General features: G+C 63.5%; 53 protein-coding genes (2 of these 53 running past the window's edge). 30 read left to right on the top strand and 23 right to left on the bottom strand.

Features of this window, described 5'->3' with window-relative positions; translation table 11 throughout:
• On the bottom strand, nt 1-1,069 hold the 5' portion of the coding sequence (locus DOM32_RS10425) for a transporter substrate-binding protein (protein WP_110634113.1). Its footprint begins 74 nt before the window's first position; the window shows 1,069 of its 1,143 coding nt (coding positions 1-1,069); the start codon lies at nt 1,067-1,069; its stop codon lies off the left edge, out of view.
• A gap of 436 nt (nt 1,070-1,505) precedes the next feature.
• On the opposite strand from DOM32_RS10425, the gene DOM32_RS10420 reads away from it, so the two are divergent.
• The 4 genes from DOM32_RS10420 (at nt 1,506) to DOM32_RS10405 (ending at nt 5,675) form a co-directional block, all read left to right on the top strand.
• Nucleotides 1,506-2,138 carry an OmpW/AlkL family protein gene (locus DOM32_RS10420; RefSeq protein WP_110634110.1) on the top strand — a complete coding sequence of 211 codons (633 nt, stop codon included), beginning with the start codon at nt 1,506-1,508 and terminating at the stop codon, nt 2,136-2,138.
• Between the two features lie 292 nt (nt 2,139-2,430).
• A complete protein-coding gene (locus tag DOM32_RS10415) occupies nt 2,431-4,512 on the top strand; it encodes an FUSC family protein (protein ID WP_110634107.1) in 2,082 nt (693 codons plus the stop codon).
• Entirely contained in the window at nt 4,502-4,717 is a 216-nt protein-coding gene (locus DOM32_RS10410) for a DUF1656 domain-containing protein (RefSeq protein ID WP_071230866.1), read from the top strand. The genes DOM32_RS10415 and DOM32_RS10410 overlap by 11 nt, the downstream gene beginning before the upstream one ends.
• A gap of 13 nt (nt 4,718-4,730) precedes the next feature.
• Nucleotides 4,731-5,675, top strand: coding sequence for an efflux RND transporter periplasmic adaptor subunit (locus tag DOM32_RS10405; RefSeq protein ID WP_110634104.1), 945 nt, complete (start codon nt 4,731-4,733; stop codon nt 5,673-5,675).
• Nucleotides 5,676-5,794: 119 nt separating this feature from the next.
• On the opposite strand, the gene DOM32_RS10400 is transcribed toward DOM32_RS10405, so the two are convergent.
• Together DOM32_RS10400 and DOM32_RS10395 are read right to left on the bottom strand one after the other, a co-directional pair.
• Complete coding sequence (locus tag DOM32_RS10400) at nt 5,795-6,931, bottom strand: M42 family metallopeptidase (protein ID WP_208625365.1); 1,137 nt, start codon at nt 6,929-6,931, stop codon at nt 5,795-5,797.
• A 177-nt stretch (nt 6,932-7,108) separates the two neighbouring features.
• Nucleotides 7,109-8,467 carry a Na+/H+ antiporter family protein gene (locus DOM32_RS10395; protein WP_110634101.1) on the bottom strand — a complete coding sequence of 453 codons (1,359 nt, stop codon included), beginning with the start codon at nt 8,465-8,467 and terminating at the stop codon, nt 7,109-7,111.
• Nucleotides 8,468-8,819: 352 nt separating this feature from the next.
• Here DOM32_RS10395 and DOM32_RS17920 point away from each other — a divergent pair, with 352 nt between their 5' ends.
• From DOM32_RS17920 to DOM32_RS10380, 3 genes are all read left to right on the top strand, one after another.
• On the top strand, nt 8,820-9,212 hold the full coding sequence (locus DOM32_RS17920) for a hypothetical protein (protein ID WP_208625364.1): 393 nt from the start codon (nt 8,820-8,822) through the stop codon (nt 9,210-9,212).
• A 221-nt stretch (nt 9,213-9,433) separates the two neighbouring features.
• On the top strand, nt 9,434-10,162 hold the full coding sequence (locus tag DOM32_RS10385; protein WP_110634097.1) for a hypothetical protein: 729 nt from the start codon (nt 9,434-9,436) through the stop codon (nt 10,160-10,162).
• A complete protein-coding gene (locus DOM32_RS10380) occupies nt 10,159-11,367 on the top strand; it encodes a sulfotransferase family protein (RefSeq protein WP_208625363.1) in 1,209 nt (402 codons plus the stop codon). The genes DOM32_RS10385 and DOM32_RS10380 overlap by 4 nt, the downstream gene beginning before the upstream one ends.
• A gap of 167 nt (nt 11,368-11,534) precedes the next feature.
• On the opposite strand, the gene DOM32_RS10375 is transcribed toward DOM32_RS10380, so the two are convergent.
• Complete coding sequence (locus tag DOM32_RS10375; RefSeq protein WP_110634094.1) at nt 11,535-13,184, bottom strand: OpgD/OpgG family glucan biosynthesis protein; 1,650 nt, start codon at nt 13,182-13,184, stop codon at nt 11,535-11,537.
• A 306-nt stretch (nt 13,185-13,490) separates the two neighbouring features.
• On the opposite strand from DOM32_RS10375, the gene DOM32_RS10370 reads away from it, so the two are divergent.
• Nucleotides 13,491-14,684 carry an alpha-hydroxy acid oxidase gene (locus DOM32_RS10370; RefSeq protein ID WP_208625362.1) on the top strand — a complete coding sequence of 398 codons (1,194 nt, stop codon included), beginning with the start codon at nt 13,491-13,493 and terminating at the stop codon, nt 14,682-14,684.
• A gap of 15 nt (nt 14,685-14,699) precedes the next feature.
• Here the strand turns inward: DOM32_RS10370 and dld are convergent, their stop codons facing one another.
• The 5 genes from dld to DOM32_RS10345 form a co-directional block, all read right to left on the bottom strand.
• Nucleotides 14,700-16,460, bottom strand: coding sequence for a D-lactate dehydrogenase (gene dld, locus DOM32_RS10365; protein ID WP_087718536.1), 1,761 nt, complete (start codon nt 16,458-16,460; stop codon nt 14,700-14,702).
• Nucleotides 16,461-16,520: 60 nt separating this feature from the next.
• Nucleotides 16,521-17,072 carry a lactoylglutathione lyase gene (gene gloA, locus DOM32_RS10360; RefSeq protein WP_087718537.1) on the bottom strand — a complete coding sequence of 184 codons (552 nt, stop codon included), beginning with the start codon at nt 17,070-17,072 and terminating at the stop codon, nt 16,521-16,523.
• 110 nt (nt 17,073-17,182) lie between these two features.
• Nucleotides 17,183-17,986 (bottom strand): SDR family NAD(P)-dependent oxidoreductase, encoded by an 804-nt coding sequence (locus DOM32_RS10355; RefSeq protein WP_087718538.1) that lies wholly within the window; start codon nt 17,984-17,986, stop codon nt 17,183-17,185.
• Between the two features lie 129 nt (nt 17,987-18,115).
• The gene (locus DOM32_RS10350) at nt 18,116-19,696 is read right to left on the bottom strand and encodes a GMC family oxidoreductase (protein WP_087718539.1); all 1,581 of its coding nucleotides are present in this window, start codon (nt 19,694-19,696) and stop codon (nt 18,116-18,118) included.
• 38 nt (nt 19,697-19,734) lie between these two features.
• Nucleotides 19,735-20,304 carry a tat (twin-arginine translocation) pathway signal sequence gene (locus DOM32_RS10345; RefSeq protein WP_110634091.1) on the bottom strand — a complete coding sequence of 190 codons (570 nt, stop codon included), beginning with the start codon at nt 20,302-20,304 and terminating at the stop codon, nt 19,735-19,737.
• Between the two features lie 261 nt (nt 20,305-20,565).
• Between DOM32_RS10345 and DOM32_RS10340 the strand changes: the two genes are divergently transcribed.
• The 3 genes from DOM32_RS10340 (at nt 20,566) to DOM32_RS10330 (ending at nt 22,376) form a co-directional block, all read left to right on the top strand.
• Nucleotides 20,566-20,874, top strand: a complete 309-nt coding sequence (locus DOM32_RS10340) for a ribbon-helix-helix domain-containing protein (RefSeq protein ID WP_110634088.1) — start codon at nt 20,566-20,568, stop codon at nt 20,872-20,874.
• Between the two features lie 89 nt (nt 20,875-20,963).
• Complete coding sequence (locus tag DOM32_RS10335; protein WP_087718542.1) at nt 20,964-21,533, top strand: C40 family peptidase; 570 nt, start codon at nt 20,964-20,966, stop codon at nt 21,531-21,533.
• A 147-nt stretch (nt 21,534-21,680) separates the two neighbouring features.
• Nucleotides 21,681-22,376: a peroxiredoxin gene (locus DOM32_RS10330; protein ID WP_277354956.1), complete on the top strand. Its 696-nt coding sequence runs from the start codon at nt 21,681-21,683 to the stop codon at nt 22,374-22,376.
• A 140-nt stretch (nt 22,377-22,516) separates the two neighbouring features.
• Here DOM32_RS10330 and DOM32_RS10325 read toward each other — a convergent pair whose 3' ends face one another.
• Together DOM32_RS10325 and DOM32_RS10320 are read right to left on the bottom strand one after the other, a co-directional pair.
• Nucleotides 22,517-23,377, bottom strand: a complete 861-nt coding sequence (locus DOM32_RS10325; RefSeq protein WP_110634085.1) for a glycine betaine ABC transporter substrate-binding protein — start codon at nt 23,375-23,377, stop codon at nt 22,517-22,519.
• Between the two features lie 182 nt (nt 23,378-23,559).
• Nucleotides 23,560-23,769, bottom strand: a complete 210-nt coding sequence (locus DOM32_RS10320) for a hypothetical protein (protein WP_071230877.1) — start codon at nt 23,767-23,769, stop codon at nt 23,560-23,562.
• Between the two features lie 212 nt (nt 23,770-23,981).
• Between DOM32_RS10320 and DOM32_RS10315 the strand changes: the two genes are divergently transcribed.
• On the top strand, nt 23,982-24,536 hold the full coding sequence (locus DOM32_RS10315) for a flavin reductase family protein (protein ID WP_208625361.1): 555 nt from the start codon (nt 23,982-23,984) through the stop codon (nt 24,534-24,536).
• Between the two features lie 25 nt (nt 24,537-24,561).
• On the opposite strand, the gene DOM32_RS10310 is transcribed toward DOM32_RS10315, so the two are convergent.
• On the bottom strand, nt 24,562-25,593 hold the full coding sequence (locus tag DOM32_RS10310) for a histone deacetylase family protein (protein ID WP_110634306.1): 1,032 nt from the start codon (nt 25,591-25,593) through the stop codon (nt 24,562-24,564).
• A gap of 464 nt (nt 25,594-26,057) precedes the next feature.
• Nucleotides 26,058-26,300, bottom strand: a complete 243-nt coding sequence (locus DOM32_RS10300) for a FitA-like ribbon-helix-helix domain-containing protein (RefSeq protein ID WP_110634302.1) — start codon at nt 26,298-26,300, stop codon at nt 26,058-26,060.
• Nucleotides 26,301-26,493: 193 nt separating this feature from the next.
• Between DOM32_RS10300 and DOM32_RS10295 the strand changes: the two genes are divergently transcribed.
• The 5 genes from DOM32_RS10295 to DOM32_RS10275 all read left to right on the top strand — a co-directional run bounded on the left by DOM32_RS10295 (nt 26,494) and on the right by DOM32_RS10275 (nt 31,136).
• Nucleotides 26,494-27,120: an HAD family hydrolase gene (locus tag DOM32_RS10295; protein WP_110634078.1), complete on the top strand. Its 627-nt coding sequence runs from the start codon at nt 26,494-26,496 to the stop codon at nt 27,118-27,120.
• 362 nt (nt 27,121-27,482) lie between these two features.
• Complete coding sequence (locus DOM32_RS10290) at nt 27,483-28,418, top strand: metal ABC transporter substrate-binding protein (protein ID WP_208625360.1); 936 nt, start codon at nt 27,483-27,485, stop codon at nt 28,416-28,418.
• Nucleotides 28,415-29,350 (top strand): manganese/iron ABC transporter ATP-binding protein, encoded by a 936-nt coding sequence (locus DOM32_RS10285; RefSeq protein ID WP_277354955.1) that lies wholly within the window; start codon nt 28,415-28,417, stop codon nt 29,348-29,350. The genes DOM32_RS10290 and DOM32_RS10285 overlap by 4 nt, the downstream gene beginning before the upstream one ends.
• The gene (locus DOM32_RS10280) at nt 29,350-30,294 is read left to right on the top strand and encodes a metal ABC transporter permease (RefSeq protein WP_277354954.1); all 945 of its coding nucleotides are present in this window, start codon (nt 29,350-29,352) and stop codon (nt 30,292-30,294) included. Before DOM32_RS10285 ends, DOM32_RS10280 begins: the two co-directional genes overlap by 1 nt.
• Nucleotides 30,291-31,136 (top strand): metal ABC transporter permease, encoded by an 846-nt coding sequence (locus DOM32_RS10275; RefSeq protein ID WP_110634075.1) that lies wholly within the window; start codon nt 30,291-30,293, stop codon nt 31,134-31,136. The genes DOM32_RS10280 and DOM32_RS10275 overlap by 4 nt, the downstream gene beginning before the upstream one ends.
• 73 nt (nt 31,137-31,209) lie before the next feature.
• On the opposite strand, the gene DOM32_RS10270 is transcribed toward DOM32_RS10275, so the two are convergent.
• The 4 genes from DOM32_RS10270 to DOM32_RS10255 all read right to left on the bottom strand — a co-directional run bounded on the left by DOM32_RS10270 (nt 31,210) and on the right by DOM32_RS10255 (nt 35,975).
• Entirely contained in the window at nt 31,210-32,604 is a 1,395-nt protein-coding gene (locus tag DOM32_RS10270) for a sodium:solute symporter family protein (RefSeq protein ID WP_110634072.1), read from the bottom strand.
• Between the two features lie 77 nt (nt 32,605-32,681).
• Entirely contained in the window at nt 32,682-33,950 is a 1,269-nt protein-coding gene (locus DOM32_RS10265; RefSeq protein WP_110634069.1) for a metal-dependent hydrolase family protein, read from the bottom strand.
• A gap of 133 nt (nt 33,951-34,083) precedes the next feature.
• A complete protein-coding gene (locus DOM32_RS10260) occupies nt 34,084-35,016 on the bottom strand; it encodes a LysR substrate-binding domain-containing protein (RefSeq protein ID WP_110634066.1) in 933 nt (310 codons plus the stop codon).
• Between the two features lie 59 nt (nt 35,017-35,075).
• Nucleotides 35,076-35,975: a LysR family transcriptional regulator gene (locus DOM32_RS10255; protein WP_110634063.1), complete on the bottom strand. Its 900-nt coding sequence runs from the start codon at nt 35,973-35,975 to the stop codon at nt 35,076-35,078.
• Nucleotides 35,976-36,083: 108 nt separating this feature from the next.
• Between DOM32_RS10255 and DOM32_RS10250 the strand changes: the two genes are divergently transcribed.
• The 4 genes from DOM32_RS10250 (at nt 36,084) to DOM32_RS10240 (ending at nt 40,165) form a co-directional block, all read left to right on the top strand.
• Nucleotides 36,084-36,953, top strand: coding sequence for an aldo/keto reductase family oxidoreductase (locus tag DOM32_RS10250; RefSeq protein WP_110634060.1), 870 nt, complete (start codon nt 36,084-36,086; stop codon nt 36,951-36,953).
• Nucleotides 36,954-37,196: 243 nt separating this feature from the next.
• Nucleotides 37,197-37,331 (top strand): hypothetical protein, encoded by a 135-nt coding sequence (locus DOM32_RS18265; RefSeq protein WP_277354953.1) that lies wholly within the window; start codon nt 37,197-37,199, stop codon nt 37,329-37,331.
• A 67-nt stretch (nt 37,332-37,398) separates the two neighbouring features.
• Nucleotides 37,399-38,094: an SDR family NAD(P)-dependent oxidoreductase gene (locus tag DOM32_RS10245; protein WP_110634057.1), complete on the top strand. Its 696-nt coding sequence runs from the start codon at nt 37,399-37,401 to the stop codon at nt 38,092-38,094.
• A gap of 148 nt (nt 38,095-38,242) precedes the next feature.
• The gene (locus tag DOM32_RS10240) at nt 38,243-40,165 is read left to right on the top strand and encodes a propionyl-CoA synthetase (protein WP_110634054.1); all 1,923 of its coding nucleotides are present in this window, start codon (nt 38,243-38,245) and stop codon (nt 40,163-40,165) included.
• A gap of 33 nt (nt 40,166-40,198) precedes the next feature.
• On the opposite strand, the gene DOM32_RS10235 is transcribed toward DOM32_RS10240, so the two are convergent.
• On the bottom strand, nt 40,199-41,302 hold the full coding sequence (locus tag DOM32_RS10235; RefSeq protein ID WP_110634052.1) for an NADH:flavin oxidoreductase/NADH oxidase: 1,104 nt from the start codon (nt 41,300-41,302) through the stop codon (nt 40,199-40,201).
• Between the two features lie 161 nt (nt 41,303-41,463).
• Complete coding sequence (locus DOM32_RS18430; protein WP_110634049.1) at nt 41,464-42,789, bottom strand: methyl-accepting chemotaxis protein; 1,326 nt, start codon at nt 42,787-42,789, stop codon at nt 41,464-41,466.
• Nucleotides 42,790-42,937: 148 nt separating this feature from the next.
• Here DOM32_RS18430 and DOM32_RS18255 point away from each other — a divergent pair, with 148 nt between their 5' ends.
• The 5 genes from DOM32_RS18255 (at nt 42,938) to phnE (DOM32_RS10205) (ending at nt 46,698) form a co-directional block, all read left to right on the top strand.
• Nucleotides 42,938-43,063, top strand: a complete 126-nt coding sequence (locus DOM32_RS18255) for a hypothetical protein (protein WP_277354952.1) — start codon at nt 42,938-42,940, stop codon at nt 43,061-43,063.
• Nucleotides 43,064-43,199: 136 nt separating this feature from the next.
• Complete coding sequence (phnD, locus tag DOM32_RS10220; RefSeq protein ID WP_110634043.1) at nt 43,200-44,210, top strand: phosphate/phosphite/phosphonate ABC transporter substrate-binding protein; 1,011 nt, start codon at nt 43,200-43,202, stop codon at nt 44,208-44,210.
• Between the two features lie 66 nt (nt 44,211-44,276).
• On the top strand, nt 44,277-45,074 hold the full coding sequence (gene phnC, locus DOM32_RS10215) for a phosphonate ABC transporter ATP-binding protein (RefSeq protein ID WP_110634040.1): 798 nt from the start codon (nt 44,277-44,279) through the stop codon (nt 45,072-45,074).
• Entirely contained in the window at nt 45,071-45,889 is an 819-nt protein-coding gene (phnE, locus tag DOM32_RS10210; RefSeq protein WP_110634036.1) for a phosphonate ABC transporter, permease protein PhnE, read from the top strand. The genes phnC and phnE (DOM32_RS10210) overlap by 4 nt, the downstream gene beginning before the upstream one ends.
• Nucleotides 45,890-45,891: 2 nt before the next feature.
• Nucleotides 45,892-46,698, top strand: coding sequence for a phosphonate ABC transporter, permease protein PhnE (gene phnE, locus DOM32_RS10205; protein WP_110634290.1), 807 nt, complete (start codon nt 45,892-45,894; stop codon nt 46,696-46,698).
• 28 nt (nt 46,699-46,726) lie between these two features.
• Here phnE (DOM32_RS10205) and DOM32_RS10200 read toward each other — a convergent pair whose 3' ends face one another.
• Nucleotides 46,727-47,764: a CNNM domain-containing protein gene (locus tag DOM32_RS10200; protein WP_071230890.1), complete on the bottom strand. Its 1,038-nt coding sequence runs from the start codon at nt 47,762-47,764 to the stop codon at nt 46,727-46,729.
• Between the two features lie 113 nt (nt 47,765-47,877).
• Nucleotides 47,878-48,366, bottom strand: a complete 489-nt coding sequence (locus DOM32_RS10195) for a pyridoxamine 5'-phosphate oxidase family protein (protein ID WP_110634033.1) — start codon at nt 48,364-48,366, stop codon at nt 47,878-47,880.
• Nucleotides 48,367-48,616: 250 nt separating this feature from the next.
• Here DOM32_RS10195 and stpA point away from each other — a divergent pair, with 250 nt between their 5' ends.
• The gene (gene stpA / locus DOM32_RS10190; protein ID WP_110634030.1) at nt 48,617-49,939 is read left to right on the top strand and encodes a glucosylglycerol 3-phosphatase; all 1,323 of its coding nucleotides are present in this window, start codon (nt 48,617-48,619) and stop codon (nt 49,937-49,939) included.
• A gap of 48 nt (nt 49,940-49,987) precedes the next feature.
• Nucleotides 49,988-51,436: an NAD-dependent succinate-semialdehyde dehydrogenase gene (locus DOM32_RS10185; RefSeq protein ID WP_110634027.1), complete on the top strand. Its 1,449-nt coding sequence runs from the start codon at nt 49,988-49,990 to the stop codon at nt 51,434-51,436.
• A 99-nt stretch (nt 51,437-51,535) separates the two neighbouring features.
• Here DOM32_RS10185 and pgm read toward each other — a convergent pair whose 3' ends face one another.
• Together pgm and DOM32_RS10175 are read right to left on the bottom strand one after the other, a co-directional pair.
• Nucleotides 51,536-53,200 (bottom strand): phosphoglucomutase (alpha-D-glucose-1,6-bisphosphate-dependent), encoded by a 1,665-nt coding sequence (gene pgm / locus DOM32_RS10180; RefSeq protein ID WP_110634024.1) that lies wholly within the window; start codon nt 53,198-53,200, stop codon nt 51,536-51,538.
• A gap of 147 nt (nt 53,201-53,347) precedes the next feature.
• A complete protein-coding gene (locus DOM32_RS10175) occupies nt 53,348-54,580 on the bottom strand; it encodes an MFS transporter (protein WP_110634021.1) in 1,233 nt (410 codons plus the stop codon).
• A 294-nt stretch (nt 54,581-54,874) separates the two neighbouring features.
• Between DOM32_RS10175 and DOM32_RS10170 the strand changes: the two genes are divergently transcribed.
• On the top strand, nt 54,875-55,315 hold the full coding sequence (locus tag DOM32_RS10170; RefSeq protein ID WP_110634018.1) for a YkvA family protein: 441 nt from the start codon (nt 54,875-54,877) through the stop codon (nt 55,313-55,315).
• A gap of 106 nt (nt 55,316-55,421) precedes the next feature.
• Nucleotides 55,422-56,285: the 5' portion of a uracil-xanthine permease family protein gene (locus tag DOM32_RS10165; RefSeq protein WP_110634016.1), read on the top strand. 522 nt of this gene lie beyond the right edge of the window; only the first 864 of its 1,386 coding nucleotides appear in the window; its start codon is at nt 55,422-55,424; its stop codon lies beyond the right edge, outside the window.

Below are 56,285 nucleotides of genomic sequence, written 5' to 3'. Positions count from 1 at the left end.
GGGTCAGGTAGGGGTCGGCGTCCAGCACACCGCTTTCACGGTGCACGATGCGGAACCCGTCGCCCCTTGCCTCGGCGATGCAGCACGGCAGCGCCAGATGGTTGTTGCTCGGATTGAATGCTAACTCGCCCATCAATGTGGAATGCGAGTTCGCATGCAGCCACGCCAACACCGCGGCGGGATCGTCGCTGCCCACCGCGGCACAGCTTCGCGCCAACAACTGCACGGCGTTGTAGGCGTTGGTGTAACAGCTCGAATAGATCTGCGGACCATGGCGTACCCGTTGGCGCGCGCTGAAGCCGTTGCCGGGATGATCGAACCATGGCCCGCACGACAACAGGCGTACATGCCGCAAGCGAGGAATCGCCGGCAGCTCGCACTCGGTGAAGTTGCAGCTGAGCACGGTAATGGTGGTGCCGTGGCGCTCACAGGCGGCATCGAGCTGGGCCAGGAAGGCATAGGAGGACTCGCCGACCAGGTTGTTGAGCACGAAGTCGGTGGCGTCTTTCAGAATCCGGGTGACGATGGCGTCGAAGTCGCAATCGCCGAAGTGGAAGTACTTCTCCGCCACGATGCGGCCATGAGTGGCTTCCACCAGTTCGCGGGCAATGCGGTTGCTCTCCCAGCCCCATACGTAGTTGGAGCCGATCAGCACGCCACGCTTGCCGTACTCGCGCAGGGCATAGGCCAGCAGCGGCACCAGGTTCTGGCTCGGGCAACCGCCGGAATAAAGCACGTTTTCGCTGCACTCGAAGCCTTCGTAGGGGCAGGCATACCACAACAGAGCATTGTCGCGCTCGACATCCGGCACGATATCCTTGCGGCTTGCCGAGGTCGTGGTGCCAACCACGTGACGTACGCCCCGCGCAAACAAGGCCTCGACACCCTGATGATAGGCTTCGAGCTCGCCATGCGGATCGTACTCGTGCACTACCAGCGTCACGGCCGATGTCGCGTCGGCATTGATATCGGCGACGGCTTGCAAGGCGCCGCTGCGCGCATTCTTGCTGATGCGTTGGTAGGTGCCGGTCGTCGAGTAGAGCACCCCGATGGGTAACGTGAATGTCATGATCGTTTCCACAAAAAAAGCCCGGACGTCGGGAAGACATCCGGGCTTCATTGCCAAGCGCCTAGTGGCGCGCTGTTCTATCCAAGATTTACAGGCTGGCTACCCAGGCCCCACTTGCTATTGAAATATATTGTAAACAAGCCCCCACTTTCTATTGAACTATATGGTAAAAATGTGCCAATACCTATTTCTCTATTTAAAAACAAACAGTTAACAATTTTTATCTATTGTCATGTGTTCAAACCTCGAAGCCTTGTGCACCAAAATCGCTCCATCTCGAGTTAAGCCGCACCACAATGGAGCGATCAAAGACAACCTTGCGGCAAATAACCACACTAACAATAAGGTTATTACGCCGTATGCTGACACCGTCGCCTTCGAGGCTACCGCTGCCGAGGCGAGTCAATGTCAGTCACAAGGACAAGGGAGCATCTTCATGAACACGATTCTTCGCCGCTTCTCCGTCGCCGGAATGGCGCTGGTCACCGCGCTGAGCGCCGGTAATGCCTTTGCCTATGGTGCCGGTGATTTGTTCACCCATTTCGGGGTCGCCAAGGTTTCGCCCAAGAGCGACAACGGCCACTTCGATGGTCTGAACATGGATGTCGATGTCAAAGACGACACCGGCTTCGCCTTCACGCTGGGTTACCGTTTTCTCGACAAGTGGGGCGTCGAACTGCTGGCCGCCGAACCGTTCGAGCACGATATCGACCTGAACGGCAACGAGCTGGCCTCGACCAAGCATCTGCCGCCGACCCTGACGCTGCAGTACTATCCGCTCGGTGGCACCCAGTCGCGTGTTCAGCCCTACATCGGCGCGGGCGTGAACTATACCCATTTCTCCGATGAAGACCTGGACGTCGGCAGCCTCGATCTCGATGACTCCTGGGGCGCCGCCGGCCAGTTGGGGGTGGACCTGCTGATCGACGATCACTGGTCGATGAACGCCGCCGCCTGGTATATCGACATCGACTCCGACGCGACCGCCGAGGTCGGTGGACAATCCTATGACACCACCGTTCACATCGATCCCTGGGTGGTGATGGGCGGCATCGGTTACCGCTTTTGAAGCCGCCGTATTCGGACCCAAACCGGTCATCTCATGGCCACCGCTCGGTGGCCATTTTTCGTTTTCTCCCCTCCCTACCACCCAACCTGTCTGACTCTTCCGCCTACATCCGACGCTTCTGCATAAAGCTATCTGCACAAAGCTATAGACATAAGTCGAAGACAATGTGATCATTCGCAGCCTAACTTTTATGGCGCTTTGAGATACCTCTCTCGCGCTTCAACACATTGTTCCATGGTTGTGCCCATGGAAATGCCCCGTGGATGCCCGCATTCACGGGTTTTGGTCATTTATGATTCGAATTTCTGCCGATCACTGGTTACTGGCATTGCGAACGGTGCTGGCCGTCTGGCTGGCACTGTTTTTGTCGATGCGCCTCGATCTCTACCAGCCTGCCTGGTCGGTGCTGGCGGTGATGATCGTGACGCTGCAGCCGGTCATGTTCACCGGCGGCACGCCGCCGATCGGCATCATCATCGGTCGCAGCGTGGCGCGCCTGTTCGGCACGCTGTTCGGCGCTATCGTCGGCCTGGTGCTGATCGCGCTGTTCGGCCAGCAGCCCATGCTCTACCTACTGTTTGCCGGCGCGTGGCTGGCCTTCTGCATGTACTGGGTCATGCTCGAGCCGGACGAGCACATCGGCTACGTGATGATGCTCAGCGGCTACACTGCCACGCTGGTGTCGCTCACCGCGATCGGCACCGGTATCGATAACATCTGGTCCGTCGCTCAGGGGCGCTTCAGCGAAACGGCATTGGGTATCGGCTGCGGGCTGCTGATGCATGTGGTCATCGCGCCGAGATTCGGCAGCCGCGCCCTGCCGGGTGCGCTTTCCCGGTTTCTCTCGCAGGCCGCTACCGAAACGCTGACGACGCTCGCCGAACCTCGCTCTCGCGCCAGTCGCGATGCCCAGTTGAAAGTGCTGCTCGGGCATTACCAGCAGTTCGAGACGCTGCGCGGGCTGACACGGCTGGAAACCCGTCGCCTGAGCCATTTCATTCCGGCGCTGGATCGGTTTGCCAGCGATGGTCTGGCGCTGATCACCGCCGTTCGCGAACTGGAAACGGCGCTGGACTATCTGCGCGCCTGTGACGACGGCGAGCGCTGGCTGGCCGAGCTGAGCCGGCAGGCGCGGCCGCTGCTGACAGCGATCGAGGCCGAGCCGGAGGGTACGCCCTCCGAGCGCCAGTTGCTGGCGGATTTCGAGTGGGACGAAGCGACGGTGGAGCCACGCACCCGCGCCCGTGCGGAGCTGGTCCGCCAGCGCCTGGGCGAAGTCCTCGGGCTTTTGCAGCATGGTCGCCGGCTACGTAACGCGCTCAACGATCCGACCTCGGCGAAGGTCAAGACGTTGCCCCGCGAGCGCCGCTCCCGCGCCGCGCACAACGAACACTTCGTCGCCCGCTTCAACGCCTTTCGCGTATTCATCGCCTTCGAGCTGCTGGGTCAGGTCTGGGTTCATAGCGGCTGGCATTCGGGCTATCTCGCCATGATGCTGCTTGGCGTCTTCATCATGCTGTTCGCCAAGGCGCCCAACCCGGCCGCCATCGTCAATCAATTCCTGTGGGGGTCGATCGCCGCGGTCATCCTGGGCGGGGTTCTGCTGTTTCTGGTGTTACCGGTGATCAACGGGTTCCCGCTACTGGCGATCGCCATCGGCATCCCGGTCGCCATCGGCACACTGATGACGCCGCACCCCCGCTGGTCGCTGATGGGAATGGCCGGCGCCATCACCATGATGACGCTGCTCAACCTGCATTCGACCTATACGTTTTCGCCCTCGAGCTACATCAACGGCGGGCTGGCTTCGATCATCGGGACCATTGCCGCCATGATTACCTACTCGCTGTTTCGCCAGCGCTCGCCCGGCGAACGCATCGAGACGCTGATGGCCGCCTACTGGCGCGGCCTGAGCCGGCTGCTGCGGGAGAAATCGCTGCCCAATCGCGCCCGCCTGGAGAGCCGTCTCTACGACCGTCTGGGCCGGCTGGTCGCGCTGGGTGGCAGCGATCGCTCGGTCAGCGAGGCGATCGACCTGCATGCCTTGGCACTGTGCGTGTGGCGAATCCGGCGTCTGCGCGAGGCACTCGGCCCCCACCGCGCGGAGATCGAAGCCTGGCTCGGCGACATCGGCACTCGCGTGGTGTCGCGCCGCCATCACGATCCGGCCGTCTGGCACGAGCTGGCTGACGAGGCCATTGCCTGGGTCGAACGGCTCTATCATGAAACCCGCCTGCCGATCGCCAGCATCGGCGAGATCGCCATGCTGGGGCATCTGATGCGAGAAGCGCCGGGCGTGGTACTCGAGGCCCGCGCGGACGAAGAACACGATGCGTCCAGGGCAACCACCGGAGACACTCGACATGCTGGCTGAATGGTCGTTCCTGGGGTTTCTGATACCGCCGCTGACGGTGCCGGTATTGCTGGCTCTCGGGCTCTATCTGATCCTGCGGCGCGTGTTCGTGCGTCTCGGGCTCTATCACTGGTTCTGGCAACCGGTACTGCTGGATATCGCGATTTACGCTTTGCTGTTGTGGTCGGTACTCGCCCTGACGGGCTCGCTGCCGATCGCTGGATGAGGAAAAGACCTTCATGAATTGGCCTACCGGACTCCGCAAGACCCTGCGGCTAGTGTTGACCATCGTTCTGGTCATCGCCGCGATCGTTGCCGTTGCCCAGATCTGGGATCACTACATGCACGACCCATGGACGCGCGACGGCCGGGTTCGTGCCGATGTGGTCAACCTCGGCACCGATGTCGCCGGCCTCGTCGACGATCTCGAGGTACACGACAACCAGCTGGTGCACAAAGGCGATGTGCTGTTCACCATCGACCAGCAGCGTTACCAGCTGGCGCTGGACGAAGCCAGGGCCAACCTCAATCAGCTGGAGCAGCAGCGCAACGAAGCACAGGCGGCCAACAGCCGGCGCCAGCGGCTGAAGAATTACGTCTCCCAGGAAGACAAGGACAACGCCCGCTTTGCGCTGACCACGGCACAGGCCGCCGTCGAGCAGGCGAAAGTCGAGGTCAACCAGGCCAAGCTGGACCTGGAGCGCGCCACCGTGCGTGCGCCGGTCGACGGCTATGTCACCAACCTGCTGCTGCGCCCGGGCCAGTACGTGACCGTGGGCACCAATGCCATGACCCTGGTGGATGCCGAAAGCTTCTACGTGCTGGGCTATTTCGAGGAGACCAAGCTCGACAGCATCGATGTCGGCGCGCCCGTTCGGGTCCAGCTGCTCTCCAGCGACGAGCCCATCTGGGGGCATGTCGACAGCTTCGCTCGCGGTATCAGCGACAGCAGCCTGAGCAGTCAGGCCAACGGCCTTGCCTCGGTCAACGCCTCGTTCGACTGGGTGCGTCTCTCCCAGCGGATTCCCGTTCGCATCGCGCTGGACGAGATCCCCGAAGGCACCAAGCTCTCCGCCGGCCTCACCGCCACCGTCTACCTCGAGAGCGACCGCCAGGGCCGCGAAGAGGCGCCCGACTGGTGGAAGCCGATTCGCCAGTGGTGGGAAGGATTGATCAGTATCTGAGCCCATACGAAAACGCCCCGACGATCGCTCGTCGGGGCGCGGGCAGCGGAATAAACGCTGTTCAATCGAAGGCCATTCACGCGAAGGCCGTTCAATCGAAGTCGTTCACTCGAAGTCGTTCACTCGAAGTAGCTGAAGGTCTCGCCGGGCTTGATGTCGAGCAGGGTGTGGTAGATCAGCTCGATCACGTTCTCGACATCCTGCTTGTGGACCATCTCGACGGTGGTATGCATGTAGCGCAGCGGCAGCGAGATCAGCGCCGAAGCGACGCCGGAATTGCTGTAGGCGAAGGCATCGGTATCGGTGCCGGTGGCCCGCGAACGCGGCAGGCGCTGGAACGGGATCTTCTGCTCGGTAGCGACCTTGATCAGGCGCTCGCGCAGCTTGTTCTGGATCGCCGGGGCGTAGCAGATCACCGGGCCGTCGCCGATCTTGTTGGCGCCTTCGCGCTTGGGCTCGATCATCGGCGTCGAGGTGTCGTGGCTGACATCGGTAACGATGGCGACGTTGGGATTCAGGCGCTCGGCGATCATCTCCGCGCCGCGCAGGCCCACTTCTTCTTGCACCGCGTTGACGATATACAGGCCGAAGTCGAGCTTCTGCTTGCGCGCCTTCAGCAGCCGCGCCACTTCCGCGATCATGAAGCCGCCGATACGGTTGTCGATGGCGCGGCAGACCAGCTTGTCGCCGTTGAGCACGAAGAATTCGTCGGGATAGGTGATCACGCAGCCGACGTGAACGCCGAGCGCCTCGACCTCATCCCTGGTACTGCAGCCGACGTCGATGAAGATGTTGTCGAGCTCCGGCGGCTTCTCCTTCGGCCCCTGGCGGCGGGTGTGGATCGCCGGCCAGCCGAACACGCCCGGCACGATGCCATTGTCGGTATGGATGTTGACGCGCTTGGAAGGCGCGATCTGATGGTCGCTGCCGCCGTTGCGGATGACGTAGATCAGGCCGTTGTCGGTGATGTAGTTGACGTACCAGGAGATCTCGTCGGCGTGGCCTTCGATCACCACCTTGTACTCGGCGTCCGGATTGATCACGCCGACGGCGGTGCCGTAGGTATCGGTGATGAACTCGTCCACGTACGGGCGCAGGTACTCCATCCACAGCTTCTGGCCTTCCCACTCGTAGCCGGTCGGCGAGGCGTTGTTGAGATAGCGCTCCAGAAACGTCATCGCATCCGCGTTCAGCGGCGCTGCGCCACGCTTGGTCGTCTTGGTATTCTTGGGCGTTTTATCAGCGCTTTTGCTCATCTCGAGCTCCTTGTTTCAGGCAATGTGTTTCCGCTAATAGTCAGCCAGCTTAACAGGCACCACTCGCCAACGCTGCTCTTCGCATCCCCGAGGCCGGCTCTCGTTTCCTGTTTTCCGCTTCCCCGTCGCTCGAAGCCCGAAGCCCGAAGCCCGAAGCCCGAAGCCCGAAGCCCGAAATCAGAGAATCATCGCCGCGATCCAGCCGAAGATCAGCAGCGGCACGTTGTAGTGCAGGAAGGTCGGCACCACGCTGTCCCAGATATGGTCGTGCTGGCCGTCGGCATTGAGCCCGGCGGTCGGCCCCAGGGTGGAATCCGAGGCCGGCGAGCCGGCATCGCCCAGCGCTGCCGCCGTGCCGACGAGCGCAACGGTCGCCAGCGGCGAGAAGCCGAAGCTCAGCGCCAGCGGCACGTAGAGCGAGGCGATGATCGGAATGGTCGAGAACGACGAGCCGATCCCCATGGTGATGAACAGGCCCACGAGCAGCATGATCAGTGCGGCCAGGCCCTTGTGATCGCCGATCATCGCCGCGGAGCTGGTCACGAGGCTATCCACCGCGCCGGTCGCCTGCATCACGCCGGCGAAACCGGCCGCCGCGATCATGATGAAGCCGACCTGCGCCATCATCCGCATGCCTTCGGTAAACACGTCATCCTGCTCCCGCCAGCGGAACACGCCGCTCAGCGACAGCAGCGCGAAGCCGAACAGCCCGCCCACCACCATCGAATCCGTCAACAGCTGGACGACCAGGGTGCCGACCAACGACGCAGCCAGCACGATCTTCTGCCAGCCGCGAAGGGGGCGATCAGCGCCGGCCGACGCGGGCTCCTCGCTGTCCTGCTGGCCTACCAGCGCCCGGTCTTCGTAGGTGCGCTGGCGGCGATAGCTGAAAAAGACAGCAATGAGCAGGCCCAACGCCATGCCACCGATCGGGATCGCCATCGCCAGCGGCACCTGGGCCGCCTCGACCTGCAGGCCGAATTCCGCACCGCTGGTGTTGAGATTATTGAGCAGAATGTCGTTGAGAAAGATCGCGCCGAACCCGACCGGCAGCAGCATGTAGGGCGCCGTGATCCCGAAGGTAATGACGCAGGCCACCGCACGGCGATCCAGCCGGAGCCGATTCATCAGTGTCAGCAGCGGCGGCACCAGGATCGGAATGAAGGCGATGTGGACGGGAATCAGGTTCTGCGAGCTGATCGCCGCCAGCAGCAGGCAACCCAGCAGCGCCAGTACCACGCGGTGCTGGCGCTGGCCGGAGCCCTCGAGATGAAATCGCTGAACGGCGCGGCGGGCCAGCGCCTGGGTGATGCCGGAGCGTGACAGTGCTACCGCGAACGCCCCCAGCACCGCGTAGGAGATCGCCACCGTCGCCCCATTGCCCAGCCCGCCATTGAAGGCATCGAGAATCCCGCTCAGCGGCATGCCGGCATACAACCCGCCCACGAGCGCCGCGACGATCAGCGCAAACACGACCGAGACCCGCGCCAGACTCAACGTGACCATTATCAGAATGGCCAGCACCACAGCATTCATGCATCGCCCCATTTCAAACCGTGAATCGTGCCTGCCGAGCGCAGCCGGCAGACGAAGCCGCCGATGATATCGACCCAGTCGGCGAACGCCAGAAAAATTCCGGAAGCGAGGCCCGGCCGATAGCGGAACTCATGGTTACCCAGCTCACTCTTGATTACAAAACGACGCCAATGTCGGCGAACGTGCTAACAAAAAACCTCATTCAATTTCCGGCTGACCCCGCTTAAGCTGAACTGACCATAATGATCGACGCCACAAGCGTCGGCTGGAGTGGCCCCACGTGACGACATCGACGTCGGGGTGCCCTCGGGGTGATTGAAGGGGCTGATTCAGCCACTGAGAGGTAACCGTCATGACTCGACCGACCCAACGACACGCCACACGCCTGCCGACCGTCCTCATCGCCATCGGCGCTACCCTGCCGCTCGCTGCGGAAGCCTATGTGGGCCCGGGCGCGGGGCTGAGCCTGCTGACCGCGCTGTGGGGCATCATCGCCGCGATCGGCATGGCGCTGTTCTTCGTCATCATGTGGCCGATCCGGCGCATGCGGCGCCGACGCAAGGCCGAAGCCGCCGCCTCGGCGGAGAGCGGCGGGGCCGAGAATAGTACCTTCGAGACTGGCACCGCCGAGAGCGGTACGAGCACGGCCCAAGCCCGCACCGCCCAGGATCCGGAGTCGCCACCGACCACCGCCCGCGTCGAGGAGAGTCAGCGCGGAGCGTCTCACGTCGGGCATCGCTCCTAGCGGCGTCACGCCTTGGCAATATCATCTCTTGAATACCCATAAAACGGGCCGGCAAGGCGTCGTCGCCGTCGGCCCGCCTCTTCCAGAATGCCTGGGATTAGAAGCCTGAGTTGAGAAGCCTGGATTCAAATGCCCGCGTTACGCGCTCGTCATCCTGCCGGGGCATTCTGCTCCCCGGCAGCGATTGACGCGCGGACGATGGGCCAGTGTCAGGAGGACACATGGGATTACTGGATCTGCCGGATCCGATCTTCGCCGCCATCGATGGCGGGATGAAAAGCGTCCTGCCCGCCACGCTGCGGCTGGTGGTATGGGCGGCGATCGCCGGTGTCGGCACGCTGTTCCTGTATCGGCTGGTGTCACCGCAAGGCAGGATCGCCAATGCCAAACGGGAAGCGCGCACGGCGCGCAGGCGACTCAATGACTTCGATGGGGAATTCAGCGATGCCGGCCCGCTGATTCGCGACCAGTTCATCAGCGCCTTTCGGCATCTCGGGCTGGTGTTTCTGCCCACGCTCGTCTCGATCCTGCCGCTGTTGGCGCTACTGACCTGGCTGGAAAGCCACTACGCCCACGCACTGCCGGCCGAGGGTGAGACGCCCTCCGTGCAAGTGACTCCGCAAAACAGCGACGCCCCCTACGACGCGCAATGGGTTCGGGAAGACGGCGGCTTGCGAGTGATCGTCAGCGACGGCAGCAGCGAGCTGGCCAACGTTGCCATGACCGCTCCCATTCCGGTGATCGAAAAGCGCCAGTGGTGGAACTGGCTGGCTGCCAACCCGCTGGGCTATCTGCCGGCGGAGAGCCCCATCGAGCGGGTCGCCTTCGACCTGCCCCAACCCGAATATCTGCCGTTCGGGCCGGGCTGGATGCGCCACTGGCTCGTCATTTTCTTCCCGGTCATGACGATCGTGTCTCTTCTCACTTATCGTTGGGCGAAAATCGAATGAGCACCTCGGGTTCCGACAATTCGACCTCCCGGCCGGTCGAATCCCGCAACGCAGGTACCGGCAACGCAGGCACCAGCCCGGCCGCCAGCGGCAAGGTCAGCGATCCCGGCTTCGTGGTGCCCGGCTGGATGCACTGGCTGGGGGGCTGGATTCACCGCAAGCCCGGCACCTGGATCAAGCTCGGCAACCTGGAAACGCGAGCCGTGCAGGATGCGATCGCCGACAAGCACGTCGACCGTCCCGTCTACGTCGCCGGGCTCGCCCGCTCCGGTACGACCATTCTGCTTGAGCATCTCGCCTCCCACCCCGCCGTGGCGACTCACCGCTACGTCGATTTTCCGCCGCTGCTGACGCCCTACTGGTGGAATCGCTGGCTCGCGCTGGTGCCCCTGACTCAAAAAAAAGAGCAGGAGCAGGCCCAGGAACGCGCCCACAAGGACGGCATCGAGGTGACCTCGCAGAGCCCGGAGGCGTTCGAGGAGATGCTATGGATGGCGTTCTTTCCCGAGACCCACGATCCGACCCAGAGCTCGGTGAAAGGGCGCCATGCCGAGCATCCCGCCTTCGAGCGCTTCTACGACGAACATATCCGCAAGCTGCTTGCGGTGCGCAAGCGCCAGCGCTACGTCGCCAAGGGCAACTATAACCTGGTGCGACTGGGCTATCTGCATCGGCTCTATCCGCAGGCGAAGTTCGTGCTGGTGATTCGCGACCCGGTCTGGCACATCGCCTCGCTGATGAAGCAGCAGGCGCTGTTCGTGGCCGGCGAGACCAGCGAGCCACGCGCGCTGGAGCACATGCGACGGGTGGGACACTACGAGTTCGGTCTCGATCGGCGGGCAATCAACGTGGGTAACGACGAGGAAACCCGGCGCATCACCGCGCTGTGGGAAGCCGGCAACGAAATCGAGGGATGGGCGCGCTACTGGGCCGCCATCTATGCTCACCTCGCCGATACGCTGAACGAGGATCCCGAGCTGCGCAAGGCGTGTCTCATCGTGCGCTACGAAGATCTCTGCGGCACGCCTCGCGAGAGCCTGCAGGCGGTTTTCGACCATGCCGAGCTCGAACTCGAGCCGCAAGCGCTGGCGGAAGCCGCCAGCGGCCTGCACGCACCGACCTACTACAAGCCCAGGTTCAGCGATGCGGAAGTGGCGATGATCGCCGAGATCACCGGCCCGGTCGCGGCGCGGTTCGGGTACTAGTGACGGGCTTCGGCTTGCGCCGGCTTCGGCGCTTGAAAAGCGGCATCGGGCTAAAAGCCTACGACCGACGCAGGCTCGTGTTGCGGTGAAAGTAGCGCTAACGACACCTGAAAGAAACGGGGCGGCCAGATGGCCGCCCCGTTGATTCCTGCAGATTTTCGTCTGATCTAGCTTGCCGGATGCGCCGGATAATTCCTCTCCTCCGGCGGCGTCGGGAAATACTGGAAGAGCCAGGTCTCGCTCACCGTCTTGCCGTCGGCGAGCAGGTTCAGGCGCATGTTGATCGGGTCGGTGGACTCGCTGGTCGGGTACCAGTCGAACTGGATACGGAAACCCTCGATCTCCTTGACCCACAGGATATCGAGCTGCTTGACGTCGCCTTCCGGCACGTCGAGCTGGGTCTTGATATCGATGTCGTTGTCGTAGAAGTGCTTGAGCTCGCCGCCGACGAAATCCACCGCGATGCGCCGGGCCCAGACTTTCGGGTAGTGCTCTCCCGGCGCCCAACCCTCGGGGAAGCCGCCGATGCCGGTGAACGTCTTGCGGACTCGCGCCAGCTCGGGCTTCACCGGCGGCTGTGCGCTCCAGTAGAGCTTGTAGCCGTAATTGAGCTCCTGCCCCGGCTCGATCGCCTTTTCCGGCTTCCAGAACGCGACCACGTTATCCATGGTCTCACCGGTGGTAGGAATCTCCAGCATCTGGATCTCGCCCTTGCCCCACTGCCCCTTCGGCTCGACCCACAGGCTGGGGCGCTTGTGGTAGTTGGCGACGATGTCCTCGTAGCTCTTGAAGTCGTGATCGGTCTGCAGCAGCCCGAACCCCTTGGGATTGTCGTCGCCGAAGGTGTTGAACTGGACCCGCGGCGGATTGTTGAGCGGCCGGCAGACCCACTCGCCGTTGCCGAGCCACATCGACAGCCGGTCGGAGTCGTGAATCTGCGGGTGGAAGGTCAGGCACATGTCGCGCTGCTGGGTGCCGCAGCTGAACATGCTGGTCATCGGCGTGATGCCGAGCTGGGCGATCGACTCGCGCGGATAGAGGTGCTTGTCGATGTCCATCACCACGCGCTCCTCCTCGCAGTGAATGACGAAGCGATAGGCACCGGCCAGGCTCGGCGAATCGAGCAGCGCATAGGCGGTGAAGGTCGTCGAACCCGGCTTGGGCGTCTCGAACCAGAAGCGGGTGAACGCCGGGAATTCCTCGGTCTTGCCGTCGGTATAGGTGTTGACCGCCACGCCGCGTGCCGACAGGCCGTACTGATAGGTGTCGTCGACGGCCCGGAAGTAGCTGGCACCGAGGAAGGAGACGATGTCCCGCTCGGTCAGCGACGGCTCCTTGAACACGCGGAATCCGGCGAAGCCGAGATCGCTCTGCCCCTCGAGCTGGGAGACATCGACACCGGCCCTGGCGTATTCGAACAGGTCGGGGCGGAAGTGGATCTCCTTGGCCTGCTGGGTCTGCGGGTCGATGGAGTACATCCGGACCGGCTGGTTGAACCCCATGCCGACATGGAAGAACTGGATGTCCAGCGGGCCATTCATGCTATTCCACAACGAATGGTCGGGATCGTAGCCGATGGCGTTGTAGTTCTGCGGCGTGAGATTGGCCAGGGTCGGCGGCAGTTTCTCGACGTTGCTCTGATACGCCTTGGCGGCCAGATCGCGGGCGAAGCCCTGCAGCCAGTCGAAACTGAAAGCCGCCGCCTCGCCGTCGGCGATATCGCTAGTGGCACGCGCCGCCGCAAATAGTGGCGCCGAGGGCAGGCCGTACCAGGCAGCCAGGGCAATCGCGCTTTTCAGCACACTTCTACGATCCATGAACACCCCTTCCTTTGTGTGTCGGCAGTCGAATTGGCAGCATACCCGATCATCGCGAATCGGGCTGCACCGAAGAGAATCGTTCATCAGACGCCCTCGCGCCGAGCAGGTTCCCCTGGCCGAATCGCGACTCACCTCGTGACGGCCGAGCCAACCTCCACCCCACCCTTGGTGGCATCGTCGACGAGTGCATGGCGTGCTAACGTCTGCCGTATCGGGACGCCCTGATCCCCCTGCCGATATCGAGAGGTTTCGTGAAACGTCGCTACTCCTCCCACTATGCGTGGCGCCGCGCGCAGAGCATCGATGAACTCGCCTGGATGGCGCCCGGCCTTCGCCTGGGAGTACGTCCACGGTGGTTCCGAGGACGAAACCACGCTCGGCGACAACCGTCGCGCCTTTGCCGCCTGGGGCTGGCAGCCGCGCACGCTGGTCGATGTCGAGGCCAGAGACAGCCGCACCCGGCTGGTGGATAGCCCTGCCGAACTGCCGTTGGCCATCGCTCCCACCGGCTACAACGGCATGCTGTGGCGGGATGGCGATATCGCCCTGGCACGGGCCGCGGCCAGTCGCGGCATTCCTTTCACGCTCAGCACAGTCTCCTGTGCCAGCCTGGAAACCCTCGCCGCCGCCGTGCCGGACGCGCGGCTGTGGTTTCAGCTCTATGTCCTGGACGACGAAGCGGTGCGCAACGATATGCTCGAACGCGCCAGGAACGTCGGCGTCGAGACGCTGATGGTGACGACGGACACCGTGGTGCTGGGGCGTCGCGAATGGGATTCGCGCAGCTATCTCAACCCCCGGCGACTGGCGTGGCCTTACCTGCTGAATGCCGGCCTGCATCCGCAATGGGTCTATCGCGCGCTCTGGCCTCAGGGGCTGCCGACGCTGGGCAATCTGGTGAAGTATCTGCCCAAGGAACAGCAGAGCGCGGGCAGCGCCGCCGGCTATATCAACCAGCGCATGACGCGCCGGCTGACCTGGGAAGTGCTGGCCGATATCCGCGAGCGCTGGCCCGGCAAGCTGTTGATCAAGGGGATTCTCAACGCCGAGGATGCACTCGAGGCCAAGCGCATCGGCGCCGACGGCGTGGTCGTCACCAACCACGGCGGGCGCCAGCTCGACGGCGCGCCGGCAACGCTGGATGCACTGCCCGAAGTCGTCGACGCAGTGGGGAATTCGATGCACGTGCTGCTGGATAGCGGCATCCGTCGCGGCAGCGACATCGCCAAGGCGGTGGTGCTGGGGGCGGAAGGCGTGCTGTGCGGGCGCGCCACCCTCTACGGCCTCGCGCTGGGCGGAGAGGCCGGCGCGGCTCATGCCATCGACCTGCTCAAGGACCAGCTACACAACCTGATGGCCCAGCTCGGCCGGCCCACCCTCGCCCAGCTCGATGCCAGTTGTCTGCGGCGCTCTCCTTATGCGTCGAGCCGAGTCGATGCACCCCAACGCCCGAGCGACGCCCTGACGGGTGGGGAGACGCCGGGGGACGTGCCTTGAAGCTGCCGCACCCCACTAGCCGTGGACGGATTCGCGTAGCGGCGTCGCCTCGTCCGGCCCCGCCGTCGTTTCGCCCCAATGCCGGCACTTGCTGGTCTGGCCGATACCGGGGTTGAAGGCGTTGCAAGGGTCGAGCTCGCGGTAGAAATTGGCCAGCGCCGGCTTGGCCTTATAGAGATGCCCGACGTTGTGCTCGGCGGGGTACTCGGCGCCGCGGGCATCCAGCAGTTCCCACAAGCGATGCTCCAGCGTGAGACAGTCGGTGCCCTTGGCGACGATGTAGTCCTGATGCAGCACGTGGCAGAGAAAGTGGCCGTAGTAGAGCTTCTTGATCATCGGCCGCTCGACGTCCTCCGGTAGCGTCTCAAACCAGTCGCGCTCGCTGCGCTTCAAGGCAATATCCAGTGCGACAATATCCTCCACCGTGTCGCGATGCATGATGCGATAGCGCACCGCAGCGCCGGCAGCGGCGAAGCGGTGCAGGAACGCCTTGGCGCCCTCGTCCGCCGTGCATTCGAAGAAATCACCTTCGAAACGTTCAAAGTGTTCTCTTAGCAAAGCCCGCGTCGATTCCACGCTCTCGCCGGAGACCTTGAGCATCAGATGATGTTCGAAGCGCTCCCGATACTCGGTCAGCCGCGCGGGCAGGTGTGACGGGAAGAGTTGGCTCAGCCGCTGTAGCAGCCGGTCGGACATGTTGGCCGGAAGCTTCAGTCGATCGCAGAAGCCGTCGATCCGGTTCTTGAGTGCGAAGAATCGTGGCAGCCGCCCGGTGCCCAGCGCGCGAATGGTCAGGAAAGTGTCCTTGCCGTATTTCTCGGCGACGTCGAACGCCTCCCGGTGCATATACTCGCCGGCGATCGGTAACGTCTCGGACTCGGCGAGAATACACCGACGCAGCTCGGTCAGCGCGCCGGTATCGTTGGTGCCCAGGTAGAACACCTTGGCTTCCTGCTCCTGCGGAAAGGTATCAAGGCGCAGCGCGAAGACCATCAGCTTGCCGGCGGAACCGGCAGCTTCATGTAGCCTTCGCGGATCGGCATTGAAGCGTGCCGGGGTCTCGGCATCGATCTCACGTACGTGATCGATGTAGTCCGGATCGGAGGCCGCCGCATCTATATGCGAGACGTCCTGCGGGCGGTAATCGCCGCGCTCCAGGCGGGACAGAATCGTTTCCGGACCGTCGCCAAGACTGACACCCAGATGATTGACCAGTTGCAACCGACCGCCGGCATCGAGCCGGGCATGAATCGACAGCTCGGTATAGGCCGGGCCGCGCTTGACCAGCGATCCGCCGGAGTTGTTACAGACACCGCCAAAGACCGACGCGCCGAGGCACGAGGAGCCGATCACCGAGTGCGGCTCGCGGCCCAGCGGGGCGAGCCGTTTCTCTAGCTGGTCCAGCGTGGCGCCGGGCAGGCAGATCACTTGCCGGCCTTCATCGATCACCTGCAGTTTATTGAGCCGCAGCGTGCTGACGATGACGATCTCGCGGTCGTAGTCGTCCCCGTCCGGCGTCGAGCCGCCGGTCAGGCCAGTATTGGCCGCCTGAGTGATGACGATGCGATCGCTCTCGATACACGCTTTCAGGACGCGCCACTGCTCGACCAGCGAGCCGGGCTTGACCACGGCAACAACCGAGCCGCCACCGAAACGAAATCCGTTACGATAGCGCCGCGTACCGACCTCGCTGGTGATCACGTGGCGCGGACCGACGATATCGGTCAGGTGCTCGATGAAATGCCGACGCTCGGCCGGGTTCTGCTGCACGCTCATGGGCACTTTCCTTGATGGGCGATGGCCCCTTGCTGGGCGGTTATCGATCCCGATAGCAGATCACTGGCCCAGCCCCTTGGACAGCGAGGGCTGGACGACCTCGATCCAGTAACCGTCCGGGTCCTTGACGAAGATCACGTTCTTCATCTTGCCTTGGTCCGAGCGTTTCTTGAACTCGACATTATTGACATCGAACCAGCGCTCGGCGGCGGCCAGATCCGGCACCGCGAAGCAGATGTGGCCGAAGCCCTGCGGTTCGGCATTGCCGTCGTGATAGGAAAGCTCGGGATCGTCCTCGCTACCCCAGTTGTGGGTCAACTCCAGCACGCCCTTCTGCGAGAAGGTATAGGCCGTGCGCTCACCGTCGTCCGCTGGGATCGTGCCCTCGTCGTCGACCCGCGCCAGAAAGTAGAGCGTGAATTGCATCTCCGGGAAGTCGAGCTTGCGCAGCAGACGCATGCCGAACACGCGGGTGTAGAACGAAAGCGACCGTTCTGGCTCCTTGGCGCGCAGCATGGTGTGATTGAGCACGAAGCCCTCGGTCTCGCGCGGCGCGGGCTCGACACCGGGGACCCGGTCTTCGCTGATGGAAACGTCTTCGCTGATGGGCATGGGGACTCCAGAATCGAAACTGAATGCAGGGAAAAATATCGTGAACGTACAGATGAGGGCGGCATCCACCGGTCACAAGCAAGCTGGACCGCCCTTCAGTCGGGGTGGGGTTACGAGAACTGTATCCCCCCATCAATCATCACCGACTGTCCGGTCATGTAGTCCGAATCCGGCGAGGCAAGATAGGAGACGTAGCTCGCAACGTCTTCCGGCACCGAGACACGCCCCAGCGCAATTGCGCCCGAGTAGGTCTTGAGCGCCTCGCCCTTCTGCCAACCTTCCTCGGCGGCGAGCTTTTCGTCGATCAGCTCCCACATGTCGGTGCCGACGATACCCGGACAGTAGGCATTGACGGTAATGCCGTGCTTGGCCCATTCCATGGCGGCGGCCTGAGTCAGCCCGCGCACGCCCCACTTGGAGGCCGAATACGGTCCCAGCAGCGCGAACGGGCGATAGGCGACGATCGAGGCCGCGCCGATGATCTTGCCGCCGTTGCCCTGCTGGATCATCTGCTTGGCGGCGGTCTGATAACACAGGAAGACCCCACGCAGGTTGACCGACATCACCTTGTCCCAGTCGTCGGCGTCGAGCTCCAGCAACGACTGCACGTGGGCGATACCGGCGTTGGCGATCATCACGTCCAGCGAGCCGAGATCGGCAACCGTCTGGGTCACCATGTCCTCGACTTCGCCCTGGTTGGAGACATCGGCGATCGCCACCGAACTCTTGCGGCCCTTGTCGCGGATCTCGCCGGCGAGCCCCTCCAGCGCCGAACGATTGGCGGCAATATCGTTGACCGCGACGTTGTGACCGTCTTCCGCCAATCGCAGCGCGATGGCGCGCCCGATACCGCGGGCGGCGCCGGTCACCAGTACGTTGCGGGGGTTCTGCTGAGACTTCGTAGTATTAGCCATGTCGTTTCTCCTGTTCCTTCTGGTTTCATCGGTAGCGATGGAACACACCGCTTGGCGAGAATCCTGAAAACACCTCAGGTAGCGGAAGTGAGTGATGTTCGCTCTTAGCTCGTGGCTCGCTGCTCGTCGCTAGATCGCTCGGGCCTTCATCCGCTCCCCAATATGCTCCGCCTGACGCATCGCCATCGCGATGATCGTCAGCGTCGGGTTTTCCGCCGCGGAGGTGGTGAACTGGCTGCCGTCGGAGATGAACAGATTGCTCACCTCGTGGGTCTGGCCGAAGCCGTTGCAGACGCCGTCTTCCGGTTTCTCGCTCATGCGGCAGGTGCCGAGATTGTGGGTCGAGGGGTACGGCGGGACTTCGTATATATCCACCGCCCCGGCGGCACGATAAACGTCGCTACCCTGCTGGTAGGCGTGATTGCGCATGGCGATATCGTTGTCGTGATCGTCGTAGTGGACATTGGCCACGGGCAGGCCGTGCTGATCGCGGACATCGTGGTTGAGCGTGACTCGGTTGGTGTCGCGCGGCATGTCCTCGCCGACCAGCCACATCGCGGCGAGATGGTCGTACTGGTCGATCATGCGGGTGAAGTCGCGCCCCCAACCGCCAGGATTGAGGAACGCCGCCGCCAGCGGCAGTCCCAGCGCGATGGTTTCCATCTCGTAGCCGCCGGCAAAGCCTCGGCCATCGTCGTGACGTGCCTCGTCGGGAATGATCCCCGCCATCACCGTGCCGCGATACATATGCACCGGCTGCTCGAATGCGGCATAGACCGAGCCGGTCATGTGGCGCATGTAGTGCTTGCCGACATGGCCGCTGCCGTTAGCGAGCCCGTCGGGGAACTGGGTCGACGCGGAATTGAGCAGCAGCCGCGGCGTTTCGATTGAATTGCCGGCGACCGCTACCACGCGCGCCTTCTGGTGCTGCATTTCACCATTTCCATCGAAGTAGCTGACGCCGGTCACCTTGCCGCTGGCGTCATGGGTAATCTCGGCGACGTGCGCCCGGGTGCGCATCTCGCAGTTACCGGTAGCCAGCGCCTCGGGAATCTCGGTGTTGAGCGTCGACCACTTCGCACCCGAGCGGCAGCCCTGGAAGCAGAAGCCGCGCTGCTGACAGTGCCCGCGGCTGTCCATCTCGCGGCTGTTGATCGCCATGTGTCCGGTGTTGCACTCGTAGCCAAGCTTCTGGGCGCCTGAGTACATCACCTTGAAGTTGTTATTGCCCGGCAGACCGGGAATGTCGTTAGTGCGGGTAACGTTGAGGCGCTTTTCGGCACGATCGTAATAGGGCGCGAGGTCGTCGTAGCCGATCGGCCAGTCGAGCAGCGTGGCGCCTTCGAGATCACCGTAACGGGTGCGGGCTTCGAATTCGTGGGGCTGAATGCGCAGACTGCAGGCACTCCAGTGGGTGGTCGAACCGCCGACGGTCTTGCAGATCCACGCCGGCAGATTGGGGAAGTCCTGCGCTACGCGCCAGCTGCCGGAGGTGGTGCGCGGATCGAGCCATGACAGCTGCTCGTAGGCGCGCCACTCGTCGGTGTGAAAGTCGGTGCGCGTATGCAGGCCGCCGGCTTCCAGCAGCACTACCTTGATGCCCTGCTGAGCGAGCCCGTTGGCCAGCGTGCCACCGCCAGCACCGGAGCCGATGACAACCACGACGCCGTCGTCGTCATGGTCGAAAGTGCGCTGATTGGTGTAGTCCACGGCGCTTCTCCTCTTGGTCGTTATCGTCGGATCCTGTGTCAGGCCGGGGTGGAGTCGACAGGAATCGTGCCGCTGGCCGCGATGGGCGGTTCCGGCAACCAGGTAATATCGCTGAAGCCGCGATGCAGATAGCCCGAGTCGTCCACGCCGCCGCCATAGCCGAAGTGGGCGAACGCCAGCGGATTGTTGTAGAGCGCTACAATGGCGCTGCCGTGTACGGTCTTGAAGAACGGAGAGCCGGAAATCGCTTCGACCTGCGCCTGACGGTCGTCCTCGTTCAACGCCAGCCACTCGCCACCGGCCTGGCGATCCAGCGTGGCGATGCCGTTGGTTAACTGCTGGCGCACCTGCGGATCGGCGGCCTGGCGGTCGAGATCTTTGACTACCAGAGCGTAGACAGCGTCCTCGAGGGTGTCGTGAGGTAGCAGATGCCGGGTGAATATGAGCAGCGTTCGCGCCTGATGATCGTCGAACTGCTCCGTGGTCACGGCCCAGCTCGTACTCGGCGCCAGCATGGCGATGGCGCCGTTGGCGAACGCCAGCGTTCCGACCAGCGTGCCGCCGCTGGCCTCCAGAAAAACGCGACGCGAAAGGGATGGATGAGTCATGGTGATCTCCTCGTCTGACGTCGGGCGCTTCGCTCTCGACGGTCTGCACTCAGACTAGGAGGCATGAACCGGCAGCGGGTATTAGTGGACTACTACTGCGGCCAAGGTATTAGAAGAGACTGCGACGCAAAGCCGAAAGGCCGCAAAACCGGCAGGCAAGAAAACGCGACTCAAGTCGAATGGTCAGCAGAGTGCTTAGAGCGCTAAGTTCAATGAATCGCGTGCCCCGCTTCGTGCCATGCCCATCGACAGGAGACTGCCATGTGCCATCTCTACGCCAGCACCGCCCCGGCTCGCTACGAGAACACCACCCGCTCGGTGCGCCTGCAGGGTTGCGTGACGAGCGTCAGGCTGGAGAACGAATTCTGGGAGATTCTGGATGCGCTGGCCGCGAGTCAGAACCTCTCGACCGCGCGTTTCATCAGCCAGCTTTACAGCGAGGTGGTAGAGGAGAAAGGCGAAGTCAGCAATCTCGCCTCGCTGTTGCGCGTGGTCTGCGCCGTCCATCTGCAACAGACCGCCGACCTCGTGCCAGATCTGGTGGCGATGCCCCGCTCGGCCTGCCTCTGATCCTGCGCTGCTGAGACGTGGTGACGGGCTTTGCAGGCTTACGGTGCTGCTCTACACTCGGTTGAAACCGGCAGACAGGGCCCGCGGGCATGGCGACAGGCACCACCACCCACCATTTCTCTCGATTCACCGCGGCGCGGCAGACTCCCTCGACCCGATCAAATCGCCAGGCAACGCTCCCCCATCCGCGCCTGCTGTTCATCGGCCTGTTCCTGCTGCTGCTCGCCGGTTGCAGTACCCAGAAGACCATCGCCACCCGTGACGACGGGCCTGCCATCGATGGCAACAACCTCTCCATCGATCGCATTCTGGTGATGTCGGCGGCCAAGGAGGCGCTCGGCACGCCTTATCGCTGGGGCGGCACCACACCCAGTGGCTACGACTGCTCGGGCCTGGTCCAGATGGCCTACGGCAAGATCGGCATTTCGCTGCCACGCACCTCCAACGAGCAGTTCCACGCCCTCGACGAGATCGATGTCGCCCGGCCCGGCGACCTGCTGTTCTTCGGCTCCGGCAATCGCGCGACCCATGTCGGCATCTACATGGGCGATCGCCAGATGATCCATGCTCCCGGTAGCGGCCGCACGGTCAGCGTTTCGTCGCTGGATATTCGCTACTGGCGCCAGCACTACCTGGGGGCGGCCGCGCCAGCGAATTGACCCGAAAGCGACGGCGAAGGGAAAAACGGTCTCGCCCTTGAGATATCGGGCCTTGGCTACCACGTTATAGGTAGGTCATTCACACATCACGAGCGTTGGCATGTCGTTAGTGCTATCGATTGTTTCACGACACTGCTCTCGCCCGTCATGATAAGCACTCGACTCGAGGCTTCGTACAGAAGCCGTCAACGGCAACAGGAGAAAGTCATGGCTTTGCAACTTGGCGATACCGCTCCCGATTTCACCCAGGAAAGCACCGACGGCCCGATCAATTTCCACGAGTGGGCCGGCGACAGTTGGGTCATTCTGTTTTCTCACCCGGCCGATTTCACGCCGGTCTGCACCACCGAGCTGGGGGAAGTCTCGCGCCTCAAGCCGGAATTCGAGCGTCGCAACACCAAGGCGATCGGCCTTTCCGTCGACCCGCTCGACGATCACACCCGCTGGGTCGGCGACATCGAGGAAACCCAGGGCTGCGGGCTCAACTTCCCGCTGCTGGCCGACGCCGACCGCTCGGTGAGCGAGGCCTACGGCATGATTCACCCCAACGCCAGCGGTACCAATACCGTGCGCTCGGTGTTCATCATCGACCCGGCCAGGAAGGTGCGCCTGACGATCACCTATCCGCCCAGCACCGGCCGCAACTTCGCCGAGATCCTGCGCGTGCTGGACAGCCTGCAACTGACCGATAGCCACAAGGTCGCCACGCCGGTCAACTGGCAGGACGGCGACGACGTGATCATCGTGCCTTCGATCGACAACGAGAAGGCCAAGGAACTCTTCCCCAACGGCTGGGACGAGAAGAAGCCTTACCTGCGCGTCACCAAGCAGCCGAACAAGTGACCGCGGCGGCATCGCGTCAGTGACGCAGCCGATGCCAAGCAGAAGCGACGACGCCCGCATTCCTCGAGAGGAATGCGGGCGTTTTTGATGACGAGCGTGGTATGGTGGAAATATGGGGTGGAAAGAAGGTGAGCTGACGCTCAACCGTCGTCGTCCGCCGCCAGCCAACCGTCGACCAGCTCTCGATTGTCGTCGATCCATTGCGCAGCGCCTTGGTCAGGATCGCCGTTTTTTTCGATCTCCAACATCAGCGTGGAAAGCTGCTCCGGCGTCATGTGCCAGGCATCCAGCATCGCGGCGACGCCCGGATGCGATTCATCGAAGCCTTTTTCGGCGAGCCATTTGACCTGCTGGCCAGAAACCAGTGCGCCCTTGGGATCGTCCAGAATCTTGAGGTCGTATTTCGCAAAGACCCAATGCGGCTGCCAGAGCGTCAGCGCGATCGGCTCCTTGCGGCGGTAAGCTTCCTCGAGCTGGGCCAACATTGCCGTTTCGCTACTGCTCAACTGACGAAAAGGCAACGAATACTGCTCGATCGCCGTCTCGGTTTCCTCGTAGATCGCCGACCCCGGCTCGATCCCGAAGATCGTCGGCTGCCCCTGATATTCGAACGCTTCGGCATGCGCCTTGAGATCGGCCACCGTATCGATATCGTCGATGTAGGCCGGCACCACCAACGCGTCCAACGCATCGTCGTACCAGGTGCCGTGCAGCTCGATCCGGTCCTTGTAAGGGGTCAAATAGGAGTTGTCGCTCGGCAGCCAGAATTCCAGGGAGACGTCGATGTCGCCTTCCGCCAGCCCGCCGAACAGTAGCGGCTTGGATACCTCTTTCAACGTGGCGTCGATACCTTGCTCTTCGAGCAGCAGCTGCCACAGATGCGAGACGGCGATGTTCTCGGCCCAGTTGTTGGTTCCTATGGTGATGCTATCCGCCGCGGCGACCTGGGCGGCCGCACTACAGAAGACAGCGCCGATCAGGGCGGTCTTGATGGGTTGCATGGAAATCCTGTCATTGGCGTCGGGGCGTCGTCACCGTAGGCGGAACGCAGTGCTACGGCTGGCTTTCATGATAGCCGACATGGTGGCCGTGCGATGTCAAACCTCACCACTAATGACACAAAAAAACGAACCCGGCCTGAGCGGCCGGGTTCGCGGATACCGATGTGTCGAGATCGCGTGCGTCAGCAGCGCGTGCACTGCTTCAGCGTTTCGACATCATCACGCTCGCCGTGCCGGGACGTGGGTCGCGACACTCTCGGCGATGGGCGCGAAGGATGAAGCAGCGCATTCGAGCGGACCAGCGTCATCAGCATGGCACGCACCACGTGCGCGAGCACGTAGACAACCACTGCCATAACGATCAACGCCTTGATGCGCCCTGAAATCTTCACGCTGCTTCTCCTTGAGTCGGGGGTGCCTGTCGTCCGGGGGGATGGCAGCTAGGATAGAACCACACGAATGTGACTAAAAATTGAAGGCATCGATAGCCGATATACGAGTCATCGATGTCAGTGATCACGGATTTCTGTAATCACAGATGCCGGTGAACATCGACGCCGGTGATCTATGCTGGAACCACCGTATCGGCAAAAAGGCACCACTCTTGAGACCAAACAGAACCGACTTCCCGCTGGATCAATGCCGCTGCCACCTGGAAACCGGGCCGATCGTACTGGTCGGTTCTCAGTGGCAGGGCGAACGCAATCTGATGGTGATGGGCTGGCACATGATGCTCGGCTTCTCGCCGGCCCACTTCGGCTGCCTGATCAGCGCCGGCAACCATAGCCACCGGCTGGTGCGGGAAAGCCGAGAATGCACGATCAACGTGCCGACGCTGGAACTCGTCGATGCCGTGGTAGGCGTGGGCAACAGCGATGGCGACGAACTCGACAAGTTCGACGCCTTCGGGCTGACGCCGGTGTCAGGCGAGATCGTCTCCGCGCCGCTGGTGGAAGAATGTTACGCCAGCTTCGAATGCCGGCTGGTCGACGACAGCCAGATTGACCGCCATGAGCTGTTCATCTGGGAAATCGTCAAGGCCCACGTCGACACCTCTATCGAACTCCCCCGGACGCTCCACTACCGTGGCCACGGCCGCTTCATGGTCGCCGGCGACGAGATCGACCGATCGAGGGATTTCCGGGCGCAGAATCTCTAGGCGGCTATCTTACGAAACCAATCTGTCAGCGCTCCAACAACCCCTCGAAGAAGCTCACTGCGTTGGCTTCGAGCCCTTCCAGGTAGTAGCCGCCCTCCTGCACGATCAGCGTTGGTAACCCGAGACCGGAGATCTCGCACCCAAGCTGGCCGAAGCCCGGCGTGGAGACCGACACCCTGGCCTGGGGGTCCTTCTCGTGGATATCGAAGCCCAGCGCCAGTACCAGCGCGTCCGGTTCGAACAGGCGGATGGCCTGGCAGGCTTCTTCGAGGCGGTCGAAGAACACCGCTTCCGGGGAGCCGTGGGGCATCGGCAAATTGAGGTTGTAACCCAGCCCCGCGCCGCGCCCGCGCTCGTTCTCGAAGCCGGTGACCGCCGGGTAGAAGTTGGTGGTGTCGCCATGGATCGAGATGTACATGACGTCATCGCGCTCGTAGAAGATCTCCTGCACGCCCTGACCGTGATGCATGTCGGTGTCCAGCACGACGACGCGCGGATAGCGTGAGGTCAGATGCTGCGCGGCAATGGCGGCGTTGTTGAGAAAGCAAAAGCCCCCGGCGGAGTCGATGCCGGCGTGGTGCCCCGGCGGGCGCGACAGCGTATAGGCGAAGCGGTCGCCCGCCAGCAGCGTTTCGGCCCCGGCCACCGCGCTCTGTGCCGCCCAGTAGGCGGCCTGCCAGGTGTGCTTGCCCACCGGCGCGCTGCCATCCGCCAGATAGCGCGCGGCCTCGGCGAGGATTCCGCGCAGCGCGTTGGGCGAACGCACGAAGATGCTGGAGATCACCTCCTCGCCCCAATCTTCGCCCCCGTTCTCGCTGACATCGTGCCAGCGCCGATAGGCGCTCTCGAGAAAGCGCAGATACGGCAGCGAATGCACCGCCCGCAGCGGCGCGACTCCGTGGTCCTTGGGTGCCTGAGTCTCGAAGCCGAGCCGCCTGGCCGCCGCCAGCAAATGTTCGGCGCGGTCGCGCACTTCCTGGGGCTTGCGCATCTTGCCGCGCGAGAAATAGATCTGCGGTTGGTGCAACAGTTGATCGTCGTGAAAGAATGTCTTCATCGATGTTGTCCTTGTTGTTCCGCCATCCATCTCGAACTCAATAACCCGCGTGGCGATCCACCAGGCTCGCCGGTAATCGATCTTCGTCCAGTCGCGCCATCGGCATCGCCCAGCAGCGGATAGTGGAGATGTTTCGGGAGAGAGAAGCCCTGAGTGCGGTGACTTCAGGCAACCGAATCGCACCAGCGCCCATGCGCTATCGCAATGGCCGCTCGTAAGCCGCGGCCCGCTATCGAACGGAAGAATACGGCCGGCGAAATCTTCCTCGAACATGGCCGCCGCCATTGCCGAGAAATCACGCTTGCGCCTGCCCTCGGGCAACCGTTCGATACCGTAGAGGATTTCCGCGACGGTGATCGAGCAGATCGTCACCGCGTCCGCATTCTAGCGATCCAGCCACTCGACGACCCGCAAGTCCGGCGCGGGCCGCATCAGCTCGGAGAGCACGTTGGTATCCAGCAGGATCATGTGTCGAGTCCTGGGTCGCGCGGTCTGTCGGACCGGTTCGGCAATTCCAGTTCGACGCCCTTCGCTTCGCCAAACCGCCTCCGTATACGGCTTCCCAGGCCTTCCTGTGGCGCCCGACTCAGGGCACCACGCCGAATGATACGCGCCTCTTCTTCCATGGAATGACCATGGCTGGCCGCCTGCATGCGGAGCTGAGCCTTCAATTGCTCGTCCAGGTTACGGATAGTGATCGATGCCATGAGACCTCCCATGGATGATATCAATGATAGCACTCGCTGCTACCACATATAGCTCGGGCCACGGCTTGCCGGGAACGTGAGCGTCGGCGCGAATACGGAACATGAGAACCCCCAGTATTCGAACACATTCGACGCAGACCGGCTTCGGCATGCGAAGATGGGCACGATCGATCCCTCATCAGAAGAGGCTGCCATGACGCTATCGAACGCCACGGATGCAAATTCCCCCAGCGTCAACCTTGCTCGCCTGACCCACTGGGTCTTCGACATGGATGGCACGCTGACCGTCGGCGTGCATGACTTCCCGGCGATCCGGCGCAAGCTGGAGATCCCGGATGGCGCCGATATTCTGTATCACCTGGAGACGCTGCCCGCCGCCGAGTACGACGCCAAGCACGCCTGGCTGCTCGAGCACGAACGCGCACTCGCCATGCGTTCCACCGCCGCGACCGGCGCGGTCGAACTGGTTCAGGCGCTCTGCGAGCGCGGCTGCCGCCTCGGCATTCTGACCCGCAACGCCAAGGAGCTGGCGCACATCACGCTGGAAGCGATCGGCCTGGGCGACTGTTTTGCCGCCGACGAGGTGCTCGGTCGCGACGAGGCGCCGCCCAAGCCGCACGCCGGCGGGCTCGATCATTTCATCCGCCGCTGGCAAGTGGCGCCCTCGCAGGTCGTGATGGTGGGCGACAGCCGGCTGGATCTTGAATGTGGTCGGGCCGCCGGTACCTGCACGATTCTGGTCAACGTGGCGGAGAACCGCTGGCCGGCACTCGCCGATTGGCATCATCAGGATTGCCGGCAGCTGCTGGCACAGCTCTGAACTTCGATTCTTGCGGGGCGTGCGTTACCCAGCGCGCGCTTCTATGTTTTACCGGCTCTTTCTTTATTGCCCCCCCTTTACCGGCTCTTTCTTTTACCGGCGCTGTGCCGGCTTGATGACTTTCCCCGCCCCACTTCTTGTCTCGCCTCGTTCTTCTTTTTGCGTCTGTCCTTTGCGTTTGTCGCCGTTGCTCGACTTCACAGCCGAATCAACCAGTGCTATACATCGAAACCAAGGGAATACTGTTTAACCAAGGTATAAAAAGCAATCGTGCTAACGGTTCGCTATCGAAGCAACGCAATAGCGGACGATATCGAATCCGCGGCTCTGCCGCCGTTTCCCTGTCGATCGAGGAAAGTCATATGCCGAGGCTGATGCACCGCCGCTGGATGCTCCTGGCGACCGCCGCGCTGGTTTTGCTGTCGATGTCCGCCAGCGCGCAGGACACCGGGAAAGACGTGAGCCAGGACAAGTTCAAGGCCGTGACCACCTTCACGGTGATCGCGGACATGGCGCAGAACGTGGCCGGGGACGCGGTCATCGTCGAGTCGATCACACGGCCGGGCGCCGAGATCCACAATTACGCGCCGACGCCGCGCGACATCCTCCGCGCCCAGGATGCGGACATGATCCTGTGGAACGGGCTCGATCTGGAGCGCTGGTTCGAACGCTTCTTCCGCAATCTCAGCGATGTCCCGAGCGTCGTCGTGTCTGATGGCATCGAGCCGATCGGCATCGCCGAGGGCCCCTACGATGGCAAGCCCAACCCGCATGCGTGGATGTCGCCGACGAGCGCGTTGATCTACGTCGACAACATCCGCGATGCGTTCGTCGAGCACGACCCCGCCAATGCCGAGATCTACCGCAACAACGCCGAGCGCTACAAGCACGAGATCGAAGCCGCCGTCGCGCCCATCCGCGAGTCGCTGGCGCGGATCCCGGAGCAGGATCGCTGGCTGGTGACGAGCGAAGGCGCGTTCTCCTATCTGGCGCGGGATTTCGGCCTGCGCGAGCGCTATCTGTGGCCGATCAACGCCGATCAGCAGGGCACGCCACAGCAGGTTCGCAAGGTCATCGATGTGATCCGCGCCAACGATATTCCGGCGATCTTCAGCGAGAGCACGGTTTCCGACAAACCGGCGCAGCAGGTCGCCCGCGAGACCGGCACCCGTTATGGCGGCGTGCTCTACGTCGACTCCCTCAGCGAACCCAACGGCCCGGTGCCGACCTATATCGACCTGCTGCGCGTCACTTCGGAGACGATCGTGAAAGGCCTGACCCGAGGGGCTTCATCATGACGAGGCATGCCGGCACGATGGCCGGGACGACATTCGCCGGTCCCGAGCAGATATCCGTCGATCGTGAAAAGGCCGGCGCCGGTATCCGCGTCGTCGATGCCGCCGTGACCTACCGCAACGGTCATACCGCGCTGCGCGATACCAGCTTCGAGATTCCCACCGGCACGATCACCGCGCTGGTGGGCGTGAACGGTTCCGGCAAATCGACGCTGTTCAAGGCGATCATGGGCTTCGTGCGTCTGGCCCGGGGCGAGATACGCGTGCTGGGCCTGCCAGCGCGCGAAGCACTCAAACGCAACCTGATCGCCTACGTGCCGCAGTCGGAAGAGGTGGACTGGAACTTCCCGGTGCTGGTCGAGGACGTGGTGATGATGGGGCGCTACGGCCACATGGGGATGCTGCGGATCCCCAAACGCGCCGACCACGAGGCGGTCGCCACCGCGCTGGCACGCGTCAACATGAGCGAGTTCCGTCAGCGCCAGATCGGCGAGCTCTCCGGCGGCCAGAAGAAGCGCGTCTTCCTGGCCCGCGCGCTGGCCCAGGATAGCCGGGTGATCCTGCTCGACGAGCCGTTCACCGGCGTCGACGTCCAGACCGAAGACCAGATCATTCAGCTGCTGCGCGAGCTGCGCGCCGAGGGCCGCGTGATGCTGGTCTCGACCCACAACCTCGGCTCGGTGCCGGAGTTCTGCGACCGGACGGTGATGATCAAGGGCACGGTACTCGCCTACGGTCCCACCGACGAGATCTTCACCCAGCGTAACCTGGAACGTGCCTTCGGCGGCGTGCTGCGCCATTTCGTGCTCGATCAATCCCAGCCGACCGGCGCGTCACCCCACGCCGTGGGCGTGTTCACCGACGACGAGCGACCGCTGGTGCTGCAGAACGGCATCGCCGCGCGACGCCAAGGCGGCGAGGGAGGCCCCCGCTGATGGAAGCCCTGCTCATGCCTTCCGGCCTGCTGCTGGAGCCCTTCGGCTATGGCTACATGCGCAACGCGATGTGGGTGTCGGCGCTGGTCGGCGGCGTCTGCGCGTTTCTCTCCTGCTACCTGATGCTCAAGGGGTGGTCGCTGATCGGCGATGCGCTATCGCATTCGATCGTGCCCGGTGTCGCCGGCGCCTACATGCTGGGGCTGCCGTTTTCACTCGGCGCCTTCCTTGCCGGCGGGCTCGCCTCGGCGGCGATGCTGTTTCTCAATCAGCGCAGCAAGCTGAAAGAGGACGTCATCATTGGGCTGATCTTCAGCTCGTTCTTCGGTCTGGGGCTGTTCATGGTGTCGCTGTCGCCGACCTCGGTGAATATCCAGACCATCGTGCTCGGCAACATCCTGGCGATTACGCCCGCCGACACGCTGCAGCTGGTGGCGATCGGCGTGGTGTCGCTGGTCATCCTGCTGGCCAAGTGGAAGGATCTGATGGTGACGTTCTTCGACGAGAGCCACGCCCGCTCGATCGGGCTCAATCCCACCGCGCTCAAGATCCTGTTCTTCACCCTGCTGGCGGCATCGACCGTCGCGGCACTGCAGACGGTGGGCGCGTTTCTGGTGATCTGCATGGTCATCACCCCGGGAGCCACGGCCTACCTGCTGAGCGATCGTTTCCCGCGACTGCTGATCATCGCGGTGGCGATCGGCACGCTGACCAGCTTCGTCGGCGCCTACGCCAGTTACTTCCTCGACGGCGCCACCGGCGGCATCATCGTGGTGCTGCAGACGACGATCTTCCTCATGGCGTTCGTGTTCGCGCCCAAGCACGGGATGCTGGCGGCAAGACGTCGTGCCGCGGCGTCGCTGGCTCGTGAGCCAGCACGCCAACCGCTATCGTCAGCGCCTCTATCAGAATCGCAAGAACCCGACGAGGAGCCGCGTCCATGAGCTGGCTCGATACGCTGTTGATGCCGTTCCAGTTCGGTTTCATGGTCAACGCCATGATCATCGCCGTGCTGGTCACCGTACCGATGGCCCTGCTCTCCTGCTTCCTGGTGCTCAAGGGCTGGTCGCTGATGGGGGATGCCATCTCCCACGCCGTCTTCCCGGGCGTGGTGATTGCCTATCTCGTCGGCATTCCCTACGCCATCGGCGCCTTCGTCGCCGGCATGTTCTGCGCCGTCGCGACCGGCTTCCTCGAGGAGAACAGCCGGATCAAGCAGGACACGGTGATGGGCATCGTCTACGCCGGCATGTTCGGCGCCGGCCTGGTGCTCTACGTCAAGATCCAGACGACGGTGCATCTCGACCACATTCTGTTCGGCGACATCCTCGGGGTCGGCTGGCGCGACATTCTGGAATCGGCGCTGATCGCCCTGGCCACCGTCGGCGTCATCGGCCTGAAATGGAAGGACTTTCTGCTCCACGCCTTCGACCCGACCCAGGCCCGGGCAGTGGGCCTGCGAACCCGGGCACTGCACTACGGCCTGCTCTGCCTGATCTCGCTGACCATCGTCGGCGCCCTGAAAGCCGCCGGGATCATCCTCGCCATCGCGCTACTGATCGCGCCCGGCGCCATCGCCTTCCTGCTGGCCCGGCGCTTCGCCACCATGCTGCTGCTCTCGGTGATGCTGTCCGCAGTCATCGCCTTTCTCGGCGTCTATCTCTCGTTCTTCATCGACAGCGCGCCGGCCCCGACCATCGTGCTGCTGTTCTCGATCGTTTTCGGCATTGCCTTCGTCGTTTCCAACCGGCGTACGGCGAGAAGAGAAGCGGACGCGACGCCTTGAAACGCCACGAGCCGGCCCAATCGGGCCGGCTCGAGACGTGACTTCCAAATTGCATCCAATCGTGTGGCATGGGCTATTGGCTAGATGCCGCCGTTGACGCCAATCGCGGCCGGCTCGCCAGGCTGACACCGATCAACGTCACCGCCGCCAACGGCATCGCCACCAGCACGCTGTTCCAGCCCATCGGCTTGCCCAGCGCGATCTCCCACACCAGCGTCATCACGCCACCAACGATCATCGCCGCCAGCGCGCCGGCAGGGGTCGCACGCGGCCATAGCAGCGCGGCCAGGAAGACCGGGGTGATCGCGGCACCGTACATGCCATAGGAGTACATCTGCATGGCCAGCACGCTGGGGAAGAAGGCGCCCAGGACCCAGGCCAGAATGCCCAGCCCGACCACGGTCAGCCGGTTGACCATCAGGGCTTTGCCGGGGGCGATCTGCATTTTCAGCAGCCCGCCGAGGATGTCCTGGGTCAGACTGGCGGATGCCGAGAGCAGGTAGCTGTTGCCGGTGGTCAGCAGCAGCGCCACGAGAGAGGCCAGCAGCAGTCCGCCGACGACCGTGGGCAAACCTTCCCGAGCCAACGTCATCATCGCGGTCGAGGGAGTGATATCCGGATACATGACTCGCGTCGCGCAGACCAACAGGGTAATCAGGCCGGTACAGACGATCGAGGCGATCACCAGGCCCATGGCGGCTTTCTTGGCCGTGGCCGGATCCCGCGCGGCGGCGAAGCGCTGGAACAGGTTCTGGTCGCCCAGAATCAGCAGAAACAGCGGCAGGAAGTAACCCAGCGCCTGCCAGGGCGACAGACCGCCCAGCAGCGTGTGATGCGTCGCCGGCAACGCATCCATCATGCCGTCCAATCCGCCCAACCGGGTCAGTACCAGCGGCGCGGCGATCAGCATGCTGCCGAAAATGATCACGGCGCTCAGATAGTCGGTGTAAGCCACCGAGACCAGGCCGCCCATGGTCGCCAGACCGATCATCACCAGCGCGGCGATCACCACGCCCTGCCACACCGGCAGGCCGAACGCCAGGTTGAGCGCCTGCCCCGCTCCGGTGAACTGGTACGAGACGATGCCGACGTAGGCCAGCAGGATGATCAGCGAGGCGATCGAGCGCGCCGTGGGCCCGAACCGCTCCTCGATCAGACCGGGAATGGTGGTCGCCCGCGAGCGGCGCATCTTGCGCGCCAGCAGGAAGTAGACCACCAGCGCGGCGATCGGCGTGCCGGCGAAGAAGAAGATCGCCGCGCCCGGGCCGTGCTGGAACACGAAGCTGGCGCCGCCGACGATCGAGCCAGATCCCACGAAGGTGGCCAGCAGCGTCGCGGTGAGCACCAGGGTGGAGAGCGAACGCCCCGCCACGATGAAGTCGGTATCGTCGTGGACCTTGCGTCGCGAGAAGTAGAGCCCGATGACGACCATCAGTACGATATACGCGATGACGAAGAATGCCTGCATGATCGCAGCCTCCTGATTGTGATTATTATCTGTTGTCGGATTCGCTGCCGGGACCGCGTTGACGGTCCCGGGGAACTTTACTGACTCAGCTGGTCCTTGATCGCGCGTCCACCCTGCATGATCAGCGACAGGTGCTTGCCCTGGCCGGTCAGCAGGCTCATGTCTTCCAGCGGATTGCCATCGACCACGATCAGATCCGCTTGCGCCCCCGGCGCGATGCACCCGATCTCGCCTTCCATGCGCAGCAGTTTGGCCGCCGTCGCGGTAGCACTGCGGATCACCTCGTGGGGTGGCAGTACCTGGGAGCGAATCACGAACTCTTCCGACTGATGCGGGTGCATCTCGCCGAGCAGATCGGTGCCGTAGGCCATCTCCAGCCCCGCCTCGCGCATGGTGACCAGGCTCTCCAGCCCCGCCAGGCGGACGTCGTCGATCTTGGCGACTGACTCTGGCTTGAGCCCATAGTCGGCCCCCTCGATCTTGAGCCGCTCGTAAGTCACCAGCGTCGGGCAGGCCATGGCGCCGCGTTCGGCCGCGAGTCTGGCCGTGTCCGCCTCGATCAGGTTGCAGTGTTCGAGCGAGCGCACCCCGGCCTCGACGGCACGTCGGATCGCCTCGTCGGTGTACAGGTGCGCGCTGACGTAGGTCTGGGCGTTGCTGGCTTCCTCGACGATCGTCCTGAGCTCGTCCACCGAGAAGCTCAGAAAATCGATCGGATCGCTGGGCGAGGAGACGCCGCCGTTGGCCATCACCTTGATGAACTGCGCGCCAGCCTTGATCTCCTGGCGCACCGCGCGGCGCACCGATTCGACGCCGTCACAGATGCGCCCCATCGAACCGAGGCGGCGGGTCTGGTACTGGTCGTCACGCTCGTCATAGAAGCCGCGGTAATCGTTGTGGCCGCCGGTCTGGGAGAGCGCCTTGCCACAGATCACCAGCCGCGGACCGACGAAGTGTCCTTCCGCCACGGCCTGCTGAATGCCGCGATCGGCACCGCCCACATCGCGCACCGTGGTGAAGCCGCGCATCAACATGCCCTTCAGGATCGGTGTGGCGCGGGCGGCGACCAGCGCATCGGGCAGCAGCGCGTTGGCGCCGAGATCGGCCGTGGTCGCGATGACGTGGACATGACAATCGATCAGGCCGGGCATCAGCGTACGCCCTTCGAGGTCGATCACGCGGGCGTCGCTGGGCGCTTCTATTGGCGTTTCGGAAACCTGGACGATGCGGCCGTCCTCGACCAGGACATGCACGCCGACTCGGGGCTGCGGAGACGAACCGTCGACCAGGTTGGCGTTACGGAACAGGACGGCTTGCGAGGAGAGTGCGGAAGAGAGTTCGGTCATGGATCGGGCTCTTGGGAGACGTTGTTGTGATAGTCACTCGAATACGGCTTGAGCCTACCCAGCGCCTCGATCCCCTGAAAAGCGCTAAAAACGCATGCCAGCATGCGGTGAGCGCATCGATTTCGACGGGCGCTCAACCCTCCTGCGGGGCCATTTCCAGCAGCCAGCGCTTGAAGCGGCGAGTCGCGACATTTTCGCGACGCTCTTCCGGGGTGATCAAAAAATATCCACCGCCATGGCTCGCCCAGTGATCCGTCGCTCGGACCAGACGGCCACCGTCGATCTGGCTGTCGATGATGTGCTGCCACCCCAGCACGACGCCCTCGCCAAGCGCCGCCATCTCCACCAGCGGCGGGTAGTGGTTGAAGGCGATGGCGTTGTTCAGACCGACCGTGGGCAACTGGTGGTAGCGGAACCAGTCACGCCAGGAGATCCACAGGCTCTGGGCATCCTCGAGTACCAGCAGCGTCTCTTCGCTCAACTGCTCCGGCGTCAATTTCGCTCCCGGTGCCAGCCCATGACGCTCGCGGCACGCTGTCAGATAGTCGGGCGCACAGACAGGGAACACTTTCTCGGGGATTAGGTAGGTGGTCTCGAAACCCGGCAGCGCCGCCTGCTTGAGGTAATACAGCCCGATATCGAACTCGAAGGACGACAGCGACGTTACCCCATCACGGACGATCAGACGCAGCTTGATATTGGGGTACTGGCGCCGAAACCGGCCCAACCTGGGCACCATCCAGAACTGCGCCACCCCGGCGGTACAGGCGACGGTGATCTCGTTTTCGCCGGTGCTCTTCATTACCTCGGCAGTCGCATTCACGCAGTCGTCCAGGATAGAGCGTACCTGCAGCGCGTAAGTCTCCCCCGCGCGCGTCAGTGCCAGTCGTCGCTGCTCGCGGACGAACAGCTTTCGCCCGAGGAACTGCTCGAGGTGAACGATCTGACGGCTCACCGCGCTCTGGGACAGGCTCAGCTCGGCGGCGGCTCGCGTGAAGCTCATATGTCTCACGGCCGCTTCGAAAGCGATCAGGGCATTGAGCGGCGGCAGCGGCGACATGCGCATGAAAGGCTCCGGAGAAACAGCGGAAAGGAGCAGGATACGTCATCACGCCGCCGGGAACGCTAGTCGCGATCGCGGATGAAGTCGATGAAGGCGCGCAGCGGTGCGGGTACCAGCCGGCGATCGGCGTAGTAGAGATAAGGGCCGGAAAACCGTGGCCACCAGGGTTCGAGTACCGGCATCAACGCACCGCTTTCCAGGTCGGGCCGGAGCCACTGCTCGAACAGCATGATCAGGCCGACGCCCTGCCGCGCGGCGTCGACGCCGAGATCGACCCCGCCACCGATACTGACCTCCAATGGCCCATGGGGCTCGATACGGATCAGCTCTTCGCCTTTTTCGAACTCCCAGACCGCCAGGTTGCCATTGGTGAAACGGCCGTAAATGCAGGCGTGGTCGAGCAGATCGCGGGGATGTTCGGGGGTGCCGCAGCGGGCCAGATAGTCGGGCGACGCGACCAGCGCGAAACGCTGCTCGCGCGGGCCGATGGGCACGGCGATCATGTCCTGCTCGAGGCGCTCATCGTAGCGAATACCGGCATCGTATCCCGCCGCGAGAATATTGGTCACCGCGCTGTCGGCGGTGATCTCCACGCGGATCTCCGGGTAGGCCTTGAGGAAGTCGGGCAGGATCGAGGGCAGCACCAGTCTCGATGCGCTGACCGGCACGTTGAGCCGCAGCGTACCGGCCGGGCGATCCTTGAAGCCGTTGACCGCATCCAGCGCGCTTTCCACCTCCGCCAGCGCGGGCGACAAGCGCGCCACCAGCGCCTCGCCGGCTCGCGTCAGCGTCACCGCCCGGGTGGTGCGATGGAACAGTCGAATGCCGAGTGCGGTCTCCGCACGCCGCACCGCATCGCTCAAGCGTGATGGGCTACTGCCGGTCAGCCGCGCCGCTTCGCGAAAGCCCTTGGCCTTGGCAACGGCCAGCACGATCTGAAGATCGCTGAGATCGGCGCTCATTGTGCATTTCTCCGTACGACCTGTATCGATTGGCTGGAATAGTCGCACAGCATCGAGAGGTCTACGATAAAACCGTCCGACATCCCCTATTCGACACAGGAGTGAACCATGTCTCTCATCGACAAGGCCGGTACATATGCCCTCGGCGATCGTCGGGTCAAGCGCCTGGGCTACGGCGCCATGCAGCTCGCCGGCCCCGGCGTGTTCGGTCCGCCCAGGGATCCGGCACGGGCGTTGCAGGTGCTCGAGGAGGTCATCGCCGCCGGTATCGATCATATCGACACCTCGGATTTCTACGGCCCCCACGTCACCAACCAACTGATCCGGCAGGCACTGCACCCTTATCCCGACGATCTCTGCATCGTCACCAAGGTCAGCGCCCAACGCGACGAGACCGGCGCCTGGCTGCCCGCGCTCTCGCCAGCCGAGCTGACCCGGGCGGTAGAAGACAACCTCCGCAATCTGGGGCTGGAGCAGATGGAAGTCGTCAACCTGCGCAGCATGCTGGACGTCCACGGGCCGGCGGAAGGCTCGCTGGAGGCGCCGTTGACGACCCTGGCGGAGCTACGCGAACGCGGTTTGATCAAGCACATTGGGCTGAGCAATGTCACCGCCACGCAGGTCGCCGATGGCCAGAAGATCGTTCCCATCGTCTGCGTGCAGAACCAGTACAACCTGGCCAATCGCGCCGATGATGCGTTGATCGATCAATTGGCCGCGGACGGCATTCCCTACGTGCCGTTTTTCCCGCTGGGCGGGTTCACACCCTTGCAGTCGGACACGCTCTCCGATGTCGCCAGGACGCTAGACGCCACGCCGATGCAAGTGGCGCTGGCGTGGCTGCTCAAGCGCTCGCCCAACATCCTGCTGATCCCGGGCACGTCATCGCCCGAGCACCTGCGCGAGAACATCGAAGCGGCGGCGCTGGAGATCCCCGAGGCACAGATGGCGTTGCTGGATCGTATCGGAGGCGAGTAACGGGGCCGGCGTCGGAGCATCCGGCTCAGGGAAGCTCGAACGCAGAGTGACGGTCGAAGACAACGTCGTCAGGCGCTGCCAGAACGCCTCGGCAAAAGCCGGCAGCGAAGTCCTGGCGCGGGTCGTGTGAATCTCGACGGGAATATCCCGGACCGGTTCGAGGGCTCGGACCAGTTGCCCTTCGCGCCATTCCGAGTCCGCCAGAATGAGCGGAAGCCCCGCCACCCTGCTGCTTGACGCCGTGTGCTGATCAGCGCCACCGGCCCCTACGGCAACGTGCTCAAGATTCGCCCGCCGCTGGTATTCGCCCGGGAGCACGTGGACAGACTGAGCGACGCGCTGGCGGCTTCGCTCGCGGGATGGGCAACGCCCCGCTAGGCTGACCGGGAAGTCGGCGGCCTGTCACTCGGCCCGCCACCTTCCGTCTCTACTCGAGGAACCAGAGATGTCCAACGACGCCCCCGTGGTCATGGTCAGCGGTGCCAATCGCGGCATCGGTGCCGCCATCGCCGAGACTCTTCACGCCGCCGGCTGGCGCGTCAGCCTCGGTTGTCGGACCGAGCCCGCCGAACGCCCGGAGCGCAATGACTGGCTGGTCTGCCACTACGATGCGCTGGATTCGCAGAGCGCCCGATCCTGGGTCGAGGAGACGGTACGCGTGTTCGGCGGTATCGATGCACTGGTCAACAACGCCGGCGTGCTCAGCCGCGCTTCGGTGCTGGAAGCGGACGGCGACGAATTCGACCGGGTCATGGCGGTCAACGCCAAGGCGCCGATGCTGCTGACCCAGCAGGCCTGGCCGCATCTGGTCGACGCCCGGCAGGGCAAGGTGGTGTCGATCGTGTCGCTTTCGGGCAAGCGGGTGCGGTCGGCGGGGTCGGGGCTATACGCCATGAGCAAGTTCGCGGCACAGGCGTTCGTCCATGGGCTGCGTCACTGCAGTGCCGAGACCCGCGTGCGCGCCACCGCGATCTGCCCCGGCTTCGTCGCCACCGACATGGCGGCGGGTGCCGATGTCGACGCCGAGGAGGTCACTCAGCCCGAGGACGTCACACGCATCGTTCGCCTGCTGCTGGAACTGCCGCCGTCGGCCAGCATTGCCGAAGTGCCGGTCAACTGGCGGATCGAGGACACGGTGTGAGCAGAATCTTCCTCCGCCGGAGAGCCTCGTTACGCATCCATTCGTCGAAATTAGCCGATGGTTGAAGTCTGAAAGCTTCGCTTCGGCCCTAGAGTGTCATTGACGCCTCCCCGTGGTGGAGGAACGATCACTGCCTCCGGGGGTTTGCATGAACCGCTATCAAGACGACTATCGCCGCTCGCTCGATGACCCCAACGCCTTCTGGATGCATCAGGCGGCGCGTATCCCCTGGTTCCGGCCTCCGACCCAGGCACTCACCACCGGCGACGGAGGACATGCCCGCTGGTTCGCCGACGGAGAGCTCAACCTTTGCCATGCCGCCCTCGATCATCATGTCGATCAGGGGCGAGGCGATCAGGTCGCGATCTACTGGGACTCGCCGGTGACGCGTGGCAAACGGCAACTGACCTACCGCGAGATGCGCGACCAGGTCGCGCTGTGCGCCGGTGCGTTGCAAAAACTTGGCGTGACCCAAGGCGACCGGGTGGTGATCTACATGCCGATGGTGCCGGAGGCACTGATCGCGATGTATGCCTGCGCCCGGCTCGGCGCCATCCATTCGGTCGTGTTCGGCGGTTTCTCCCCCCGCGAGCTGGCCCTGCGCATCGACGACGCGCGACCCAAGCTGGTGATCAGCGCTTCCTGCGGTGTCGAAGTGGATCGTGTGGTGCCTTATCAGCCGATCGTGGCGGACGCACTCCGCCACAGCGCCCATGCACCGTCAGGCTGCCTCTATCTGCAGCGTGACGCCGTGCGCGCCGAGCTCGGCCCCGGTGACCACGACTGGGAGGAGTCGATGGCATCGGCCAGGCCGGTGGACTGTGTGGCAGTCGCGGCCACCGATCCGCTCTATATCCTCTATACCTCCGGCACCACGGGCAAACCCAAGGGCGTGGTACGCGATACCGGCGGCTATGCCGTGGCGCTGCATTACTCGATGGAAGCGATCTACGCGATGGCGCCGGGCGAGGTGTTCTTCTCCGCTTCGGACGTGGGCTGGGTCGTGGGGCACTCCTACATCGTCTACGCTCCGCTGCTCGCTGGCTGCAGCAGCGTCGTCTACGAAGGCAAGCCGGTACGCACGCCCGATGCCGGCGCCTTCTGGCGGCTGATCTCGGAATACAACGTGAAGAGCTTCTTTACCGCACCGACCGCCTTCCGCGCGGTGAGAAAAGAAGATCCCGATGCGCGGCTGCTGGCGGAGTACGACATCCATAGACTCGAATCGCTGTTTCTCGCTGGCGAACGTCTCGATCCACCGACCTATCACTGGCTGAAGTCGCACCTCCAAGTGCCGGTGATCGATCACTGGTGGCAGACCGAAACCGGCTGGCCGATCGCCGCCAATCCGCTCGGACTCACGCCGATGCCGACCAAGGCGGGTTCGGCCACCATGCCGGTGCCGGGCTATGACGTGCGCATTCTCGATCGCCGGGGCGAAGAGGTTCCCGCCCTTACCCACGGCAGCGTCGTGATCAAGCACCCTCTACCGCCGGCCTGTCTGAGCGGCATCTGGGGCGATCCCGAACGCATGGCGCAGGCGTACATGAAGGCGCACCCCGGCTACTACCTCAGCGGAGACAGCGGTTACTTCGACGAGGATGGCTATCTGTTCGTGATGGGACGTACCGACGATGTGATCAACGTCGCCGGACATCGGCTCTCTACCGGGGAAATGGAAGAGGTTCTCGGCTCGCATCCGGCGGTGGCGGAGTGCGCGGTGATCGGCACCCAGGATCCATTGAAGGGGCAACTGCCGCTGGGAATGGTCATTCCCAGGGCGGATTTCGAAGGCGACACGACGACGCTGGAGCAAGAGCTGGTCGCACTGGTGCGAGAACGTATCGGCCCGGTGGCCTGCTTCAAGCAGGTGTTGATGGTCGAGCGCCTGCCCAAGACCCGCTCGGGCAAGATCCTGCGCAAGGCGTTGCGCCATATCGCCGATGGCGAGGCGTTCGATACGCCCTCGACCATCGACGATCCGACCAGCCTGGAGGACGCGAGGCAAGCGATCGAAGCGCTCAGGCCATCTGATGACGACGCCGCTGCCGCTTCGCCTCCCCGCCAATGATACTCCCGCGAGTGATGCGCCCGTGAATGACGCTCAGGCGTCGAACAGGTTCTTCAGCGTATGCGGCTGGCTGCGCAGGTACTGCTTCGGCGCGTGCACGCTGGCGCCGAGCCTGGCGGCGGCGTGCCACGGCCAGCGCGGATCGAAGAGAATGCCGCGTGCCAGGGCGACGGCGTCTGCCTCGCCGCTGAAGACGATGCCTTCGGCCTGCTCCGGCTCGGTGATCAGGCCGACCGCGATCACCGGCATGGCGATTTCCTGCTTCATGCGGCGCGCGAACGGCACCTGATAGTTGGGACCGACGTCGAGCGCCTGGCGCGGATCGAGACCACCGCCGGAGCAGTCGATGAAGCTGCAGCCGCGGGCATCAAGCGCTCGCGCCAGCGCGACGCTCTGCTCCAGATCCCAGCCGCCTTCGACCCAGTCGCTGCCCGAGATGCGAATGCCCACCGGCTTCTCGCTCGGAAATACCTCGCGAACGGCATCGAAGATCTCGAGAATCAACCGCATGCGGTTTTCCAGGCTGCCGCCGTATTCGTCGTCTCGCTGGTTGGAGATCGGCGACAGGAACTCGTGCAACAGGTAACCGTGAGCCGCGTGCAGCTCGATCAGTTCGAAGCCGAGACGGTCGGCGCGTTTGGCCGCGGCGACGAAATCCGCCTTGAGCCGTTCGATATCATCGAGGCTCATCGCCTGCGGCGGACGCTGGCCTTCCGAATAGGGCACGGCGGACGGCGCCACCGTTTCCCAACCGCCCTCGTCGAGCCCCAGTTGCGCCCCGCCTTCCCACGGCGCCTGGCAGGAGGCCTTGCGGCCGGCGTGGCCGAGCTGGATACCGATCGGCATCGGCGAATGGGCACGCACGGACTCGAGCACGCGCGCCATCGCCTGCTCGTTGTCGTCCGAATAGAGACCCACATCGCCCGGCGTGATCCGCCCTTCCGGCGCGACCGCCGAGGCCTCGATGATCAACAGCCCGGCGCCGGAGAGCGCCAGGTTGCCGAGGTGGATGGTATGCCAGCTGGTCATGTTGCCATGCGTATCGGCGGAGTACTGACACATTGGCGAGATGACGATGCGATTGGGAAGTTCCAGCTCGCCGAGCGTGAGCGGCGTGAAAAGCTTGGGGGATGCCATGAATGCGCTTCCTGGGATGAATGATGGCAAAAATGTAGCTGGCTAATAATTGTTTGGCAATGCCTCTCCCCGACCGGCAGCCGCGAGCAATACCCGCCGATTCGAGCGGGGCCAACCATTTGCTCCTACAGGCCGGTGCGAAACGGCAGTGAGCGGATATCTCAGGCGCGCGCGGTGGTCGGCGCGGACGCCGGACCTTTGGAGGCTTCGAGGTCGTGCAGCGTCGAGGCAACGTGGGCGATGGCACTGACGACGTCGTTGGCTCCGGCGCGAATCCTGTCGATGGCATTGCCCGCCTCACCCGCCATGCGAACGCCGTTTTCCACGCTGCCTAGACAGGCCTGCATGCCGCCGCTCACCTCCTGGGTGAGGTTGCGCAGGCTGGCGATGGTGGCGGCAATGTCGCGGGTGGCTTGCGAGGTGCGTATCGACAGCTGGCGTACTTCGTGGGACACCACCGCGAAACCACGACCATGTTCACCGGCGCGGGCCGCTTCGATGGCGGCGTTGAGTGCCAGCAGGTTGGTCTGCTCGGCGATCTCGCGAATGCTTTCGATCACCGCATTGATGTCGGTCGAGCGCTGCGCCAGGGTATCGAGCTGCTGCGACGTGGTCGCTACCTGACTGGCGATACGACGAATTTCAGTGATGGTCTCGTTGATGATGCGAGAGCCGTCGTTGGCGGAAGTTTCCGTATTCGACGAGATGCGATAGGCCATCCGGGTGCTTTCGTTTTCACGTGTCACGCGGTCGGTGATATTGGTGGCGAACTTGACCACCTTGTAGAGCCGCCCCTCGGCATCGAAGACCGGGTTGTAGCTCGCTTCGAGCCACAGCGTCCGGCCTTGCTTGTCGAGTCGCTTGAACTGTCCCGACATGAATTCGCCGGCGTTCAGGTGGGTCCAGAAGTCGCGGTACGCCTGGCTGGCGGCATAGTCGCGCTCACAGAAGATTCGATGATGCTTCCCCTGGATTTCATCGAGCGCGTAGCCCACCGTGCTCAACAAATTGGCGTTGGCGTTGAGGATGTACCCGTCCGGGGTGAACTCGATGACCGCCATGGACCGGTCGATGGCGCTGAGCCGGCTGTGCATGTCCTGCTCGTCACGTACCCGCGCGGTAATGTCGATCGCCGTCTTGACCACCCGGATGACCTTGCCATGGCGATCGATGACCGGATTGTAGGAGGCCTCCAGCCACAGCGCGCGGCCGTCGCAGGTTCTGCGCTTGAAGCGCCCGGCGATGAACTCGCCCTGACGCAGTCGCTCCCAGAAGGCCGCGTACTCCCGGCTCGCGATCAGCTCGGGATCGCAGAGTCGGCGATGGTGCTGGCCGATCAAGTCATCGGCATCGAAGCCGGTGATGTCGAGAAAATTGGTGTTGGCGGAAAGGATGGTGCCGTCGAGGGAGAACTCGATGACCGCCATGGCGCGATGAATCGCATCGAGCACGGCTTCATGGTGGTGCGGCGAACGAAATAGGGGCATGTCCTGCGTTCCTTTTTACGGTTCGTCGAGCGCTTTGCGAGCCATTGGCGGTTCGGTGAGTACGCGCATGAAATGCCTAAATCCTGAGTACGTTGCCACTACTATCGACCGCATCGACCGAGATTTTAGGCATCGACCGGAGAGGCGCATGAATCAGCAGGCCAACGCCGGGCAGGCTGGTATGAAAATCAGCGCAAGCGAGCAATATATATTTGGAAAAAAACAACATCCTTGCCGCTCTTTGCTCGGAAACGAACATCAATGCCGTTATTAGCGAAAGTCGAATGCGCTTTTTGGCAGATTTTGCCCACACTGTGACAAAACCATGACACTGAACGCGGCCTAACGAGACATACAAGATCGCGCGGTCGGTGTCGCTTATAACAACCTCCGTCTCAGGAGATTTCGCCATGCTACGACGCCTCAAACGATCCAAATCTCGCTCGCTACGCCTGCCCCTCTCGCTCTTGACCACGCTGACGCTCGGCTGCGGCCTTGCCTTCACGGCCCAGGCCGCTGAAGAGTGCCCACAGCGCGGCGATCTGGCGCCGATGTACTGCGACGCCAATGGCGATCTGGTCGCCGACGCGCCGAGCGACGAATCCCAGTATCTCGATCCCGATCCGCTGGTCTTCGCCTACACCCCGGTCGAGGATCCGGCAATCTATGCCGATATCTGGGAACCGTTCATCGAGCATCTGCGCGAGGAGACCGGGAAGGACGTGCGTTTCTATGCTGTGCAGTCCAATGCGGCAGAAATCGAGGCGATGCGCAGCGGCCGCATTCAGGTCGCCGGCTTCTCCACCGGGCCGACGCCGTTCGCGGTCAATCTGGCCGGTGCCGTGCCTTTCGCGATCATGGGCAGCGACGACGGCGAATTCGGCTACACCCTGCAGGTCTATACCCGCAAGGACAGCGGCATCGACGAGCTGAGCGATCTCAAGGGCAAGCGCGTGGCGCACACTTCGCCCACTTCCAACTCCGGCAATCTGGCGCCTCGCGCGCTGTTCCCCAAGCAGGGCATCACCCCGGACGAGGATTACGAAGTGGTCTACTCGGGCTCTCACGACCAATCGATGCTGGGCGTAGTCGCGGGTGACTACGACGCCGCACCGGTCGCCTCCGAAGTGGTCGATCGCATGGCCGAGCGCGGGCTCTACGACCCGGAAGAGGTCAAGATCGTGTTCGAATCCAAGCGCTTCCCTACCACCTCCTATACCTATGCCCACAACCTCAAGCCCGAACTGATCGACAAGATCAAGGAAGCCTTCTTCAGCTTCGACATGAAAGGGACCGAGCTGGGCGAGGAATTCGACGGCGTGACCAAGTTCGTGCCGGTCACCTATCAGAAGGATTGGGAAGTGATACGCGACATCCAGGATGCCAACGGCGTCGTCTACTCCCAGGAAAACGTCGAATAAGCCTGCCAACGCCAGACGGCGCCGCCCGCCATGAAAGGCGATGGCGCCGTCAGAAGAGGATCTTCCATGCTGCGCATTCAGAATCTGGTCAAACGGTACGGCCATGGCGAACCGGTGCTGCGCGGGCTCGATCTCGACGTTCCCGGCGAATCGGTGGTGTCGATCATCGGGGCTTCCGGGGCGGGCAAGAGCACCCTGCTGCGCTGCATCAACCGGCTGGTGGAGCCTACGGAAGGCAGCATCGAGCTCAACGGCCTGGAACTCACGCGTCTCGGACGGGAAGAGCTGCGCAAGGCGCGCCGACGGATCGGGATGATCTTCCAGGGCTTCAATCTGGTGGACCGGCTGACGGTGATGGAGAACGTCCAGTGCGGGCGCCTGGGCTACATCCCCTACTGGCGCGCGGCGCTGCGCAAGTATCCGGCGGAGGACATCGAACGCGCCTATCACCTGATGGAGCGCGTCGGCATCGCACATTACGCCAGCAAGCGCGCCGACGCGCTTTCCGGCGGCGAACGCCAGCGTGTCGGTGTGGTGCGTGCGCTGATGCAGCAACCGGAAATTCTGCTGGCCGACGAACCCACTGCATCGCTGGACCCGGTCAGCTCGCGCCAGATCATGGAGCTTCTGCAGAACCTGTCCCAGGAGCTGTCGCTACCGGTGCTGATCAATATCCATAACGTGGCCGAGGCGCGGGAGTACACCCAGCGTATCGTCGGCATGCGTTTCGGCAAGCTGATCTTCGACGGCGTCCCGGCCGATCTGGATCAGGAAGCGATGGATGCCGTCTACAGCGGCACGCCGGGCGAGGAGCGCCAGCAAGCCGACGCTGGCCCGGCGCAGACTCGGGCGGTCACGTCATGAGCACGAGAGCCGAACGGGAAGCCCCGTCATCGCGCCGACACTGGCGCAAGCCGCCGTTCATCGCCAACCCGCTGCTGCGCTGGGGTCTGGTCATCGGTGTCGCGATCTATGCCATATGGGCGATCTCGATTCTGCCATTCGATCTCGATCGCATCAGCCAGGGCATGACCCGCGCCGCGCGGATCTTCTCCGGTGCCTTCCCGCCCAACTTCGACCGTTACGAGCTGTTGATCGACGGCTTTCTCGAAAGCTTGCAGATCGCCATTCTGGCGACGCTGCTGGGCCTCGCGCTGAGCGTGCCCATCGCGTTCATGGCGGCGCGCAACATCGCCGCCAAGCCGATCTATCTGCTGGGCCGGGCGATCATCATCGTGGCACGCAGCTTTCACCCGGTGATCGTGGCGATCCTGTTCGTCAAGGCGGTCGGCTTCGGCCCGGTGGCCGGCATTCTGACCCTGACGCTCTACTCGATCGGCTTCGTCGCCAAGATGCTGGCCGAGCGCATCGAGGAGATCGACTGGGGGCAGGTGGAAGCGCTGCGCGCCAGCGGCACACCCTATATCAGCGTGCTGCAGTTCGCCGTGCTGCCGCAGATCATGCCGCGCCAGATCGGCCTCGGCATCTATCAGCTCGACAGCAATCTGCGCGCCTCGGCAGTGGTCGGCATCGTCGGCGCCGGCGGTATCGGCTCCACGCTGATGAATGCCTTCGGCCGCTACGATTACGACTTTGCGCTGGCGATCACGATGGTGATCATCGGCGTGATTCTGGTCAGTGAAGCGGTCAGCGGTCGGATCAGGAGGAACATCGGATGACCATGCGAACGACCCCGACCGTTGCCGAACGCACCTGGGCGCGCTATACCCCGCAACAACGCTGGAAGCGCTTCGTCACGCTGTTGGCGGTGGTTGCCGCCGTAGTCTGGGCAGTGGAGAGCATCGATATCATCTGGCCTTGGGTATGGGATGCTCCCGCCCAGGTCGGCGACCTGTTCGGCCGCATGGTGCCGCCGGACGTGAGCAATCTGCATGCCATTCTTTGGGCGCTGGTCGAGACGCTCAACATCGCCACGATCGCCACCTTCGTCGCCGTGTTCATGTCGCTGCCGATTGCCTACATCGCGGCCCAGAACACGACGCCCAACCGTTTCACGCTGTGGCTGGGCCGTTTCATTCTGGTCTCGAGCCGGTCGGTCAACACGCTGATCTGGGCGCTGCTGTTCGTGGCGATCTTCGGCCCCGGCGTGCTGGCCGGGATCATCGCGATCATGTTCCGGTCGATCGGCTTTCTCGGCAAGCTGCTGGGCGAGGCGATCGAGGAGATCGACCGTCGCCCGGTAGAGGCGCTGGAAGCGACCGGCGCGTCGCGGGCCAAGGTAGTGCTCTACGCCATCGTGCCGCAGGTGATTCCTACCTTCTTCGCGGTCGGCATCCTGCGCTGGGACATCAACCTGCGCGAGTCGACCGTGCTGGGTCTGGTCGGCGCCGGCGGCATCGGCGTGATTCTCCAGGGCGCCATCGACACCCTGGCCTGGCAGACCGTCGCCACCATCCTGCTGGCGATCATCGTGCTGGTCATCCTGGGCGAGGCCTTGGCGGCCTGGCTACGCAAGAAGGTCATCTGATCGCGCGCCGGGCTATCGATCATCAACATCAGCCCGGCGGCGGCTGGGCGGATTCGCCGCGCTTGATCCGCTTCAGCCAGCGCTGCTTGGCGTACTTGCGCAGGTTATGCACGTTGTCGGTCTCGTCGACGATATCCTGCCCCAGGATCGTCTCGATCACGTCTTCCATAGTGATCAGGCCCACCCAGTTGCCGTGGTCGTCGTAGACCACGCGCAGATGGTTGTGGTCCTTGAGCATCGCGGTGAAGACGTGTTCGACGCTATCGGCTTCGTCGACGATAGCCACCGGATGCATCACCGATTTCAGCGTCTCTCCGTCCTCGGCGTGGTAGGTATCCGCCTTGTGCACGTAACCCAGCGCATCCTCGGCGCCATCCATGACCGGAAAGCGCGTGAACTGAGTCTTGCCGTAACGCTGATCGAACTCGGCCACGGTCATGTCCGGCGTTACCGTCTCGCACACCGTCCGCGGCGTCATCACGCTCTTCACCGGGATCTCGTGCAGGTTGAGAATGTTGGTAATAGTGCGCGTTTCGTCCGGGTCCAGCGCCTGCTCGTCGAGCCCGATACGCGCCAGCGCCTTGATCTCGCCGCGCATGTCGACATCGTTCTCGTTCTTGGCGATACGGTTGGTGATCATCTCGGAAAGCCAGATGAACGGCAGCAGCGTGCGTACCATGATGTTCAGGATGCGCGGCAGCAACGGCGCCAGCGCTCGCCAATAGGTCGCGCCAATGGTCTTGGGAATGATCTCCGAGAACACCAGGATGCCGAACGTCATCAGCGCCGAAGCGATCGCCACGTGGGCGTCACCAAAGACGATCGATACCTGCGCACCGACACCGGTCGCACCGACGGTATGCGCGATGGTGTTGAGCGTCAGAATCGCCGCCAGCGGGCGGTCGATATTGGACTTGAGCTTGTTGAGCTTGTCGTGGAGTTTGGGACGGGAGTCCTTGAGCTGCGCGATATAGCTTGGCGTCAGCGAGAGCAGCGCGGCTTCCAGCACCGAACAGACAAAGGAGAAACCGATCGAGAGAACGACGAATGCCGTCAGCAGAAACATGGGGGGTCGCTATGTGACTAATGAGGACTCTTTATCCTGACTTGGCGCGTTACTGTCAATGATCTGGAATGCATAAAGCCGCCAGCGCCGATCGATGCTGGCGGCGGTCAGCTTCAGTGACCGAACTTCTCGTTCTCGCCAATATTGGGCTGGTGGTCTTTCTTCACGTTGGCCTTGGCGAATTCGTAGAGCTGGAACGTCTTGCTCTCCCGCGACTGCCAGTGTTCGCCGAAATGGACGTCGATCTCCATCATGGTGAGATCCGGATCCTCCTTGCCGCCGGTAAACCAGGCTGCCACGAACGGGTTCCAGTATTTCTCGATCAGCTCGGGATCGTGATTGAGGCGTGCCGTACCTGACATCGAGACATAAGTGCCGTCTTCCTGGTCCGAAAAGGAAATACAGACATCCTGATCGGCCTGCGCCTCGAACGTCTTCTCCGCACTGCGTCGCGTATAGAACCAGAGCTTGCCGTCGTAGGCATCCTGCACCAGATGCATGGGGCGGGAGCGCGGCACGCCATCGTCGAGGGTCACCAACATGCCGACCTTGATCTTCTCGATCAGCTTCCAGATCTTCTGCTTGTGTTCGGGACTGGACATCGTTGCCTCCTTGCCAAGGTTGCCCTGACCGGGCTCTCATCACGCCATCCGGACGTGAACGTGTTGCGCTTTCTGGATCGCCGCTTTCTGGATCGCCTATGCGTCTTGCGATCACGACGACTCCTAGCAGCCTAGTCGCGGCTTTCCGGTCGGGCAAACCGCGGCTATTCGTCTCGAAGCCTGACGTTATACTGGTGGCGAACCGCGATTTCCGCGTCATTGCCATTCGCCGCCGAACAAGACGTTGACCATGCCCCCGACTCGCCCCTTTTCGCTCGATCACGCCCGCCTGCTGGACGAACTGGCGGCTACCGACAACCTGCTGATCATCCAGGATCTGGACGGCGTCTGCATGGGGCTGGTCGGCGACCCGTTGACCCGGCGCCTGGAACGCCGTTATCTCGATGCCGCGCGCCAGCTCGACGGCCACTTCTTCGTGTTGACCAATGGCGAGCATATCGGCTCGCGCGGGGTGAACGGCATCGTCGAGGCGCTGTTCGAGACGCCCGACCGAGCCGGCGAACAGGGTTGCTATCTGCCGGGCCTGGCGGCCGGCGGGGTACAGTGGCAGGATCGCTTCGGCAGCGTCAGCCATCCCGGCGTCACCGATGCCGAACTGGCGTTCCTCGAGGCGTTCCCCGCTCAGGCCGAGGCTTTTCTCGACGCGCTGCTGTCCCGGCCGCCTTACGGCTTGCCGGCCGACGTGCGGCGCGACCTGATCGCCGCTGCGGTGCTCGACAACCTGGCGTCGCCGACACTCAACCTCAACGTCTTCTACCGCCATTGGCGGGACGCTCCCGCGCGCTATCGAGCGCTGCAGATCGCCGCTGCCGATTTCATGCGCGAACGCCTGGAAGCCGCCGGCCAGGCCGGCCTCGACGACGCCTTTTTCATCCACTACGCCCCCAATGCCGGGCGGGACGCGCAAGGCAACGAGCGCCTGCGGGAGAGCGTCGACGATGGCAGCAGTGGCGGCAACGCCGGCACCACTGACTTCCAGCTGATGCTGCGTGGCGCCGTCAAGGAAGTCGGCGTGCTGGTCATCCTCAACCGCTACTATCATCGCCATACCGGCCGCTACCCACTGGGCGAGGCCTTCAATGCCCGGGAAGCGCCTCGTGACCACGCCGCACTGCTGCAGCTGGCTCGCGAGCATTTCGATCCCGCGTTGATGCCGCGTATCGTCGGCGTCGGGGATACCGTGACCTCGTTCATCCAGCCGGACGACCCGCAGGCCGAGCGCCAGCGCGGCGGCAGCGATCGCGGCTTCCTGACTCTGGTCCAGCAGCTGGGGGATGCATTCGACAGCGGCAACCGGGTGCTCTACGTCGACAGCAGCGGCGGCGAGGTGCGGCGCGCCGGGGTGGATATCGAGCGGCTGTCACGCCATGCCGAGAATCCGGATATCGATGTCTGGCCGGCGCTGGAAGGGATCAGCGATGCCGACGATCCGCTGACGCTGGACGTGATCTTTCCCCACGGCCACAGCCAGTACATCGACTTCTTTTGTACGCTGACCGCACGCTGGGCAAGCACGGCTCCGCAGCCGGCGCCGAGCGGTTATGATGGCTGAACGGCGACACATGGCACCGACAAACAACACATCCACAAGGAGCATTGCATGTCCCTCGAAACACAATCCTACTCCGACGTAAGACTCTATATCGACGGCGAATGGCGCGAAGGCCAGGATGGTCGCCAGATCGATGTGATCAATCCCGCTACCGGCGAGGTGATCGGCCGGGTCGCGCATGCCGCCACCAGCGATCTCGACGCTGCCCTGGCCGCCGCCGAACGCGGCTTCCAGACCTGGCGCGCCACTTCCGCGTTCGAGCGCTACAAGATCATGCGCAAGGCGGCCGAGCTGCTGCGCGAACGCGCCGATGGCATCGCACGGCTGATGACCCAGGAACAGGGCAAGCCGCTGGCCGAGGCACGCGGTGAAACCCTGGCCGCCGCCGATACCATCGACTGGCTGGCGGAAGAAGGCCGCCGGACCTACGGGCGCATCGTGCCGGCCCGGGCAGCCGGCGTCGAGCAGCGTGTCGTCCGCCAGCCGGTCGGCCCGGTCGCGGCCTTCACGCCATGGAACTTCCCGATCAACCAGGTGGTTCGCAAGCTCTCCTCGGCGCTCGCCACCGGCTGTTCGATCATCGTCAAGGCGCCGGAAGAGACCCCCGCCTCTCCCGCCGAGCTGATTCGAGCCTTCGCCGATGCCGGCGTACCGGCCGGCGTCATCGGCCTGGTCTACGGCGTACCGTCGGAAATTTCCAGCTACCTGATTCCTCATCCGACGATCCGCAAGGTCACCTTCACCGGCTCCACCCCGGTCGGCAAGCAACTGGCCGCCATGGCCGGCGAGCACATGAAGCTCGCGACCATGGAGCTGGGCGGCCATGCGCCGGCGCTGGTCTTCGACGATGCCGATGTCGAACAGGCCGCACGGCTTCTGGTCGGTTCGAAATTCCGCAATGCCGGTCAGGTCTGCGTCTCGCCGACCCGCTTCCTGATTCAACGCGGCGTGTTCGAAACCTTCCTCGAACGCTTCGTCGCCCTGGCCCGCGAGATCAAGGTCGGCAATGGACTCGACCCCGACGTGACCATGGGGCCGCTAGCCAACGAGCGCCGTCGTCCGGCACTGGAAGCCCTGATCGACGATGCCCGCAGCCAGGGCGCGACCGTCCAGCTCGGCGGCAAGGGCTCCGACGGCCCCGGTTATTTCTTCGAACCGACGGTACTGACCGGGCTGACGCCGCAGATGCGTGCAATGAACGAAGAACCGTTCGGCCCATTGGCGCTGCTGGTTCCGTTCGACGACCTGGAAGAGGCACTGGCCGAGGCCAACCGCCTGCCATTCGGGCTGGCCGCCTATGCCTTCACCGCCTCGTCGAAGACCGCCCAGGCGCTCAGCGACCGGCTGGAGGCGGGCATGCTGACCATCAACCATCTGGGTATTGCGCTACCTGAACTTCCCTTCGGCGGCATCAAGGATTCCGGCTACGGCTCCGAAGGCGGCAGCGAAGCGCTGGAAGCCTATCTCACCACCAAGCTGGTCACCCATATGGGGTGATTGGCATGACGTGATGAGTATGGTTTGAAACGCAAAAAAGAGCGGGCTGCATGCGCAGCCCGCTCTTGCTATTCCTTCAGGGTCGACTCGTCGCTGGATCTAGCCCGCCAGTACCTGGTCGACCAGCGTCTTGGCCTCTTCCTGAATCCGCTTGAGATGCTCCTCGCCTTCGAAGCTTTCGGCATAGATCTTGTAGACATCCTCGGTGCCGGAGGGGCGCGCGGCGAACCAGCCCGCCTCGGTAACCACCTTGAGCCCGCCGATGGCGGCGCCGTTGCCAGGCGCTTCGGTCAGCTTGCGGGTAATCGGATGGCCGGCGAGCGTGTCGGCGGTGACCTGTTCCGGCGTGAGCTTGCCGAGCTTGGCCTTCTGCTCGCGGTTGGCCGGCGCGTCCACGCGCTCGTAGACCGGCGCGCCGAAACGTTCGGTGAGGGCCTGATAGCGCTCGCCCGGGTCCTTACCGGTCACGGCGGTGATCTCGGCGGCCAATAGACCGAGAATGATCCCGTCCTTGTCGGTGGACCAGGGCTTGCCGTCCCGCGTCAGGAACGAGGCGCCGGCGGATTCCTCGCCGCCGAAGCCGAGAGTGCCTTCGATCAGACCATCGACGAACCACTTGAAGCCCACCGGCACCTCGACCACGTCCCGGCCCAGGCCTTCGGCGACGTAATCGATCATCGACGAGGAGACCAGCGTCTTGCCGATGGCAGCCTTGTCGCTCCAGTTCGGGCGGTGAGTAAAGAGATACTCGATGGCGACGGCCAGATAATGGTTGGGATTCAGAAGCCCGGTCGAGCGCGCGACGATACCGTGGCGATCGTGGTCGGTGTCGCAGGCAAACGAGACGTCGAAGCGATCCTTGTTCTCGATCAGCCCTGCCATGGCATGGGGCGACGAGCAGTCCATGCGGATCTTGCCGTCCCAGTCGACGCGCATGAAGCGGAAGGTCGGGTCGACGGTGGTGGAGATCACCTCCAGCGGCAGATCGTAGCGCTTGGCGATACGCGGCCAGTAGTGCACGCCGGCGCCGCCCAGCGGATCGACACCGAACTTGAGCCCGGAATCGCGAATTGCGGCCATGTCGATGACCTTGTCCAACCCGCTGACGTAGCTGTCGATGTAATCGAAACGCTGGGTGGTCGGCGCCTTCAGCGCTTCGGCATAACTGACGCGGCGAACGCCCTCGAGCCCGCCGGCGAGCAGCTCGTTGGCGCGCTCCTGAATCCACTTGGTGACATTGGTATCGGCAGGGCCGCCGTTGGTGGGGTTGTACTTGAAGCCGCCATCCACCGGCGGATTGTGCGACGGCGTGATCACGATGCCGTCGGCCAGGCCGCTGGTGCGCCCCTGGTTGTAGACCAGAATGGCGTTGGAGATCGCCGGCGTCGGCGTGTAACCGACCTCACCGCCGGTCTCCTCGCAGCCGGCGTCGATCCGCGTCTCGACACCGTTGGCCGCCAGCACTTCCAGCGCGGAGACGAAGGCCGGCTCGGACAGCGCATGCGTATCCATGCCGATGAACAGCGGCCCATCGATCCCCTGGGCCTCGCGATACTCGCAGATCGCCTGGGTCGTCGCCAGGATGTGCCACTCGTTGAAGCTCGTCTTCAGCGACGAGCCGCGGTGGCCCGAAGTGCCGAAGGCAACCTGCTGGCCGGGGTCGCTGGCGTCCGGGCGTTCGCTGTAATAGCGCGACACCAGACGCGGCAGGTTGGCGAGACTGTGTTCGTCGGGCAAGCGTCCTGCTTGGGGGTCGATACTCATCGTCGGTTCCTTTCGATGGTCCTTGGGGCGGTTCCTTATAGCAGACCATCATCCCTGCCCGACAAGCAAGATGAGCTCGCCCATCCTCCCGGCCGAATCCCGGCCGATACCGCGGCGCCGCCGGCCGGGCTGCCGAGGTTTTCACGTTTACTGACAGGTTGCCGCCATGGCGTCGCGATCGGCCGACGCCTCCGGCCGCGTCCTGACCGCCACCAGGATCAGCGCGGCAGCGGCCAGCAGCAGCGTGCCGGCCGTCGCACAGACGCCCAGGACTCCGCTGATATCGAACATGACGCCGCCGACGGCCGCGCCCAGCGCAATCGCCAGCTGGATCGAGGCCACGATGAGACCGCCGCCGCTTTCGGCCTCGTCCGGCACGACGCGAGTGATCCAGGTCGACCAGGCGACCGGCACCGCGCCGAAGGCGAAGCCCCATGTCGCCACCATGATGGCATCGGTGCCCATCGAGAAGCCGCCCAGGCTGGCCAGCAGCCAGCCCAGCACGCCCATGACCAGCGGCATCAGCAGCAGCGTCAACCGCAGGCTGCGCTCGAGCAGGAATCCCGCGACCAGCGTGCCGACGAAGTTCGCCACGCCGAACGCCAGCAGGGTCGAGGAGAGTTCGTTGATGCTCATCCGCGACACACCCTCGAGGAACGGACGTACGTAGGTGAAGAAAGCGAAGTGGCCGCAGAACACCAGTACGATGGCGATGATGCCCGCGCCCATGCCCGGCCGCTTGATCACGCTGACCAAGGTGCCGAGCGGTGTCGGGCGCTCGGGCGTCATCCGCGGCAAGGTGACATATTGCAGTACCAGCGTCGCCACCGAGAGCGCCGTCGCCAGCAGGAAGACGTTGCGCCAGCCGATCACATCGCCGAGATAGCTGCCCAGTGCCGCGGCGCTGATGGTGGCGATGGGCACGCCGGTGAAGATCACGGACAGCGCGCGCGGCACGTCATGCTCGGCCACCAGCCGCATGACCGTCGCGGTCGAGAGCGCCCAGAACCCACCCAATGCCACGCCGAGCAATACCCGCCCGAGCAGTAGCCAGGCCAGATGCGGCGCGAACGCCACCGTCAGGTTGGCGGCGATCATCAGTACGGAGAACGCCAGCAGCACATGACGGCGATCGAGCCGCTGGGTCACTGCCGTCACCAGCAATCCTGAAAGCAGTGCCACGATCGCCGTTACGGTAACGGCCTGCCCGGCTTGCCCCTCGCTGATCGCGAGCGACTCCGCCATCGGCGTCAGCAGGCTGGCCGGCAAAAATTCCGCCATCACCAGGCTGAACACGCCCATCGTCAGCGAGAATACGGCGATCCAGCGCGAGGGCTCTGGCACCGTCTGCGGCGCGTGTCGAGGTTCTTGCGTCGTCATTTCGAGATTTCCGGTCAAGACTTGGGATGGCGCCTAGACTAAAGTAGTATCGCAAGCTCCTCTATCACTAAAGCTCCGGCATGTTTGACCAAAAGTCCGAAAATGCAGCTCGGCATTCGTCGAACGCTTCCGCCGCTCGCTGTCGCCGCCAGACTCTGGCGCGACTGGCTCATGGGTCTGGGCCGAGGATCGCCCTCGAGGCTTCCGCCCGTGCCGGCCGGCACTCGAAGAAATTGGGCGCCGGCCGATCCTCTGCCTAGACTGGGATACCGCCCGCAATGACGGAGCCCGATCATGAAGATTTTCTCTCGCTACTCCCGCCGTATCGAGCACGACGACACCATTTATCTGCCCGCTGACGTGGCGGTCGAATTACCGTCCGGTTCCGAAGCACCCGCCAAGCACCAGGACAGCTACAGCGATGAGCGCTTCTGGCGCAAGCTGACGCGCTTCGGCAAGCGCGCCGGGCGCGAGGTGGCGCTGAAGGCGCTCCAGCTCTATTTCGTGCTCAAGCGACCCGATGTTCCGCTCTGGGCGAAGTCGACGATCATCGGGGCGCTTGGCTATTTCATCTCGCCGCTGGATGCGATCCCCGACTTCGTCGCCGGTGTCGGCTATACCGATGACGCCAGCGTACTGGCCGCCGCGCTGGTGGCCGTGTCGATCTATATCGACGAGGACATCAAGCGCCAGGCAGAATCCGTGCTGGCGCGCTGGTGGCCGAACGAGGACTGAAGCCGGCGCCATCCACGCCTTTCGCTTTACCGGTTTTTTTGTACACAAAAACGCTCTAGAGTAGTTCGACAAAGGTAGACAACAACAACGGACTCTGGAGTATTCGATGAATCAGGACACCACCGCGGCAAGCCGTCATTCCAAGGAAGAATGCCGCCTTCACGTCAACGAAAACGATAGTCGGCTACGCGATATCGACTACTTCCCACCGCTCCGAAAGGCGGTTCCACTTGGTATACAACATGTGCTGGCGATGTTCGTCAGCAATGCCGCCGTGCCGCTGATCATCGCCGGCGCGGCGGGCCTTTCAGGGGCGGATACCGTCTTCCTGGTACAGATGGCGATGTTCGTGGCGGGGATCGCCACCCTGGTCCAGACGCTGGGGATCGGCCCGCTGGGCGCGCGTCTGCCGATCGTCATGGGCACCAGCTTCGGCTTCGTGCCGGTGATGATTCCGATCGCTGCCAGTCAAGGGCTGCCGGCGGTCTTCGGCGGCGCACTGATCGGCGGGTTGGCGATGGCAGTGGTGGGCGTCTTCTACAAGCGTTTGAGCGTGTTCTTCCCGCCCGTGGTTTCGGGCACCTTCGTGCTGCTGATCGGCATCCTGCTGTTGCCGGTGGGCTTCGCCTATGTCGGCGGCGGCGTCGGTGCCGAGGACTTCGGGGCACCGCATCATCTGTTGCTGGCCGCGCTGGTCTTCATCGTCACCGTGGCGTTTCATCAGTTCTGTCGCGGCTTTCTCTCCGAGGCTGCGGTGTTGATCGGCATCCTCGTCGGCTGTGCGGTAGCCGCGCCGTTCGGCCTGCTCGACTTTTCCAAGGTCGCCGATGCCAGCTGGTTCCAGCTGCCGGTCCCCTTCGAGATCGGGCTGAGTTTCGATCCGGCGGCGATTCTGGCGATCACGCTGATGGCGGTAGTGACCTGCGCCGAGTCGATCGGCGACATTTCCGGCACGGCGATTGGCGGCGCC

The organism is Salinicola salarius (genome assembly GCF_003206135.1).
Taxonomy (GTDB): Bacteria; Pseudomonadota; Gammaproteobacteria; order Pseudomonadales; family Halomonadaceae; genus Salinicola; species Salinicola salarius.
Note: the sequence above shows the minus strand (reverse complement) of the source record. Positions and strands in the feature narration are given on the sequence as shown.

Excerpts from the sequence above, each read along its gene's own strand:
- DOM32_RS10300 (WP_110634302.1), bottom strand. The coding sequence starts at position 26,300 with ATGGCATCGATCACTATCCGTAACCTGGACGAGCAATTGAAGGCTCAG.
- DOM32_RS10420 (WP_110634110.1), top strand. The coding sequence starts at position 1,506 with ATGAACACGATTCTTCGCCGCTTCTCCGTCGCCGGAATGGCGCTGGTC.
- DOM32_RS10310 (WP_110634306.1), bottom strand. The coding sequence starts at position 25,593 with ATGAAGACATTCTTTCACGACGATCAACTGTTGCACCAACCGCAGATC.
- DOM32_RS10355 (WP_087718538.1), bottom strand. The coding sequence starts at position 17,986 with ATGGCTAATACTACGAAGTCTCAGCAGAACCCCCGCAACGTACTGGTG.
- DOM32_RS10170 (WP_110634018.1), top strand. The coding sequence starts at position 54,875 with ATGAAGATTTTCTCTCGCTACTCCCGCCGTATCGAGCACGACGACACC.
- DOM32_RS10270 (WP_110634072.1), bottom strand. The coding sequence starts at position 32,604 with ATGCAGGCATTCTTCGTCATCGCGTATATCGTACTGATGGTCGTCATC.
- DOM32_RS10295 (WP_110634078.1), top strand. The coding sequence starts at position 26,494 with ATGACGCTATCGAACGCCACGGATGCAAATTCCCCCAGCGTCAACCTT.
- DOM32_RS10375 (WP_110634094.1), bottom strand. The coding sequence starts at position 13,184 with ATGGATCGTAGAAGTGTGCTGAAAAGCGCGATTGCCCTGGCTGCCTGG.
- DOM32_RS10255 (WP_110634063.1), bottom strand. The coding sequence starts at position 35,975 with ATGAGCGCCGATCTCAGCGATCTTCAGATCGTGCTGGCCGTTGCCAAG.
- phnD (WP_110634043.1), top strand. The coding sequence starts at position 43,200 with ATGCTACGACGCCTCAAACGATCCAAATCTCGCTCGCTACGCCTGCCC.
- DOM32_RS10340 (WP_110634088.1), top strand. The coding sequence starts at position 20,566 with ATGTGCCATCTCTACGCCAGCACCGCCCCGGCTCGCTACGAGAACACC.
- DOM32_RS10235 (WP_110634052.1), bottom strand. The coding sequence starts at position 41,302 with ATGGCATCCCCCAAGCTTTTCACGCCGCTCACGCTCGGCGAGCTGGAA.
- DOM32_RS10195 (WP_110634033.1), bottom strand. The coding sequence starts at position 48,366 with ATGTCCAGTCCCGAACACAAGCAGAAGATCTGGAAGCTGATCGAGAAG.
- DOM32_RS10385 (WP_110634097.1), top strand. The coding sequence starts at position 9,434 with ATGGGATTACTGGATCTGCCGGATCCGATCTTCGCCGCCATCGATGGC.
- DOM32_RS10415 (WP_110634107.1), top strand. The coding sequence starts at position 2,431 with ATGATTCGAATTTCTGCCGATCACTGGTTACTGGCATTGCGAACGGTG.
- DOM32_RS10400 (WP_208625365.1), bottom strand. The coding sequence starts at position 6,931 with ATGAGCAAAAGCGCTGATAAAACGCCCAAGAATACCAAGACGACCAAG.
- DOM32_RS10275 (WP_110634075.1), top strand. The coding sequence starts at position 30,291 with ATGAGCTGGCTCGATACGCTGTTGATGCCGTTCCAGTTCGGTTTCATG.
- DOM32_RS10405 (WP_110634104.1), top strand. The coding sequence starts at position 4,731 with ATGAATTGGCCTACCGGACTCCGCAAGACCCTGCGGCTAGTGTTGACC.
- DOM32_RS10380 (WP_208625363.1), top strand. The coding sequence starts at position 10,159 with ATGAGCACCTCGGGTTCCGACAATTCGACCTCCCGGCCGGTCGAATCC.
- dld (WP_087718536.1), bottom strand. The coding sequence starts at position 16,460 with ATGAGCGTGCAGCAGAACCCGGCCGAGCGTCGGCATTTCATCGAGCAC.
- stpA (WP_110634030.1), top strand. The coding sequence starts at position 48,617 with ATGCCCCCGACTCGCCCCTTTTCGCTCGATCACGCCCGCCTGCTGGAC.
- pgm (WP_110634024.1), bottom strand. The coding sequence starts at position 53,200 with ATGAGTATCGACCCCCAAGCAGGACGCTTGCCCGACGAACACAGTCTC.
- DOM32_RS10280 (WP_277354954.1), top strand. The coding sequence starts at position 29,350 with ATGGAAGCCCTGCTCATGCCTTCCGGCCTGCTGCTGGAGCCCTTCGGC.
- DOM32_RS10260 (WP_110634066.1), bottom strand. The coding sequence starts at position 35,016 with ATGCGCATGTCGCCGCTGCCGCCGCTCAATGCCCTGATCGCTTTCGAA.
- DOM32_RS10325 (WP_110634085.1), bottom strand. The coding sequence starts at position 23,377 with ATGCAACCCATCAAGACCGCCCTGATCGGCGCTGTCTTCTGTAGTGCG.
- DOM32_RS10240 (WP_110634054.1), top strand. The coding sequence starts at position 38,243 with ATGAACCGCTATCAAGACGACTATCGCCGCTCGCTCGATGACCCCAAC.
- DOM32_RS10185 (WP_110634027.1), top strand. The coding sequence starts at position 49,988 with ATGTCCCTCGAAACACAATCCTACTCCGACGTAAGACTCTATATCGAC.
- DOM32_RS10290 (WP_208625360.1), top strand. The coding sequence starts at position 27,483 with ATGCCGAGGCTGATGCACCGCCGCTGGATGCTCCTGGCGACCGCCGCG.
- phnC (WP_110634040.1), top strand. The coding sequence starts at position 44,277 with ATGCTGCGCATTCAGAATCTGGTCAAACGGTACGGCCATGGCGAACCG.
- DOM32_RS10285 (WP_277354955.1), top strand. The coding sequence starts at position 28,415 with ATGACGAGGCATGCCGGCACGATGGCCGGGACGACATTCGCCGGTCCC.
- DOM32_RS10245 (WP_110634057.1), top strand. The coding sequence starts at position 37,399 with ATGTCCAACGACGCCCCCGTGGTCATGGTCAGCGGTGCCAATCGCGGC.
- DOM32_RS10330 (WP_277354956.1), top strand. The coding sequence starts at position 21,681 with ATGATAAGCACTCGACTCGAGGCTTCGTACAGAAGCCGTCAACGGCAA.
- DOM32_RS10395 (WP_110634101.1), bottom strand. The coding sequence starts at position 8,467 with ATGAATGCTGTGGTGCTGGCCATTCTGATAATGGTCACGTTGAGTCTG.
- DOM32_RS18430 (WP_110634049.1), bottom strand. The coding sequence starts at position 42,789 with ATGCCCCTATTTCGTTCGCCGCACCACCATGAAGCCGTGCTCGATGCG.
- gloA (WP_087718537.1), bottom strand. The coding sequence starts at position 17,072 with ATGCCCATCAGCGAAGACGTTTCCATCAGCGAAGACCGGGTCCCCGGT.
- phnE (WP_110634036.1), top strand. The coding sequence starts at position 45,071 with ATGAGCACGAGAGCCGAACGGGAAGCCCCGTCATCGCGCCGACACTGG.
- DOM32_RS18255 (WP_277354952.1), top strand. The coding sequence starts at position 42,938 with ATGAATCAGCAGGCCAACGCCGGGCAGGCTGGTATGAAAATCAGCGCA.
- DOM32_RS10410 (WP_071230866.1), top strand. The coding sequence starts at position 4,502 with ATGCTGGCTGAATGGTCGTTCCTGGGGTTTCTGATACCGCCGCTGACG.
- DOM32_RS17920 (WP_208625364.1), top strand. The coding sequence starts at position 8,820 with ATGACTCGACCGACCCAACGACACGCCACACGCCTGCCGACCGTCCTC.
- DOM32_RS10345 (WP_110634091.1), bottom strand. The coding sequence starts at position 20,304 with ATGACTCATCCATCCCTTTCGCGTCGCGTTTTTCTGGAGGCCAGCGGC.
- phnE (WP_110634290.1), top strand. The coding sequence starts at position 45,892 with ATGCGAACGACCCCGACCGTTGCCGAACGCACCTGGGCGCGCTATACC.
- DOM32_RS10335 (WP_087718542.1), top strand. The coding sequence starts at position 20,964 with ATGGCGACAGGCACCACCACCCACCATTTCTCTCGATTCACCGCGGCG.
- DOM32_RS10200 (WP_071230890.1), bottom strand. The coding sequence starts at position 47,764 with ATGTTTCTGCTGACGGCATTCGTCGTTCTCTCGATCGGTTTCTCCTTT.
- DOM32_RS10370 (WP_208625362.1), top strand. The coding sequence starts at position 13,491 with ATGAACTCGCCTGGATGGCGCCCGGCCTTCGCCTGGGAGTACGTCCAC.
- DOM32_RS10175 (WP_110634021.1), bottom strand. The coding sequence starts at position 54,580 with ATGACGACGCAAGAACCTCGACACGCGCCGCAGACGGTGCCAGAGCCC.
- DOM32_RS10250 (WP_110634060.1), top strand. The coding sequence starts at position 36,084 with ATGTCTCTCATCGACAAGGCCGGTACATATGCCCTCGGCGATCGTCGG.
- DOM32_RS10265 (WP_110634069.1), bottom strand. The coding sequence starts at position 33,950 with ATGACCGAACTCTCTTCCGCACTCTCCTCGCAAGCCGTCCTGTTCCGT.